Origin of the sequence: Pseudoalteromonas sp. CR1 (genome assembly GCF_019392235.1) — a bacterium.
Classification (GTDB): domain Bacteria; phylum Pseudomonadota; class Gammaproteobacteria; order Enterobacterales; family Alteromonadaceae; genus Pseudoalteromonas.
This window is the reverse complement of the sequence record NZ_JAHXRM010000009.1, coordinates 57,672-115,342: the sequence shown is the minus strand read 5'-3', so window position 1 is coordinate 115,342 and position 57,671 is coordinate 57,672. Positions and strand designations below refer to the sequence as shown.

General features: G+C 39.6%; 43 protein-coding genes (2 of these 43 cut by a window edge). 17 read left to right on the top strand and 26 right to left on the bottom strand.

All coding sequences use genetic code 11. The features are described 5' to 3' along the window. Positions 1 to 591, bottom strand: the 5' end (the start) of a protein-coding gene (locus KZZ04_RS10040) for an ethanolamine ammonia-lyase subunit EutB (RefSeq protein WP_138529358.1). The gene continues 813 nt to the left of window position 1, outside the view; only the first 591 of its 1,404 coding nucleotides appear in the window; its start codon is at positions 589 to 591; its stop codon lies beyond the left edge, outside the window. A 215-nt stretch (positions 592 to 806) separates the two neighbouring features. Here KZZ04_RS10040 and KZZ04_RS10035 point away from each other — a divergent pair, with 215 nt between their 5' ends. Beyond that, positions 807 to 1,775 carry a helix-turn-helix domain-containing protein gene (locus KZZ04_RS10035; RefSeq protein ID WP_058404544.1) on the top strand — a complete coding sequence of 323 codons (969 nt, stop codon included), beginning with the start codon at positions 807 to 809 and terminating at the stop codon, positions 1,773 to 1,775. 511 nt (positions 1,776 to 2,286) lie between these two features. Then, a complete protein-coding gene (locus KZZ04_RS10030) occupies positions 2,287 to 2,850 on the top strand; it encodes a cytochrome b (RefSeq protein WP_058404543.1) in 564 nt (187 codons plus the stop codon). Between the two features lie 31 nt (positions 2,851 to 2,881). Here the strand turns inward: KZZ04_RS10030 and arfA are convergent, their stop codons facing one another. From arfA to KZZ04_RS09990, 8 genes are all read right to left on the bottom strand, one after another. Beyond that, positions 2,882 to 3,082: an alternative ribosome rescue factor ArfA gene (arfA, locus tag KZZ04_RS10025; RefSeq protein ID WP_058404542.1), complete on the bottom strand. Its 201-nt coding sequence runs from the start codon at positions 3,080 to 3,082 to the stop codon at positions 2,882 to 2,884. Between the two features lie 236 nt (positions 3,083 to 3,318). Then, entirely contained in the window at positions 3,319 to 5,859 is a 2,541-nt protein-coding gene (locus tag KZZ04_RS10020; RefSeq protein WP_219422631.1) for a TonB-dependent siderophore receptor, read from the bottom strand. A 248-nt stretch (positions 5,860 to 6,107) separates the two neighbouring features. Next, positions 6,108 to 7,019, bottom strand: coding sequence for a sensor histidine kinase (locus tag KZZ04_RS10015; protein ID WP_219422630.1), 912 nt, complete (start codon positions 7,017 to 7,019; stop codon positions 6,108 to 6,110). Between the two features lie 106 nt (positions 7,020 to 7,125). After that, on the bottom strand, positions 7,126 to 8,244 hold the full coding sequence (locus KZZ04_RS10010) for an HDOD domain-containing protein (RefSeq protein ID WP_235591448.1): 1,119 nt from the start codon (positions 8,242 to 8,244) through the stop codon (positions 7,126 to 7,128). Positions 8,245 to 8,249: 5 nt separating this feature from the next. Continuing rightward, the gene (locus tag KZZ04_RS10005) at positions 8,250 to 10,259 is read right to left on the bottom strand and encodes an EAL domain-containing protein (RefSeq protein WP_138529350.1); all 2,010 of its coding nucleotides are present in this window, start codon (positions 10,257 to 10,259) and stop codon (positions 8,250 to 8,252) included. 289 nt (positions 10,260 to 10,548) lie between these two features. Beyond that, positions 10,549 to 11,832: an ATP-binding protein gene (locus tag KZZ04_RS10000; RefSeq protein ID WP_219422629.1), complete on the bottom strand. Its 1,284-nt coding sequence runs from the start codon at positions 11,830 to 11,832 to the stop codon at positions 10,549 to 10,551. After that, positions 11,832 to 12,407 carry a chemotaxis protein CheX gene (locus KZZ04_RS09995; RefSeq protein ID WP_058404536.1) on the bottom strand — a complete coding sequence of 192 codons (576 nt, stop codon included), beginning with the start codon at positions 12,405 to 12,407 and terminating at the stop codon, positions 11,832 to 11,834. Before KZZ04_RS09995 ends, KZZ04_RS10000 begins: the two co-directional genes overlap by 1 nt. Next, a complete protein-coding gene (locus tag KZZ04_RS09990; RefSeq protein ID WP_058404535.1) occupies positions 12,404 to 12,769 on the bottom strand; it encodes a response regulator in 366 nt (121 codons plus the stop codon). The genes KZZ04_RS09995 and KZZ04_RS09990 overlap by 4 nt, the downstream gene beginning before the upstream one ends. A gap of 243 nt (positions 12,770 to 13,012) precedes the next feature. Here KZZ04_RS09990 and KZZ04_RS09985 point away from each other — a divergent pair, with 243 nt between their 5' ends. Together KZZ04_RS09985 and hemH are read left to right on the top strand one after the other, a co-directional pair. Further along, the gene (locus KZZ04_RS09985; RefSeq protein ID WP_058404534.1) at positions 13,013 to 14,347 is read left to right on the top strand and encodes an HD domain-containing phosphohydrolase; all 1,335 of its coding nucleotides are present in this window, start codon (positions 13,013 to 13,015) and stop codon (positions 14,345 to 14,347) included. Positions 14,348 to 14,421: 74 nt separating this feature from the next. Beyond that, entirely contained in the window at positions 14,422 to 15,441 is a 1,020-nt protein-coding gene (gene hemH / locus KZZ04_RS09980; RefSeq protein ID WP_006793511.1) for a ferrochelatase, read from the top strand. Between the two features lie 845 nt (positions 15,442 to 16,286). Here hemH and KZZ04_RS09975 read toward each other — a convergent pair. From KZZ04_RS09975 to KZZ04_RS09965, 3 genes are all read right to left on the bottom strand, one after another. Continuing rightward, positions 16,287 to 17,492 (bottom strand): type II toxin-antitoxin system HipA family toxin, encoded by a 1,206-nt coding sequence (locus KZZ04_RS09975; RefSeq protein ID WP_219422656.1) that lies wholly within the window; start codon positions 17,490 to 17,492, stop codon positions 16,287 to 16,289. After that, a complete protein-coding gene (locus tag KZZ04_RS09970) occupies positions 17,482 to 17,781 on the bottom strand; it encodes a helix-turn-helix transcriptional regulator (RefSeq protein WP_219422628.1) in 300 nt (99 codons plus the stop codon). The genes KZZ04_RS09975 and KZZ04_RS09970 overlap by 11 nt, the downstream gene beginning before the upstream one ends. 630 nt (positions 17,782 to 18,411) lie before the next feature. Further along, positions 18,412 to 19,569 (bottom strand): benzoate/H(+) symporter BenE family transporter, encoded by a 1,158-nt coding sequence (locus KZZ04_RS09965; RefSeq protein ID WP_219422627.1) that lies wholly within the window; start codon positions 19,567 to 19,569, stop codon positions 18,412 to 18,414. A 353-nt stretch (positions 19,570 to 19,922) separates the two neighbouring features. On the opposite strand from KZZ04_RS09965, the gene KZZ04_RS09960 reads away from it, so the two are divergent. Then, complete coding sequence (locus tag KZZ04_RS09960) at positions 19,923 to 20,621, top strand: hypothetical protein (RefSeq protein ID WP_219422626.1); 699 nt, start codon at positions 19,923 to 19,925, stop codon at positions 20,619 to 20,621. 159 nt (positions 20,622 to 20,780) lie between these two features. After that, on the top strand, positions 20,781 to 21,524 hold the full coding sequence (locus KZZ04_RS09955; RefSeq protein ID WP_006793508.1) for a reprolysin-like metallopeptidase: 744 nt from the start codon (positions 20,781 to 20,783) through the stop codon (positions 21,522 to 21,524). Positions 21,525 to 21,674: 150 nt separating this feature from the next. Here KZZ04_RS09955 and KZZ04_RS09950 read toward each other — a convergent pair whose 3' ends face one another. Further along, a complete protein-coding gene (locus tag KZZ04_RS09950) occupies positions 21,675 to 22,898 on the bottom strand; it encodes an alkaline phosphatase family protein (protein WP_219422625.1) in 1,224 nt (407 codons plus the stop codon). Between the two features lie 191 nt (positions 22,899 to 23,089). Between KZZ04_RS09950 and dgt the strand changes: the two genes are divergently transcribed. Both dgt and KZZ04_RS09940 read left to right on the top strand, forming a co-directional pair. Further along, entirely contained in the window at positions 23,090 to 24,556 is a 1,467-nt protein-coding gene (gene dgt / locus KZZ04_RS09945) for a dGTPase (RefSeq protein ID WP_219422624.1), read from the top strand. A gap of 170 nt (positions 24,557 to 24,726) precedes the next feature. Further along, complete coding sequence (locus KZZ04_RS09940; protein WP_219422623.1) at positions 24,727 to 26,310, top strand: cell surface protein; 1,584 nt, start codon at positions 24,727 to 24,729, stop codon at positions 26,308 to 26,310. Between the two features lie 968 nt (positions 26,311 to 27,278). On the opposite strand, the gene KZZ04_RS09935 is transcribed toward KZZ04_RS09940, so the two are convergent. Beyond that, on the bottom strand, positions 27,279 to 28,346 hold the full coding sequence (locus KZZ04_RS09935) for a DUF1570 domain-containing protein (protein ID WP_219422622.1): 1,068 nt from the start codon (positions 28,344 to 28,346) through the stop codon (positions 27,279 to 27,281). A gap of 483 nt (positions 28,347 to 28,829) precedes the next feature. Here KZZ04_RS09935 and KZZ04_RS09930 point away from each other — a divergent pair, with 483 nt between their 5' ends. After that, a complete protein-coding gene (locus KZZ04_RS09930; protein WP_219422621.1) occupies positions 28,830 to 31,982 on the top strand; it encodes a DUF3427 domain-containing protein in 3,153 nt (1,050 codons plus the stop codon). On the opposite strand, the gene KZZ04_RS09925 is transcribed toward KZZ04_RS09930, so the two are convergent. The 5 genes from KZZ04_RS09925 to KZZ04_RS09905 all read right to left on the bottom strand — a co-directional run bounded on the left by KZZ04_RS09925 (position 31,979) and on the right by KZZ04_RS09905 (position 39,563). After that, positions 31,979 to 33,148, bottom strand: coding sequence for an alpha/beta hydrolase (locus KZZ04_RS09925; protein ID WP_219422620.1), 1,170 nt, complete (start codon positions 33,146 to 33,148; stop codon positions 31,979 to 31,981). The two genes, KZZ04_RS09930 and KZZ04_RS09925, sit on opposite strands and share 4 nt — an antisense overlap. Positions 33,149 to 33,156: 8 nt before the next feature. Then, positions 33,157 to 33,597 carry a hypothetical protein gene (locus tag KZZ04_RS09920; RefSeq protein WP_219422619.1) on the bottom strand — a complete coding sequence of 147 codons (441 nt, stop codon included), beginning with the start codon at positions 33,595 to 33,597 and terminating at the stop codon, positions 33,157 to 33,159. Continuing rightward, positions 33,598 to 36,840: a hypothetical protein gene (locus KZZ04_RS09915; protein WP_219422618.1), complete on the bottom strand. Its 3,243-nt coding sequence runs from the start codon at positions 36,838 to 36,840 to the stop codon at positions 33,598 to 33,600. Between the two features lie 591 nt (positions 36,841 to 37,431). Next, positions 37,432 to 38,967 carry an HNH endonuclease gene (locus KZZ04_RS09910; protein WP_219422617.1) on the bottom strand — a complete coding sequence of 512 codons (1,536 nt, stop codon included), beginning with the start codon at positions 38,965 to 38,967 and terminating at the stop codon, positions 37,432 to 37,434. Continuing rightward, complete coding sequence (locus KZZ04_RS09905) at positions 38,964 to 39,563, bottom strand: class I SAM-dependent methyltransferase (protein WP_219422616.1); 600 nt, start codon at positions 39,561 to 39,563, stop codon at positions 38,964 to 38,966. The genes KZZ04_RS09910 and KZZ04_RS09905 overlap by 4 nt, the downstream gene beginning before the upstream one ends. 332 nt (positions 39,564 to 39,895) lie before the next feature. Here KZZ04_RS09905 and KZZ04_RS09900 point away from each other — a divergent pair, with 332 nt between their 5' ends. From KZZ04_RS09900 to KZZ04_RS09885, 4 genes are all read left to right on the top strand, one after another. Then, on the top strand, positions 39,896 to 40,639 hold the full coding sequence (locus KZZ04_RS09900; protein ID WP_219422615.1) for a transporter substrate-binding domain-containing protein: 744 nt from the start codon (positions 39,896 to 39,898) through the stop codon (positions 40,637 to 40,639). A 39-nt stretch (positions 40,640 to 40,678) separates the two neighbouring features. After that, positions 40,679 to 41,413 carry an ABC transporter substrate-binding protein gene (locus KZZ04_RS09895; RefSeq protein ID WP_219422614.1) on the top strand — a complete coding sequence of 245 codons (735 nt, stop codon included), beginning with the start codon at positions 40,679 to 40,681 and terminating at the stop codon, positions 41,411 to 41,413. A 221-nt stretch (positions 41,414 to 41,634) separates the two neighbouring features. Further along, a complete protein-coding gene (locus tag KZZ04_RS09890; RefSeq protein WP_082653629.1) occupies positions 41,635 to 43,233 on the top strand; it encodes an ABC-F family ATPase in 1,599 nt (532 codons plus the stop codon). A 578-nt stretch (positions 43,234 to 43,811) separates the two neighbouring features. Then, entirely contained in the window at positions 43,812 to 44,258 is a 447-nt protein-coding gene (locus KZZ04_RS09885) for a transposase (protein ID WP_082653628.1), read from the top strand. Between the two features lie 287 nt (positions 44,259 to 44,545). Here KZZ04_RS09885 and katG read toward each other — a convergent pair whose 3' ends face one another. After that, complete coding sequence (katG, locus tag KZZ04_RS09880; protein WP_219422613.1) at positions 44,546 to 46,723, bottom strand: catalase/peroxidase HPI; 2,178 nt, start codon at positions 46,721 to 46,723, stop codon at positions 44,546 to 44,548. A gap of 712 nt (positions 46,724 to 47,435) precedes the next feature. Between katG and KZZ04_RS09875 the strand changes: the two genes are divergently transcribed. Beyond that, the gene (locus KZZ04_RS09875) at positions 47,436 to 48,320 is read left to right on the top strand and encodes a tetratricopeptide repeat protein (RefSeq protein WP_058405218.1); all 885 of its coding nucleotides are present in this window, start codon (positions 47,436 to 47,438) and stop codon (positions 48,318 to 48,320) included. A 576-nt stretch (positions 48,321 to 48,896) separates the two neighbouring features. Here KZZ04_RS09875 and KZZ04_RS09870 read toward each other — a convergent pair. The 4 genes from KZZ04_RS09870 to KZZ04_RS09855 all read right to left on the bottom strand — a co-directional run bounded on the left by KZZ04_RS09870 (position 48,897) and on the right by KZZ04_RS09855 (position 53,433). Further along, positions 48,897 to 49,217 carry a hypothetical protein gene (locus KZZ04_RS09870; RefSeq protein WP_219422612.1) on the bottom strand — a complete coding sequence of 107 codons (321 nt, stop codon included), beginning with the start codon at positions 49,215 to 49,217 and terminating at the stop codon, positions 48,897 to 48,899. Between the two features lie 8 nt (positions 49,218 to 49,225). Then, on the bottom strand, positions 49,226 to 49,894 hold the full coding sequence (locus KZZ04_RS09865) for a nuclear transport factor 2 family protein (protein ID WP_219422611.1): 669 nt from the start codon (positions 49,892 to 49,894) through the stop codon (positions 49,226 to 49,228). A gap of 1,605 nt (positions 49,895 to 51,499) precedes the next feature. Further along, on the bottom strand, positions 51,500 to 52,201 hold the full coding sequence (gene deoD / locus KZZ04_RS09860; RefSeq protein WP_006794609.1) for a purine-nucleoside phosphorylase: 702 nt from the start codon (positions 52,199 to 52,201) through the stop codon (positions 51,500 to 51,502). A 14-nt stretch (positions 52,202 to 52,215) separates the two neighbouring features. Further along, positions 52,216 to 53,433: a phosphopentomutase gene (locus KZZ04_RS09855; RefSeq protein ID WP_219422610.1), complete on the bottom strand. Its 1,218-nt coding sequence runs from the start codon at positions 53,431 to 53,433 to the stop codon at positions 52,216 to 52,218. A 192-nt stretch (positions 53,434 to 53,625) separates the two neighbouring features. Here KZZ04_RS09855 and udk point away from each other — a divergent pair, with 192 nt between their 5' ends. From udk to KZZ04_RS09840, 3 genes are all read left to right on the top strand, one after another. Further along, positions 53,626 to 54,258 (top strand): uridine kinase, encoded by a 633-nt coding sequence (udk, locus tag KZZ04_RS09850; protein WP_006794607.1) that lies wholly within the window; start codon positions 53,626 to 53,628, stop codon positions 54,256 to 54,258. Between the two features lie 17 nt (positions 54,259 to 54,275). Then, positions 54,276 to 55,502: a NupC/NupG family nucleoside CNT transporter gene (locus KZZ04_RS09845; protein WP_008132935.1), complete on the top strand. Its 1,227-nt coding sequence runs from the start codon at positions 54,276 to 54,278 to the stop codon at positions 55,500 to 55,502. Positions 55,503 to 55,763: 261 nt separating this feature from the next. After that, the gene (locus KZZ04_RS09840) at positions 55,764 to 56,474 is read left to right on the top strand and encodes a transporter substrate-binding domain-containing protein (RefSeq protein ID WP_219422609.1); all 711 of its coding nucleotides are present in this window, start codon (positions 55,764 to 55,766) and stop codon (positions 56,472 to 56,474) included. A gap of 422 nt (positions 56,475 to 56,896) precedes the next feature. On the opposite strand, the gene KZZ04_RS09835 is transcribed toward KZZ04_RS09840, so the two are convergent. Further along, complete coding sequence (locus KZZ04_RS09835; RefSeq protein WP_002959120.1) at positions 56,897 to 57,106, bottom strand: cold-shock protein; 210 nt, start codon at positions 57,104 to 57,106, stop codon at positions 56,897 to 56,899. A 239-nt stretch (positions 57,107 to 57,345) separates the two neighbouring features. Further along, positions 57,346 to 57,671, bottom strand: the end of a protein-coding gene (locus KZZ04_RS09830; RefSeq protein WP_219422608.1) for a hypothetical protein. 391 nt of this gene lie beyond the right edge of the window; 326 of the gene's 717 nt are visible here — the last part of the coding sequence; its start codon lies beyond the right edge, outside the window; it ends in the stop codon at positions 57,346 to 57,348.

Genomic DNA, 57,671 nt, shown 5'->3' with positions numbered 1-57,671 from the left:
GGCAGGGTTTATACCTATTACCGCGTCACCATTCCCGTAAAGCAAGCCATCCAACATGCTGGCCGCAATCCCATTAATATCATCGGTTGGGTGATTAGGTTGTAAACGCGTTGATAAATGCCCGGGCAAACCAATCGTATTTCTAAATGCACTGGTTACGTGGCATTTTTTAGCAATTAAAATTAAATCCTGATTACGCATTATTTTGCTAACTGCTGCGGCCATTTCAGGGGTTATTGCGGTCCTTACACTGGCTAATACCCCTGGGGTGGCAAAATCACTCAATAACCAATTACGAAAATCCCCAACAGTTAAATGCGCTATTGCCTTAAATGCGTGTGCATCGTGATCGTCTAAAATTAGACGTGTTATTTCGTCGTCTTCGTAAGGAATTAACGCTTCATTTAAAAATGTTTTAAGTGGCACCTCAGCTAATGTCATTTGTGCCACGGCTCGTTCTTGCGCCGACTGCGCAATAACGCCAGCCAACCTATCGCCCGAACGCTGCGCGGTCGCTTTAGCCATCAATTCGGCTAAATCTCTAAATTGGTAGGTTTTTGTACCAAGCGTGTAGCGATACGTTTGCCCCATTCTTTACCTCATCTAACTCTTTCAAACCTTGGTACAGGTTTTGCTACAGCATTATTTATAGTTATTTGTCATTTAAGTACTAAAAGCTTAATTCGTACCAAAGCACTATCGAATTTTGGCAAATCGGTTTTTTAAATATAATTCAGTAACTTAAAGTATTTAAAACACGGTTAAAGTTCCTCAATAAGCAATACAAAATAAAGAGCGAATCCAAAATGGCGCATCAGCATTTATCTAACGCACCACAAAAGAGCAAAGTACATACTCACGATATTGATGAACAAGCAAGTAACCTAATCAATTGGCAACAAAAGTATGATCAGGTCAGCGAGGGTGGCTTTTTTGGTTGTATTGAAGGCGTTGCCCATTCTAATATTCACGTATTTGAAGAGTACACAGAGCGTGCGCTTCGCCAGCAATGTGTTATTGCCGATGACTCTATTTGGTTGGGTATTCCTAAAACATCGTGCGAAAGTAAAATTAATGGCTTAGATGTTCTAAATAACCAATTTATGTGCCGCAGTAGTCACAGCGATTTTGAATTAATAACACCTGAAAAATTTAATATTTATGGGGTAGTGATTAACTGGCAATCAATTGAATGCATGGCGCAACTACACGGTATTAATTTACAAAACATAAATGCCTTCGGCGCAGAGCGACTCACAGTAAATAGCCCAACTCTCAACAGAGCGCGCAGTATTATTAACAGCATGGTTAATCATGGTGCCCATGGTTTAAACGCCAATTTACAACAAGAAATGCTTTACATGCTTGCGCTAAATTTATTAAAAACTGAAAGTCAGCAGCACAACATTGCGCCAAGTTATAAGCATCGCAAAGCCGTGGTAGACAAAGTAAAAGAATATATTAAAGCTGATCCACAGAGCACAGTGACTATTACACAGCTATGCGAACTCACACATGTTAGCAGGCGAACTTTACAGTACAGCTTTGAAAGTATATTAGGTATTAACCCGCTGCGATTTTTACGCTTATCGCGTTTAAATAATGTACGGCGTGAACTTAAATTAGTTGGTCAAACCAAGTCAATTTCAGTCATTGCTGCAAACTGGGGGTTTTGGCATGCAGGGCAATTTGCTAAAGACTATACGCAGCTTTTTGGTGAGAACCCATCAAAAACCATAGCAAATAATTTAAAAGAAAGTGACTTAGATTATTAGATGCTGCGCATCCCGTGTAAGCAACCTCTACGCCTACCGCCAAATTTAACTCAACGGTAAAATTCCCTGTAGACGCGCAGCTTGCTGGCGTGACGAGCGATAGCTCGTAAATAAAGCTAATGCATTCACAAAGAGATTAAGAGGCGCTTCGCTTTTAGAGAAGTAAATAGCATCTTGCGCGAGCAAGCTTCGCGCCTGCAGCTTTCACTTCTCATTTACTCCTCATTCTCTTCTCTTTGTGCATTTTTATTGAAGATCAATAAGTCAAAAATAGGGTTTTAAGTGCTTTGCAACATCTAATAATTTAAGTAATTAGATGCTCCGCATCTCGCGTGAGCAGGCTCTTCGCCTACCGCCAAACTTATCACCGAGTAAATTATTTTGTATTTGCCAATTTCGTTAACCCTACTTTGACCCTCTATAATTTAAGCTAACTGCATCAATGTAGCTTGTTCAACTGTATAACTACATATTCAAAACTTTTTAAGTATTAACGTTAGGAATAAACTGTATGAAACTTATAAAAGATACACCTCTCACGCTGAGCAAAACCACAATCAGCCTACATTGGATTGTAGCGGTGCTTATTATTGGGTTATTAGGCTCAGGGCTGTACATGGAAAACTTTAAAGCGTTTTTTCTAATGAGCTGGCATAAATCGTTTGGGGTATTACTCTTTGCTTTTGCTTTATTAAGAGTAACGTGGCGCATTATAAATGGCTGGCCAAAACACACTAATACCCATCCACAGTATGAAATGATACTCGCTAAAGTTATTCACTACGTATTGATAATTAGCATGTTACTAATGCCAATTTCAGGATTAATAACCTCTGGTATGGGCGGGCATGGCGTAGACTTATTTGGGCTAGAAATTATTCCGCATAATCCTAACCCAGAAAACCCACAAAAAAGCATGCCATTTAGCGAAAGCTGGTCAGATTTAGGTAAAACCGTTCACGGTATTACAGCAAATGCGCTTCTTATCGCGTTAGGTTTACATATTGTGGGCGCCTTAAAGCACCATATTATTGATAAAGACAACACACTTACACGTATGTTTGGCAAAAAATAGGCACTTAAAAGTCTTATTTGATCGGTGCTATTTAAGCCGCGATTAAATAAGACTCTCGTCCTACGTGTTTGCTGCTGCGTTTAAACGAGCCTTTCCCTTTTTTAGCTTTTACCACTTGTGGTTTAAACACTTTAGAGGTTACTAAAGCCGCCAGCGCATTATGATTAATAACCCCACGACCGGTGTCTACTGCGCTTTTATTTACCGATTTGTTATTCGATTTTTTAGCCATTTTATTTCCTATAGATTGAGTACTCACTAACAACAGTAAGTCCTTAAAGAAGTGGCGATTGTATGCCTAATTTTCAACCTTGCAAGTATTTTTATCATTACAAAACGCTGTTTTTTCATAATAAATAGGCATAAAAAAAGCGCAGTAAATAACTGCGCTTAGTAAAGAACCTGAACGCTGGATAATAAATCTATCTCTAGCCAGAGCTCAAGTTAAATAGTTTCTAGCTCAAATAATTAAAATTCAAAGCTTACTTTTGCGTAGTAAGTACGCCCGTCAAAACCATAAGGCAATGCACGTACAGGATATTTAAACGCACCATTGGTGATAAAGTTTAGCACTTCATCATCACCTAACTCATCAGGTGTTTCATCAAATACGTTGTCGGCACCAACCGAAAGCGTAAACATCTCATTAATGTCATAACTTACGTTCACATCAACCAATACAGCAGCTTCAACAGTACTTGTTGGTTTAAACGAGCCCGTTGGCGAAAGCTCACCGGGTAATGAAATGTGGTCGTTACCAAAATACTTTACATCGGTCTCGCCAAAGTAATTAAAACGAAGCGTAGAAGTATAAGCTTCACGCTCATAATCAAATGTCAGTGTTGAACGTTCACTTGGCTGCCCATCAGTAAAAAAGCTACGTTGTAAGTCATCAAAGGCAACCGCTTCTGGAATGCCCTCTTCAGCATTAACGTTATCAATTTTAGTGTCGTTCAAATTACCAGCGAAAGTAACACCTAAATTAGCGCCGTCGATTTCAGTACGGTATGAAGCAATAATATCAACACCTTGCGTAGTAGAATCAACGGAATTTGAGAAGTAATTGGCTTGTACTGCACCGGTTGCTTGCAGTGCAGCAAGCGCGTCTGGACTAAACGAGACGTCGTCGGCCGACAGCAAACTACCTAGTGTTATACGGTCTTTAATTTCTACACGGTAAAAATCAACAGTAAGCGAAAGCTCACTACTTACATCGTAAACAAAACCCGCACTGTAGTTAGTTGAAGTTTCAAGCTTTAACGTATCTACACCTAATGCACTTGGGAATGCCGTACCAGTGTTGGCAGTAAATGACTGGGTTAACGAACCGTCAGAACCTAGGTTCGTTGTAAACGCAGTATAACCACTTTGTTGTAATGAAGGCGCTCTGAAGCCAGTTGATACCGCACCACGAACAGCAAAGTCATTATTAAACTCATAACGCGTTGCTAGTTTACCTATTAAATCGTCACCCGCATCTGAAAAGTCTTCAAAGCGCAGTGCACCACTGACATTCCATGCATCTGTGATCATTGTTTCTACATCAACAAATACGGCATAACTATTACGATCGCTCTCGTTTGCCGCTTCTGGGCGAAGGCCGTTGTAAGCCTGGAAACCACACTGCGCAAATTGGTTTTCATCATTAACTGAAGGGTATGAAGTGTCAGTATTAGCTAAGCCACAGGCATACGACGCTTGGCTGCCCGGGACTATTTCGTAGTTTTCTTTTCGGTACTCAGCGCCAATAGTTACGTATAATGGTTCACTGCGACCAATATCTACAATACCGTTAAAATCAGCATTAAATGTAGTTTGATCAAATCTAAATCCACCTGAATAACCACCTGTTGGGCCTGCATTGGCTGCAATATCAGCATCGCTTGCATCAGGGTTATTAAATAAGTACTCAGCTGCGTATGACGCATTTAAGGTATTACGCGAGGTAAAGTCGTATTCGTTTTCACCATATACAGCCGACACATCGTAAGTCCAATCTGGGTTTATGTCGCCTTTAAACCCTATTGCAAATGAAAGGTCTTGTGCTTCATTGTATATACGCGGTAAAAAACCATCACTATAAACTTGAGTCACGTTTTTAGACGCTTCATTAAAGTTACGATAAAAACCATTACCTAACGCGCTTCGCTCTGAGTAACCACCAAACGAGTAAAGCTCGCTATCGCCAACAGGCAGTGCCATATTATAAAACAGCGATGTGAATTCGCTATCCGCGTTACCCTGTCCCCAACGAACATCCTCTGAAAGCGTTCCAGGTTCTACATTTAATGAACCCCCTGTATCGCGCTCTGCACGGTTAGTCCCGTCGGCATCTCGATACTCCAGTGATAAATTAATAAAACCGCCTTCACTACCTAACTCAAAACCACGGTTTAAGCCTGCAGTAACCGTATCGCCATCGCCTTCGCTTGTGCCGCCATACTGAACAAAGCCCGTTGTTACACCTGTTGAATTATTAAGTGATAAATTGATTACACCCGCTATTGCATCAGAGCCATATTTTGCCGCTGCGCCATCGCGAAGTACTTCAACACCTTTAAGCGCAGTTAACGGAATTGCGTTCATATCGGTACCCGCAGCACCTGCACCAACCGTCCCATTCAGGCCAAAAATAGATTGATTATGACGGCGCTTGCCATTAACCAGTACAAGTGTTTGATCGGGTTGTAAACCACGCAAGGTCGCGGGTCTAAATAAATCAGAACCATCAGAAACCTGCGTACGCGAAAAATTAAATGAAGGGGCTGTTGCTTGTAAGCTTTGGCCAAGCTCAGTATAACCGCCTTTATTTAAATCATCCGAGTCTATTAAATCTATTGGCGAAGATGACTCGGTTGATGTGCGATTTGAGACTCGTGAGCCTAAAACAGATATTTGCTCAATATTTTTGACAGCTTGAACGGGAGCTTCTTGTGCATTTACAACGCCAGGTGCGCATACTGCAAACGCAACTGACACTGCAAGTGTATTTAAACGATATGTTGACATAGTGACGACCCTGTTTATGTGTGTTCTTATAATTTATATAGCGATTGTGTATCGCCAATGAGGAACATCCTAGCAACATATACAAGCAAAAAGAAATGAAAAAATTTAAATTTATGACCTAAGCATGCAAATTAAATTCAACTAAAGAAAAAACAACCTCAAAACGATCAAAATTAAAGCAAATAAAGAATTGAAATTACAAAACAAATAATTAACACCTTATTTACAAAGGGTATTTATATGCAAAGTTATGCTTTTAAGGGAAATAAGCATGAAATGGACGTACCTGTCTCTAAAATACTATTAACGTGCACCTTTCCTGCGTGTTCTTGCATAATTGATTGCACAAGCGTGAGCCCCATACCAGTATTTTTACCCACCTCTTTAGTTGTGAAAAAAGGGTCAAACATCTGCTCTTGAACCTGGTTTGACATACCACAGCCATTATCTTTTATTTCAACACAAATATAATTATCTTTTTCAAAAATGCTCACATCAACAATGCACCCTTTAGTGTCGTTATGCTCGCATGCATCTCTGGCATTAAGGAGTAGATTAACAAATAGCTGATTAGTTGATGCTAAATTGCAGTATATCGAGGGGGTATTTTCAAAGTGAGTATTAACTGCACATAATTTAAGCTGGCTTTCGAGTAAACGCAGTATGTTGTTAGCAACATCAGCCATGTTAACAAGTTGCATTGCGTGGTGCTCATTAGAGTCCATAAAGTTTAGCAAGTTTTGAACACAATAATTAACCTGCTTTAGGGTGCTGGCACTTTCTTTTATTCTTGGTGACAAATCGTTACTGATCCAAGCAAATGGATGTTGTAAATTAAGCAAATCAAGCTCGTGTTTAAACTGGCTTTCTTTTAGCTCACCGCTTAGGTATTGCTCACTTATATTTAATACTGAGGTGATAATTTGGCTCGAATAATTAAAGCTATCAACAGTACCAATAGCTTTCAGTAAAGGCGTGTTTATTTCTGAAGCTGCATCAACGCTCAAAGTACCTAAAGTCGCCATTTTAGTACTCTGCACTAACATTTTTTTATAACGCGCTAGTTCGGCTTCTTTTTCGTTGATTTGCTTTTCGAGCTGTTTACGTTTTGCTTGCTCGTCTATAAGTGCACTCTCTAAATTACTTTCTACTTCATTCATGCCAGAATCCCTATAGCTATTGCTTTAATATTTAGTTCGCAAATTCTAAACACGCAACCTAAGTAGCTTTATTAATGAAAACAAAAGTAATGACCGCTTTGATTTATCACCAATCAAAAGTGCCAATTGCTTCATAAATTGATGAGTCAACCTCATGCTGTTGGCAAAAAGTAATTAAAGCTTCGTTCGACTCTTTATAAAAAAGCTTTTGCTGAACAATAAACAATACATTACCTAACTTGTTATCAGACGCTTGTAGCTCGCTAGAGTTTATAATTAATGAACACACTTGAGAGCTATAACCCCAAAGTTTCATCACATAAGCAGAAATGTGTAAATAAGAAATGCAGTGTTCAGGTAACGGTTCTTCTGCACTTAAATCACTTTTCTCTTCCCCTTCAAGCTTTATTAATTTGCCAACAAAACTTAACAGTGCAACAGAAAAAAGCAGCGCCTGTTCTTTTTGGCTCATTTTTATATGTTGTGCAAATTTTTTAACACAGCTCGCGTAATGTGTAGCTTGAGATAAATGTTGTTCATGCTCACTAGCAGATAAACATGATTGGCTGTTTTGAGCTATTAATAACGATGCACTAATTGATAATAATATAGTTGTTCCAAGGCGAGACACCGCTTCTTCAATTGAACTCGTTTCACTCGTAAACCCTAAATAAGCCGAGTTAGCAAGTTGTAGTAATTTAGCTACAATAATTGGCTCTTTAGCTACCACTTCAGCAACGTTAGCCAAGTCGTAATCGCAACTGTTTATTAGGTTGTTAAGCTCTTTAAGTAGTAAAGGGTAAACAGGAAAGCTAGGCATTGAGCCTAACTTGCGTCTCATCGTATCTGAAAATGGCAACGCCTTTAAATCGGCAACATTTTCAAATAACAAGATTAAATTATCTTTACTAAATGGTTTTGCAAGGTACATATGCACAACGTTACTTTGCCGCATTTTTGAAGTTAACGATAAATCGCCTGTCAGCAGCGCCCTAACCGGGTAAGGGTTTTCAGTCAAGCAGCGCTCTAACACATCAAGCCCATTAATATGCGGCATTAAATAATCGCTTATGACTAAATCAATGGTTTTATTTTTATTAAGGATCGACCAAAACTCATTTAATTCAGTAACCGTAATTACGTCTGCAACAGGGTAAATTCGATTAATTGTTCTTTGTAGAGCCTTTAAAATAAAACGCTCGTCGTCAAATAAAACGATGGTCATTGTGTTCATTGAGTATCGCACTTATTTTTAATCGTTAAATAGCGACAAAACTCATCAGCATGCAAAGGTTTAGAAAAGTAAAAGCCTTGTATATAATCACAGCCCAGCTTTCCAACTAACTTACACTCGTGCACAGTTTCAACACCTTCTGCAATGACTTTAAGGTTTAAATCATGCGACATGCGCACAATGTTTCTGATCATGCTTTGCATTTCAAGTGATGAGTCCAAACCACTAATAAGCTCTTTATCTAATTTAATCGCATCAATAGATAACTTAGAAAGATACGCAAGCGATGAATAACCAATGCCAAAATCGTCAATTTGCACTTCAAAACCCAAGTCGCGGAGCCTTGTTATTTGTAGCTGACATTCGTGTAAATCATCCATTAAATACGTCTCTGTAAGTTCAAACTGAATACTCGATGCACTCAGGCCATTTTCTTTTAGGCGCGCTAGCATAAAATCAATCCACTGCGGATCTTCTTTTATTTGCCGAGCTGATAAATTAATAGCTAATTTCCCAACCTCTATTTTTTGCTCTTGCCAAGTTTTAAGCTGATTAAAACTTTGAGAAATGACAAATCGGCTAATAGCAATAATTTGGCCATCGCATTCTGAAATAGGTATAAATAAACCAGGAGACACCCACCCATACTTTGTTGGTTCGTACCAACGAATAAGCACTTCGGCGCCACTTACTTTATTTGTTTTTAAATCTATTTTAGGCTGAAAACACAAACTAAATTCTTCATTATCAATCGCTTTAAATAATAACCGGCTTAACTCAAAGTTTTTTCGGTAGTCATTCACAAGCTCTGCATCAAAGCGGGTAAAAAATCGTTGCTGTTTTTTAGCCAAGTAGTTCATATTCAAACTAAGGTGGTTAACTAACTCTTTGCCCGTTAAAACATCGTCAGGAAAAATGCCGTACACGCCATAAAGCTCTAAACTCATTCCTTTGTAACGTTGGGGGATAGCATCGGTAAATAAGGTCATTGTTTTATTAAGTGCGGCAAGTAATGTGGCATCGTTACTTGCGTGAGGCACAGATAACATAAACTGGTTAGAGTGCTTTTGACACATTCTTACCTTTTCACCAAGGGTATTGTGCAGTACTTTTGCAAGCAAATGTGTAAATTCGTAAGCGCTTTGGTAATCTAATAAATCAGCTATAAGTTCAAATTTAGCAATACCGATAAAAATAACCGTGTAACTGGTATTTTCACTTTCATAATCATTTAGCTGTTGATAAAAAGCGGGCTCTTTAATAAGAAACTCGCCAAAGCTTTCTATTAAAATTTTGTTACTCGATTTACTCGGGTTAACCGACAGCTTCAGTAACTGACAAAAATCATCAGACCAATATCGCTCCAAAATAAACTCGTATTCTTTGTCGCTATCGGGACATTTACGAGCAATAAATAGCATGTCGGTTTTGTTATTTAAAAAAGCCGTTAAGTCAGTTTTGTTTTGCTGTGAATCTATACTGGTTATGTAATCATCAACATAGCTGTATAACCCAGGGAAAATAGTCTGGGCGGGGGCATTAAAGCGAGTTATTTTACCTTGGTCATTTATTTCAATAAGTGCCGTTACGCTCCCAAGGAGTAGTTGATCACGCTCGTGCTGTGCAATGCGTCTGCAATAAAGCTTTTGTGCTTGTTTAATTGTGTCAACCAGCTCGTTTTCGTCCCATGGCTTTTGTAAAAACTTAATCGCAAGCCCTTGATTAAGAAGCTCAACAACCGAATTAAAATCGGCATGACCACTAAGCACTATGTTTATTATATCTGGCCAATGTTTTTTGGTTTCTCTGAGTAAGTCGGCCCCTGTCATATTAGGCATTCTGTAATCGGTAAGAATCACCGATACATCATGCACTTTTAAGTAAGCCAATGCTTCTGGGCCACTAGCCGCTAATGCTACTTTTTTAAAGCCGGCACGCTTTAGCACGCGCTTTAAAGACCGTAATACATTTTCTTCATCATCAACCAAAAGGATACTAGGTTCCACTATTGGCTCCCATTGTTATTTAATCCTAAATAAAGATTAAAACGGCTAATACGACAGCGCATAATGCACCTATCGTCATTTAAACTGATATGGCTATAGTTAACATGTTTTAGCTCATAGCCCCATTGTAAAAATAGCGCCTGCTATTTATTACTCAAAAAACAATCCTAAAAAACCACACAGCGCAACAAAAAGCAATACAATACAACTAGGAATAGACTAACTTATATTAATAACTACAATACGTATAGGGTCTTAATGTACACGGCTAAAATTGCCATTAAATAGATTAATTTAAAGGCGCTTTAAAAGTGTTAAATACAAACGTAAAGCAAGTGCCTTCCCCCTCTTTGCTCAACACGTCTATACCAGCCTCATGCTCTTCAATAATTGTATACACCTCAGACAAACCTAACCCCGTTCCTTGTCCAATTTCTTTAGTTGTAAAAAACGGATCAAAAATGCGTTCCAAGTCAGACTCAGCAATACCGGCACCAGTATCTTTAATTATTAATGTTATTTTGTCGCCATTTTTCTTGCAGTCAATGGTAAGCGTTCCTCCAGAGCTCATTGCCTGCAGCGAATTTAAAATCACATTAAATAAAAGCTGCCTTATTTTTCCAGCTTTACCATCTATAAATACCGGCTCCTGGGGTAAGTCTTTTTCAACCTGCACTTTATAATTAAGCTCATTTTTAAGCACAACTAACGTAGATTCAATTTCGGCGTATAGGTCTACTTCTGCCCAGCCTTCTTCATCGTTTAGTGCAAAATCTCGTAAACTATTCACAATTTTTTTAACTCGCTCAGCACCATTTAGCGACTCATCAAGTAACTCTGGTAAATCTTCTACAATAAAGTCAACACCGTGACGTTCGTATACATCCTCGAGTAATTTTATAAATCTTTCTTCTGCTTGTTTTACAATGATTTTTTTTTGTGTCTGCGTTGTTTTTATCAGCTTTAACGCATAATCCTTTAGCGTTTCTAGGTTTGAGCTTACAAACCCTATTGGGTTATTTATTTCGTGTGCAACCCCTGCAGCTAATTGACCTATAGACGCCATTTTTTCTGACTGGAGCATTTGCTTTTGCGCTACTTTTAACTCTTGATGCAGTGCTTTTAATTGTTGATGCTCTTCTTCAAGTACATTTTTTAAGTCAGATTGCTGAATAAAATAACTGGCTTCTGCAGTCACATCGGTCACAAAAATGCTGACATGCGTAACCTCGGCATTATCGTTCGAAAGCGGCATAAACTGCACATTTTGGTACATTTGCGACTCGTCTCCTGTAATAGGGCGACTACTGCGCATAGGGAATACATGGGGGCGTTGTTGCCAATAACTAAAGCTAGGATTTTTTAAAATAAGTACACTGTCAATTTTACGTTTTAAAAAACGTGCTTGCTCTTCAAATACGCTTAATAAGTGCTGACCAACTAGGTCGGGCTGGCGAATAGTTAAACCACCTAAAAATGTAGGGTTAGCGAATGTGATGGTCATATCTTGGTTTATAATGCATGCACCAATAGGAAGCTGTTCAATGACCCGCTCAAACTCACTTTTCTCCATTAATCCTCCAATAAAGCTTTTATGGGTATTAACAGTTGTTCAATTGAGCCTTCGCTTAAGCCAATGAGTATGCGCGCATCAAATTGCATTTGCTCTATAAAAAACTCTACTTCTATAATTAAAATAGACGACCACTCGTTGCTATGCACCGATTGTAATGGGTAATAAAACGCAGGCATATTCAATTGCGTCGATAACTCAAGCTGGCTTGTAAATCCCTGCAAGCAAGCAGCAGATAAAATATTGGTAACTTCTAAAACAAGCTCTTCTGTAGCGGCATCATCAAGTGGTAAATCAAAGTCCATAACCTCTGCTAACGCATTACAGCCATCTTTATGCATGCTCATTATCACTTCGCCACGAATGGTGCCCGTGAAAGACTGCCGTGCAAACCAATTATCAGAGAGGCTATTAATCATCCCCTGAAAGTCTTCAGGAGACATTGCTTGAATAGCAGGAATAGACAACGACACCTTAGTTTGAATAAGGCGTGCAAGTGCATCGGCCGCCTGCCCCATAGAAATGTTCATTATTTCTTGAAGCGCATCGCGCTCATCTTCATTTATTTCAATCATAACAAACCAACATCCAGCAAGGTTTCGCGTAATTGATCAGCCTTTAAAGGCTTTTGTAAAAACCTAAAAGCGCCCATTGAGCTAACAAGCGCCTGTGCTGCTGGTTGAATATCAGCACTAATTACTATCACTATGGTTTTTTGGTGTTCCTGCTGTAGCTCTTTTAATACTTCAAAACCATCCATTTGTGGCATTTGTAAGTCTAAAAAAAGTACCTCTGCTAACCCAGTATGCACAGCTTCTAATGCCTCTACGCCATTTTTAGCTTCATGAATAGTTATATCCCAATCTTCAGGGAGTGCGCGTTTAATTGTTTTTCTTGAAAGTGCTGAGTCATCAGCTATCGTAACCGGTATTGGCATACAGTCCTCACTATACAATATTAGTACGTAACCCTCTGTTTTAGAGTAGAAGTAATTAGTGATTTCTGCAAAAAATTATCCTACAAATTAGCCTTTCATGCTGAGTTTTTGTTATTTTTCAAAGGCCTTAAATTCACGCATTAGTAAAATACATCATAATTATTAAAATCTATCAATTCAGTTGTTTATACGCCCAGGTTAGACTAAATTTAACTATATATCAGAATTGGCTGGCCTTATTTAATGCAAAAAACCTCTGAACTAGAAGAATTTAACAATCGACCTGCGCATATTTTATGCCTAGATGACGAAGCAAGTGTTTTAAAGTCACTTGTACGATTGTTGCGCATGAACAAATTTAATGTGGTTGTATCGACAGACGGGCACGACGCGCTTCAAAAAATGTCAGCCACACAGTTTGACGTGGTTATAAGTGATATGCGTATGCCAAAAATGAGTGGCGCAGAATTTTTAGCAAAGGCAAAAAAGCTAGCTCCTGATACTCAACGTATTTTATTAACGGGTTTCTCTGATTTAGAGTCAACGGTCAGTGCTGTCAATGATGGGGGGATCAACGCCTATATTCAAAAGCCTTGGCAAAACGATCACTTAATCAGCGTTATAAAATCAGCCGTAGAAAAGTTTCGTTTAAAAAAACACAACGAGTTACTGCAAGCCCATGTCAAAAAACAAAATGCGCAGTTAACCGAACTGAATCAGTCGTTAGAACTCAGAGTAGAAAAACGCACAAAACAAATAAAACAAGTTCTCAGGCAGCTTGAAAAAGCCAATGAGCGAGAAAAAAACGAGCATAAGTCTACCGTAGAGCTACTCTATAATTTTATTAACGCTAACCCCTATCTCGACGGTAATAAAGCGCAAAACATTGCCAATACCTGTACTCATATAGCCTTGTATTTAAATGCATCACAAAAAAGTATAGAGCTTGCTCCAACGGCTGGTTATCTAGCGCAAATTGGGCTACTTGCAATGGACCCCGATCTTTATAAAAAGCCAGTGAACAAACTTACCGAAGCACAACGCAAAGCCTTTTACACTCACCCCAGCACCGCGCAACTAATGCTTATGCCTGCACTGCATTTACACGACGTGTCTGACGCTATTTACTATCAATTTGAACGCTATAACGGCAACGGGTTACCCAAAGGGCTTTCGGGTAACGAAATACCCATTGGCGCCATGGTACTTAGTGTTGCACGTGATTACTGGGACGCATATGAGCAAAGTGTGGGCGATAACGAAGCTGAGCACCACCAGCACGCGCTCGACACTATAAAGCTATACAGCGGTACATTTTATCACCCTAAAATTGTGCGAGCACTTGAAGCCAGCCACAATAAGATGAAAGAAAAGAAAAGCACAGCAGGCTCAGTTAATATTTGCAACGCACAAGAGCTCAAAGAGAACATGGTACTGGGCAATACGCTTCAGAGCCATACCGGCATTATGTTACTACCAAAAGGCCATGTATTTAGCCGTAAATCAATTGAAAAATTACAACAACTTGAAGCTAAAAAACCAACCCCCTTTAGAATTATGATTAAAAGCGCTAAATGATTGATCTAAAGCAGGCTTTTTTTCGTTACAATAAGCCTAAAATATCAATATAACTTTGCTTGAAGGAGCACAACGTGTCGCGATTTTCTGCCGTAACCGACAATCCCCACGACGGGCGTTTTAATCAAAAAACGGGAATACTACTTACTAATTTAGGGAGCCCAGATGCTCCAACGGCCGCGGCACTTCGTATTTACTTACGCGAGTTTTTGTCTGACCCACGTATAGTCGAAATACCGCGCCTTGTATGGATGATCATACTACATGGCATCATTTTACGAGTACGCCCAAAACGTTCAGCAAAGCTATACAAAAGCATTTGGACAGAAAACGGGTCGCCCCTCACACACATTACGCGTCAACAAAGCGAAAAGCTCAACACATTATTAAAGCAAAAAGGCTACACAAACACCGAAGTTGTTATGGCTATGCGTTATGGCAATCCTTCAATAGAAGCAGGCCTTGAGGAGCTAAGAGACAAAGGCCTTACGCGCATTATTATCATGCCAATGTACCCACAATATTCAAGTCCAACAACGGGTTCTACATTTGACGCCGTATCAAGCGTACTACGCAAATGGCGCTGGGTTCCTGAGCTTCATTTTATAAATGGCTATCATAAAAACACCACGTATATTGAGTCATTGGCTAACAGCATAAGTGAAGACCTAGCAGCCAATGGCATGCCGCAAAAAATAGTGTTTTCATACCATGGTATGCCAAAGCTATTTTTAGACAATGGCGATCCGTACCATTGCCTGTGTTTACAAACAACACGACTTGTTGTTGAAAAACTTGGCCTTGATAAAGATAACGTTATTAGCACTTTCCAAAGCCGATTTGGTAAAGCTGAATGGTTAAAGCCTTACACCGATGCTACGCTTGAAAGCCTGCCAGCTGAGGGAATTAAAGACGTTGCAATTATAAGCCCAGCGTTCAGCGCCGATTGCCTCGAAACTCTTGAAGAGTTAGAAGGTGAAAACCGTGAGATTTTTGAAGAAGCCGGCGGCGAAAAATACCGATACATCCCTGCTTTAAACGACAGAGACGACCACATTGAAGCCATATTTGATGTGTTAAAACCGATGTTGTAATCAGCTCAATATAATAAACAAGGCGTTAATATTAACGCCTTTTTTTATGCCCACTCTTCACCAAGAGGTTAAGAGACGCTGCGCTTTTGGAGTTAGTGAAAAAGCCCATCATTTACAATGCCATGGCTGAATTTACCTATAGACGTGCTTTGCTTTTGTTTAAAAATGCCTTGAAGGGTTATAAAAGTAACTAACTTACCACCGAGAGGTGAAGGAGAAAACCAGGAGAAGCAACAAAACCAATCTTTTTAACTCTGTGTAGCGCAAAGCGCCTCGGTGTGCTCTGTGGTGATAAAAGATCACTTAACCCTGTCATTTTAGTTGCTCATTTACTCCTCATTCGCTTCTATTTGTGCATTAAGATTTTAAAAGCCAATGACTCACAAAGAGGTTAAATTTACTGGTAGACACGCAGCTTGCTTGCGTTTAAAAGCAACGCTTTTAAGGGGTATAAAAGTGATTGTTTCACCACCGAGAAGTGAAGGAGAAGACCAGGAGAAGTGACCAAAACAATATTTTAACTCTGTGTAGCGCAAAGCGCCTCGGTGTACTCTGTGGTGATATTTATTTTAAATAACAAGAAGCTGCCGCTTCTAACGTGAGCAAGCTCTACGTCTACAAAAACAAACTAAAATACCGCCTGTTACTTTAGTTGCTATTTACTCCTCATTCGCTTCTCTTTGTGCATTACGGTCTTAAAGCGAATTAATCACAAAGAGGTCAAGAGCCGCTGCGCTTTTAGAGAAGTGATTGTGTTTAATAACGGAAAACTTTACTTCTAACATCAGCAAGCTCAACGCACATGAAAAACTAAACACTAGCTTCGCTCTTTCAATCATTCCTTATTAGGTTATAGAAGGTATTACACTTTCTAAGCGCTTTATATCAGCCTCACTAATATTAGCGAAGCGCTTGAAATGAGCCGGCCATTGGCGAACATAACACTCAATCTCAGTAATAATCTTTTTTGCCTGAGCATTATTTAAACCAAAGCGTTTAGCTTGCGACAGAATATTATCGATACTCGCATAGCGGCCATCATCACCAAGCCCTAAGCCATGCTGCTTTGAGTTATTAATTGGAGTAATATCGTAAGCAGGGCTCATGCGCCACGCTTGCTCAAGAAAATTATACAAAAATGCATGGTTACGGCTGTGGTCATCTGCATTACCTATAAATACGTTAAATACCATTCGCCTAAACAGCTCAGTAGCATCATCAGCAAATTCACCTGTGTGGTGGCGAATAAACTCAGCCAATTCAGCGTAACTATAGTAAGTTGCTAAATCGCTTAACGCGACTTTAGGTGTTTGTAGCAAACTATTAGCGCTCAAAAAATGATGAGTTGGCAAGCCATCACTTACATCAAAACGTTCAACTAACAACACGTCACCATTTTCTGTTTCATGAATACAGGTATTTGCAGTACGAATACCCAATTCATTAGCCATACACATAGCCCCATGCTCAGCCCTAACTAAATTGAACAAATCATCTTGACGATTAAATTTTGCCAAGTAAAGTTTATCACCAATTTTTACTGATGTTTTAGGCCTTGCACCACCCATACTTTGACCAAACTCAAAGGCTTTTTTTGCCTCGAGTGAGATAGCCTTATCAGCGAGTAAATCGTCTTTAGCTTGATCTAAAAACGCTAAATCGGCTAACGTATTTTTATTAGTTTTATGCTTTGATGCACTGCGCGACAAACTAAAAACCAAAGCGCCCACACCATACCCAGACCCAGCTAGTAAAAACTCAAGCTCATTTTTTGGCCTAGTATTATGTAATGATAATATAAGCTTACGGCCCCAAGAGTCCGCGCCGGCGTCACTTAAGACGCCAAATATACCTTTATTCGCCGAATAACTAACAATGCCAGGCTTTAACGGTAAGTGCACCGGATCAAGAGCAAACGCATCTGGCCGTGCAAGGTAACTTTTACCGTAATTAAACTCACCTCGACCTGTTTGTGTATTTAGCTTAAAAAAACCACAAATAATAGGGGTGTCTTCCAAACCATCAATAAAAACATAAGCCTCAGAAGTCATCATTAACCTCCTGAGTTTTACGGCCTTTGCGTTGCCTTGCATTATAACCACCCGCATCTGCAACTAACTCATTAACCTCGTCTAACAACGAACCTTGTAACTGAAGCGCAACTAAAGCCTCAAACAATATATCGCTTTTTACCACCTCACCTTGCTCAAGTTTTTGTACCGTTGAGCGAGATACACCTATCATTTTAGCAAACGTACTTTGGGTATAATGCAAAGTGCGGTGCTGACGAATTAAATCACCCAATCGATTCGCCAATTTTAACGCTTGCCCAGATCTCATATATGCACACTTAGTCAGTCATTAACATGATAATGATTACTTTAGCAGTATTTAAATTGTTTGCAAGATGCTTTAAATTGATGCAAAGCAGGTTTAAAACAACGCTCAACGAAACAGCCTCGTACCTTTCATTGGCCAGACCTTAAACTTACTAACGCGAAAGCAAATAACTTAAGCCCACTTACTTTTGTTACTCATTTACTCCTCATTTTGTTCTATTTGTGCATTAAGATTTTAAAAGCCAATGACTCACAAAGAGGTTAAATTTACTGGTAGACACGCAGCTTGCTTGCGTTTAAAAGCAACGCTTTTAAGGGGTATAAAAGTGATTGTTTCACCACCAAGAAGTGAAGAAGAAGACCATGAGAAGTGACCAAACCAATACTTTTTAACTCTGTGTAGCGCGAAGCGCCTCGGTGTGCTCTGTGGTGATATTTATTGTAAATAACAAGAAGCTGCCGCTTCTAACGTGAGCAAGCTCTACGTCTACAAAAATAAACTAAAACACCGCTTGTCACTTTAACTGCTCATTTACTCCTCATTTGCTTCTCTTTGTGCATTAAAGATCTAAAAGCCCATTACTCAAAAAAAGATTAGAGGCGATGCTATTTTACTTAAACCCCACCATTATTAACCCTTACGAGTGATCATCACGGTACACACTCCTGCAATAATTCCCCAAAAAGCAGAACCTACTGAAAACAGCGTTAAATCAGACGCCGTCACCAAAAACGTCACTATTGCAGCCTCAGTATATTGCGAACCCGTTAACGCCTGCTGCAAACTATTAGCAATAGTGCCAAACAAAGCTATGCCCGCCAAAGCTAAAATAAGTGCTTGCGGTAAACTTGCCACCAACCCCACTAAAGTTGCAGCACACAACGCCATTAAAATATAAAACACACCGCCCGCAATACTTGCCCAATAGCGTTTATCCGGGTTTTTATCGGCCTCATCACTCATACAAATAGCCGCCGTAATCGCGGCTAAATTAATTGAATACGCCCCAAACGGCGCACAAAGCACATTCACCAGCCCCGTAACATTAAGCGATGACGAAATAGGCGCCTCATAATTGTGTGCCTTTAATACCGCAATACCAGGCAAATTTTGAGACGTCATGGTCACAATATATAAAGGTAAACCAATGCTTATACAGGCTTGTACATTAAACGAAGGGGCAATATAGGTAAAGTGGCTCATTTTCCACTGTAACGCGCTGGTATCTATGTAGCCAAATTGCCACGCTAATAACACACCAACAATTAATACACTTAACATCGCAAAGCGCGCAAAAAAGCGCTTACCCACAAAATAAACCAACACCATTAGCCCTATAACTAAGGGCATATCGTTCATAAAATTAAATACATCTATACCAAAAGTAACCAGCACACCGGCCAACATAGCACAGGCAAGCTCAATGGGTATTCGGTTCATTATTTTTTCAAACCAACCCGTAATCCCCGACAAAAAAACCAACAACGCGGCAAACATAAATGCCCCAACGGCTTCGTTCAAGTTATACCCTTGTGCGCTTGATATAAGTAATGCGGCTCCGGTGGTCGACCATGCAATTAAAACAGGAACTTTGTAATAGTACGATAATCCAATTGAGGTTGTTCCCATTACTAAACCTAGCATTAAAATCCAGCTCGCTACTAAATCGGGCGTTCCGCCAAGGGTGATCACAACCTGATAAATTAATGCAATAGAACTTGCAAAACCAATAATCACTGCCACTAATCCAGCTGTTACTCGGTTAAGTAATTGATCTGAAAACGTCATAAGTCCCTCTTGCATTTATTTTTATGCAAACAACATACGTTGCTCAATTTCACATTGCAATTGGCTATTAGTGTAAGAATCGTGAATTATTTTCATTTTTATTTTAAAAAATTTTACACCTTCAAATTATTGCACTTTAAAAAACAAACAAGTACCTATAAAAGCGCCACAGGCCCCATAAAACCTACAAAAAGCAATACCTAAAATGTACTAAAAACAACCTAAGCATTACTTAACAATAACTTAAAAAACAAAAAACCAATACATTAATACTAAACAAGCAAACTTGATCTAATCACTCACTTAGTATAAAAGTAACAAATAGTTAACCAAAAACACCAAAAGAGAAACAAATGAAGCGTTTAATCATTGCTGCCGTTGCTACTGCGGTACTCGCATTCGCCATTTACAAAGTAGTAATTGAGACCAATAAAGCCGAGGAGCCTATTGCCCCAATCGCAATCGATTTTGTACCTATTGATCTGCAAAAAACACGCACAACCAAAGCACCAGCGCCTATTGATATGAGCAAAGATCCGATAAAAGCAACGCCAAAAATAGAGCAAACAGCCCCTTTTGAAAGCTTTGACGCGGTGAATCGCTTGTCTGACCGTGCAAAAGCAGTACTTACCGATGCCAAGGTGCTGCCTACCGATCTTAATAACGAAGCCTACATAGAGTTTGACCTAGCCAGTTTACAGGCACTTAAAACAGGCGAAAATTTTGACCTAGCTATTCCACAAACAACCGAAACTTACACCGCCGAAGTCACTAACGTTATTGAGTCAGCCAATGGCGACAAAAGCATTTTTGGAAAAGTACTTGGCGTTGACGGACGTATGCACAACACGGTACTTACTGTTGGAAAAGACGCTGTATACGGCCAATTTACCGCGCCTTCTGGTAACTACGTATTTGAAAGCAAAGGCCAGTACGGCTGGATAGCAGCTAAACGCGATTTATATAAAAGCCATATTGAGCACAACGTGAGTGCCCCACAACCAAAAACCAATAGCGCTGCCGATATGTTTGCCCCTAAAACCGACGGCTAACTACCTATTCCGCTCGCTCAATTAAGTGCTATCGCGGATTACTAGTACCTAATTTTTTATATTAAGCCCCATTAAATGGCTGCTTAAGCGTGCTCGTTATGCTTAAGCAAAATTTAATAATAACTATATTAACCACTACAAGAGTAAGGAAATACAACAATGAAGAATGTAATCATAAAAACGGCAGTAGCCGCTGCATTGTGCGCTGCAAGCACAGCACAAGCAGAGACAATCGATATTGGTATTTTATATACCGACCAATCGGCTGCAGCAACCAGCAATATTAATACAAAAATTAACCAGCTGATTGCGTTTAGTAATCAAGTTTACAGCCAAAATGGTGTAGATATCACATTACGTTTAGTGGGTTCGCAAAACTTAGGCGACTACGCAATTACACCGTCTGAAGACTGGCTTAATGCAGTAACAAACAGCAGCTACGTAGATAACCTGCGTACAGGCTGGAAAGCCGATATGGTTGCAGTACTGGGTATGGGCCAAAGTGCAGGTGCTGGCTTAATTTCATGTGGTTTAGCATGGGTTGGACAAGGTACAAACGGCAACCTTTACAGCTCAATGAGCGATCGTATGTACTCAATCACGGCGATTGACTGTGGCGCAAGCACATTTGTACACGAGCTAGGCCATAACCAAGGTTTAGCGCATTCACGTAAGCAAGGTGATACGTCGGGTGGTGTTTATACAGACGGCATGGGCCACGGTGTACAAAATGAATTTGCAAGTATCATGGCGTACCCACAAGTATTTGGTAGTGCAACTCAGTACGATTACTTCTCTAACCCAAATTGGAGCGTAAACGGTATTCCTTACGGTATTACAAACCAGGCATACGCAATTCGTACTGTAACGGCAACAAAAACAAGTATTGCTAACTTTAAGTAAGTTAGTAAAAAGCGGGCCGATTTATTAGCCCGCTTACGTTATTTTGTTATTCCAATCCGTTTAATTAAGTGATTTATTTTAGCCCCTAAAAATAATCAAGTATTATTGCGGATTGGTATTAGTCCCTTTGGAGCGCGTTATGCGCTCTTTTTAATGCACAACCACCTTTTGCTTAATAGCCGGCATTAACGTTTTACCATCGCCATCTACTTTATTTAATAGCTTTAAGCCCATTACTTTTGCAAGCACCGGGTAAATGTCGAGGTTATTTACTTTTTCAAGGCTAACACCTTGTTTAAACGCAGGCCCAGTGGCAATAAACGTGGCCGCCATGTCGTCTGTGTAAGCATAACCATGTGTGCCAACATACGTCGATTTACCCTTACTTGTAAACACAGCCGGCGCGTTAGTTTGCGCAATAATATCGCCCACACGGCTCCCTTTATTATAATGATACCCAGCTAACTGCTCATCGGTTAACACTGTATAGCGGCCATTAGCCGCATCGCGCAAACGTGCTTTGTAATTGGCTATGTTAGCTGCGCTGGTTTCGGGCTTTGCGTATATAAGTAAGCGAGGCCCCGTGTTTTTAACTATAAAACCGTCATCGCTAGGTAACGTGTTTAGTAAAATACTTTCATTAGGATCAACAACCGCCATACCATGATCCGACACAATCACTAAATTCACATCCTGCTCTAGCTTACTCAAACGCGCTTGCAACTGCCCCATTAACGTATCGAGCTGTTTAACTGCATCGCGTGTTTGCGGTGCGTCGGGGCCAAATTCGTGCCCCATGCTATCTACTAACGAAAAATAACTAGCAACAAAGCGAGGGCGCTGCGCCTTAGGTAAGCTTAACCACTGAATAATTTGATCAACACGGCCTTGGTATTCACTGTGTTTAGAATAATGATAAAAATAGTCGGGGGTCATACCATTAAAACGCGCATCCGACTCAGGCCAAAAATACGCCGCCGACTTAAGCCCCTGCATTTTAGCTAAATTCCATAACGGAATACCCTTTACCCACGTGCTGTCGCCTAATGCTTTGCCCATACTGTAACATTCGTTATTACGCGCTTTGTCGCAAAATTTGTTATCAACAATGCCGTGATTTACGGGCAATAACCCAGTCACAATAGAAATATGGTTAGGAAACGTTTTAGTGGGGTAAACCGGTATTAACTTTTGTGCCCTTACGCCTTTTTCTGCCATGGCTTTTAAATTAGGTGCCCCGTGTTTTTCAATGTAATCCCATCTAAAACCGTCAATCGACACAAGCACTACGGTTTGCTCTTTTGCCGCAAACGCTAAATGACTAGTAAGCACCAAAGATGCCAATATCATTACCTTTAAAAACACATACTTCATTATAAATACTCGCCTACATTAAAATGCGTTAAATACTGAAAAATATAGCTTTATAATACAATTGAAGGGCCTTAAATGATACAAGCACCTGTACCTAACTCGTCTAGGTGTATATATTAACAAGTAAGTATTAAAAAAGAATGACACCGCGCACTTACTTTGCCAGTCGTCAACACCAAACAAGGACACCGATGACTATCGACTTTAGTAAAAAAATAACCCCCGCGCGCATGTACCGAACCACCTCTAATTTACAAATGGCGCTTGAAAGCGACCGTGGTCGCATAATGAACAGCGCCGCTATTCGTCGCTTACAACAAAAAACACAAGTATTTCCGCTAGAGCGAAATGCCGCAGTGCGTTCAAGGTTAACTCACTCGCTTGAAGTTCAACAAGTTGGCCGCTTTATTGTACAGCGTATTTTTGCCAACTTAAGCTACCAACAACAAACAGACTTTGGTTTAACCGACCTAGAGCGCCCGCTCGAAAGCCTAGTAGAAATGGCCTGCCTAATGCACGACATTGGCAATCCACCTTTTGGGCACTTTGGCGAAGCAGCAATAAACCACTGGTTTAATACTAATTTAGCCAGTGTTACCCCCGAGCGATGCCGCGAGCCAAATACCGGCATTGGTGTTATTTTTAAGCACTTAGCGCAAGACATTTGCAACTTTGAAGGCAATGCCCAAGGCATTCGTATTATTCATTCATTGCAAACCCTAAACCTAACTTACAGCCAAAGTGCTGGTATTTTAAAATACACCCGCCCAGCAGGGCTTGATATAAAAGACATACCCCAAAATAAAAACTACTTAATGAAAAAAGTAGGCTACTACTACAGCGAAAAAGCCTTTATAGAGGCATTACAAAACGAATTAACCATAGAGCCATACTGCCGCCATCCGGCCAGTTACATAATGGAAGCCGCCGACGATATATCGTACTGCCTAGCCGACATAGAAGACGCCGTAGAAAAAGGCATAATAACCATTGAGCTACTGTGCACTGTACTTAAAAATCACTATCAAAAAGTACTTATAAATCTAACCATTGACGACACAGACCACCAAGACTTTGTTAGCAAAGCGGTAGACTACGCACTCGAGCGAGGCAAAGCACAACCGTATAACTTTAATAGTGAATTTTTTATATACCTGCGTGTTGCTCTACTGCACCCGTTAGTTAACCATGCAGCCAAACGGTTTATAGAAAACATAGAACCCATTTATCACGGCGACTTTAACCACGCCCTACTAGAAGACCGAAGCCACTTGCACGCCGTAACACAAACGCTTAAACAAGTTGCCCTGGCGCATGTGTTTTCAGATAAAGAAGTAGAAAAACTTGAGCTACAAGGCTACAGAATCATTAACGGCCTACTCGACAGCTACAAACCGCTACTGCAACTAACAAGCGACGACTTTAAACGCGCCCTGAATGGCGACAAACGCCTACTCATCGAATCAAGACTCGTTAAAAAGCTCTCTAAAAAGCATTTAAATAGCTATCAACATGCCATAGACGCCATGCAAGAAGAGCCCGACCACTATGCAGCCTACGAGTTTTATTACCGATGCCGACTAATTCAAGATTACATTAGCGGCATGACCGACCAATTTGCTTACGACGAATACCGCAGCCTTATGGTAGTAAGCTAATACAAAATGGCGCCTACTTAGCGCCACTTAACAACCGCTGTTTAAGCGTTAACATTAAAACGAATTGGGCTTTGCCTTATTGGCTCGCTATTAAGCGTAAGGCTCCCCTAGATAATTTTTAATTTTACGCTTAAAATCAACTTATTAATGATTAAACGCTAACCACCCTTATGACCACTTTACTCACACGCCTGACGCTTTGTTTTGCCTTATTTTATAGTGTTAACAGCGCTGCTTATAACGAAGCAATGTGCATACTTATAAAGCAAGAAGTACAGCAATACAGTAATAACAAAACAAGCGAAAAATACCGTAAAGCGGCGCGTGATTACAAAAAAAATTGCAACAAACCTAAGCAAGTACTTACACAAGCTAAACCTATAGTAAAAGAGCCTGAACCCAGTGTAATAGTGACTCAACCACAACCAAACAGTGTGCAACCCGCTCCGGTTATTGAACCTGAAAGTCAAACAACCGATGGGCTAATAGACGAAAAAACGCTTAACTTAACCGATGAACAAAAGCAGCAAATTAGCGACATGATTGATGCTAATGCAAGCGAAGTAACCATTGATATAGAGCCTACACAAACAACCCCCGTTGAAGCAAACGAGCCTAAAAACACAGCTGACGACCAAACGCTTGCAGAGCCAGTTGCCACGCTAAAACCTGAACAAGCATCAGAAAAAACACAAGAAGCAGCGCCAATTAAAACAACAGAGCAAGCTGCACCCGTTATACAAAACCCAGAACCAACAGTCGCGCCGGTGATAAAGCCAGCGCCAGTGATTGCCCCGCAACCAGCGCGCGAGCAACCTAGCTCGTTATTATTACCAAGTTTTGTATTAGTGCTGGTTGTGCTTATTGGCGCAATGGTGATCATTCGTTTGCGCCGCGCAAAGCAAAGCAATGCTAACGCCGCCGTTACAACAGCAAATACGCAAATGCAAAATACACAAACCGTTGAAAAACAACCAACCGAAGTAACACCAGCGCTACAGCAACCAAAAACCACACATAATACACCGGCACCCACAGAGCAATTAGCCACCGAAACAGCCGAACCAACAGCGCCCGTTAATGACCCAATTAAAAATGAAACACCAAGCGAAGAAAAACCACAACCTAATACCGCCGAGTTTGAAGCCGCAGCCAAAACCACATTAGCGCGTATTAAAAACGCCAGCAGCTTTAACGAACCCCAAGTGCGCGACTTTGATCCAGATGCTAAACCTGTCAAAAAACAACGCAAGCACAGCCCAGTGAAACCAGAGCCGGCACCAGTAACGCCGGTCGAAAACAATAAAGAGCCCATAACACACACAGAAAAACCAGCAGAGCAAACACCTGAGCCACTGCCAACAAGTAAACCTACTACTTTAGATAAACCCGAATCAGATGCGCCTGCAATTAAAACCGAACACGACTTTAAAGAGCCCGAAGTACGTACGTTCGACCCTAATGCACCACTACCCGGTAAAAAGAAAAAACCACGCAATATAGAGCCGGCACAAACAATGCCCAAGCCACCAGCGCCAGAAAAAACACCTGAAACAAAACCCGACCTTACAGAGGCGGCACCTGAGCCTAAAAAAGCAGATAACAGCAACCCGTTTGCCAACCTATCGCTTGATGCAAGCTGGGACCCAAACTCAGCCGAAAAACCTAAAATAGAAGAAAAACAACGCGCCCCTAAATCACAAGCATTAATAGACGCAGAAGAACGCGCCAAAAAGTTACAAACAAAAGAGTAGCAACCTCACTCACTTCCCTTTTTACATCACGGTTTTAAAAGCCAATGATTCACAAAGAGGGTAAGAGCCGCTGCGCTTTTAGAAAAGTGATCAAGTGACTCGTGATTAAAAAACCAATAAATCAAATGACTTGGCTCTTCTCATTTACTCCTCATTTTGTTCTCTTTGTGCATTATGGTCTTAAAGCAAATTAACCACAAAGGGGTTAAATTTACTGGTAGACGCGCAGCTTGCTGGCGTTAAAAGCAACGCTTTTACGTGGTTATAAAGTAATTGTTTCACCACCGAGAAGTGAAGGAGAAGACCAGTAAAAGTGACCAAACCAATCTTTTTAACTCTGTGTAGCGCAAAGCGCCTCGGTGCACTCTGTGGTGACATAAAAATCACTTAACCTTGTCATTTTGTCTGCTCATTTACTCCTCATTTTGTTCTCTTTGTGCCATTAAGGTTTTAAAAGCCAATGATTCACAAAGAGGTCAAGAGACGCTGCGCTTTAGAGGTAGGGATTAAGCGATTTGATAAATGGCTGCGTGTGCAAACTCGGCGTGTATAAAGATAAACTAAACATTGGTTTTGATCTTTTCATTTACTCCTCATTCACTTCTCTTTGTGCATTATGGTCTTAAAAGCAAATTAATCACAAAGGGGTTAAATTTACTGGTAGACGCGCAGCTTGCTGGCGTTTAAAAGCAACGCTTTTACTTATGCTATAAACGAAATTGTTTCACCACCGAGAAGTGAAGGAAAAGATCAAAAAAAGTAACTAACCAATCTTTTTAACTCTGTGTAGCGCAAAGCGCCTCGGTGTACTCTGTGGTAATATTTATTTTAAATAATAACAAGAAGCTGCCGCTTCTAACGTGAGCAAGCTCTACGTCTACAAAACCAAGCTAAATTCACTCTGGCTTCTCATTCGCTTCTCTTTGTGCATTAAAATTTGCCCCGCGCTTTTAAATCAACAACACAACTTAATAAACAGGAATAAACTCGCCCTTAACCTGCTGCGACGCCTTAAACCACACCAAATACGCCTGCTCGTAATCTATAAAATAGGTAGAAAGCGCATTTAAAATCACCTCATTCTCAAGCGTATTGCACGGATTTTTAGCCTCACCCTGCACAATCGCCTTTAACAATCTTCTGCCATGCTTATGCTGAATAAAAAACGCCACCCAATTATTCGCATTTGCGTATAAATCGCCACGGTAAGACTGCTGCTCCCACAACGATTCTGAATCAATTAACGATCTAAATTCCATATACGTTCGGCGCACACGCTTAGTAGGAATAGCAATAGCCCGATTAGTTTTATAAATCAGCGTATTTTCAAAAACTTCAGCTATTCCCTCGTTTAACCACCTAGGCGTACTGCCAATTAAATTAAAATTAATAACATGCATTGCCTCGTGTATGGCTACGCGCAAACTACCTTGCGGATCGGCCGGGTCAAACCTCACCAACGCCGTATTATTTTTACCAAAATAAATTCCCGCATTGTTGCTTGGTAAAGCCCCAAAGCGCGACACATAATCGTCGTAATAATGATTAGGTAATACAACCAAGTTCATTAAAATGGGTTTGTCGGGGTATAAACCAAATAAGTTTTGATACTTTTCGTATGCTTCAAATAAACGAATACGCAGCGTTTTATGGTAATCGCTATTTACATTAGGGGTAATTAATTTAACCGACGTATATGGCCCAATATCAAACGTTTCGCTAGTGAAATCGAGATTATCGTTTAATTGCGACAACTCACTTTGCGCGTATTCAAGTTCTTCTGGGTCGTGCACCAACTCGCAACTATTTTGTTGTACTGGAGCAGCTTTAGGCTGGGCTTTAGCTTTATTGGCTACATTACCAACACGCTTATTATTAACAGTTTCAGTAGTATACACATGCGTATAACTCTCAGCACTTTGGGCTTTATGCGTGTCATTATTTACTACAATCACAGCGGTATTAGGTTTATAAAAAAAGTGTAAAATCAGCAGTATTACAGCTAACAACACTACATGACGTGTTTTTATTTTCATTAAATTAGCCCGGCATAATAGTTAAACCACAATACTTAAAAAATAAAACTCACACCAGAGCTAACGCTAAAAATAACTAAAGTGTCATGGTTATTAGATTATAAACATAATAATTAATTTGCGGGCGCAAGGATTGCTTGCGCGAAAAGCGCAGCTTTTAAATTGTGTTTACTTTTATCGCGTTGGCGATGGCAACCAAAGAGAAGTAACCGCCGACTTCTCTTTGGAATCTCTCGGCGCCCCGAGGATCACACTGTTTCCTCAATTTAAATTAATGATATGAACGTAAACGCGATGAAACACGTCCGTGTGTAAGCTTCGCTTAACGCGCATCCATGCTGTAAATTACTCATCATTAATTCAATTTCGGGTGTTATCACGGGGGAATTGTCTTAGCATTGGTCTTTAATTCAATAATGAGTTAATGCTTGTTTACATTGCATTTTTTAGTAAACTGAATGCTCGCAAACAGGGAGCGATTTAATGCAACAGATTGGTATTTACGAGCAGTTAATTACGCAAGTAATTGAGCAAAATTTAAATCGTGACCAATTTTATGTGGGCGAACGCCAGCTGGAATCGGCAGAGGCGGCTACGTGGCTTTCGCGCTTTTTAGGTAAGCTAGTTGAACATGCCATTGATGCAATCCCTAATTCAAAAAAGCGCTTGGAAGAACAAATTAACCTCGCAAACAGCCTTGTGCTTTGGCTTAAGGATCATATTCGCGATGACGAGCTGATCAATGAAAACCTTATTGACAGCCAAGGCCGAATACTTACCGCGCTATTTAATACCCAAAACCCTATTGCTGCCAATCTTAAAGATTACTCAAGTGATATATTTCCACTCACAGGGCTTACACAAAGCGAGTTATTCAGCGGTGCTAATGCAGGTATATCGCTTGAAACCGAGCTAAAGCGCGAGATTAAATCGTCCGATACAATTTACTGGCTTGTCTCATTTATAAAATGGACAGGGCTGCGAATTTTTAAAAATGAACTTGAAGCGTTTACTAAAAGCGGCAATAAACTCAAAGTTATTACTACCTCGTACATGGGCGCAACGGATGCAAAGGCGGTTGAGTTTTTAGCAAACCTACCAAATACCGAAGTAAAGCTAAGCTATAACAACCAGCAAGAACGCCTCCACGCAAAGTCGTACTTGTTTATGCGTAATACGGGTTTTCATACAGGATATATTGGATCTTCTAACTTATCGCATTCGGCGCTTACCAGTGGCCTTGAATGGAACTTAAAAATTACCGCGCAAGAAATACCGCACATCATAGCCAAAACCAAAAGTACCTTTGAAACCTACTGGCAATCGCCAGATTTCGAGTTATTTACAGGCAAAGCTGAATGTAAAGAAAAGCTCATTAATTCACTTAACGAGCAACGCGGAGTTGGCCAAGCAAGCAGCCAGTTTTATTTTGATATAACACCAAAAACGCACCAGCTAGCCATTTTAGAAAAGCTAAGCGTAGAGCGCAGCGTGCATAATCGCTTTAAAAACTTAGTAGTAGCTGCAACCGGCACAGGTAAAACCATCATATCGGCGTTCGACTTTAAAACCGTTTACGATAAAAACCCAAACGCACACTTTTTATTTGTCGCCCACCGAGAAGAAATACTAAAACAAGCGCAAAGCGCTTACCGTGGCGTGCTTAAAAATAACGACTTTGGTGAACTATGGGTGGGTAACTACAAACCGCAGCGCTATAACCAATTATTTGCGTCCATCCAAACGCTAAACAGCAAAATTGAATCGCTTAATTTAACCCGCAATTACTACGACTACATAGTGATAGACGAAGTACATCACGTAAGCGCTGCAAGTTATCGCGCTATATTAAATCACTTTACGCCCACAATATTACTTGGCCTCACCGCCACACCAGAGCGACAAGATGGCGCAAATATACTCGATGATTTTTGCGGTGTAATAGCCGCCGAAATACGCTTGCCAGAAGCAATAAACCAGCGTCATTTATGCCCGTTTCAATACTTTGGATTGGATGACGACACCGACCTAAGCCAAATAACATGGCGTGGTGGCCGTTACGATATAAGCGAATTAAGTAACCTCTATACAGGGGAGAACAGCCGCGCTAACAAAATTATATCCAGCCTTGCTGATATCGTAACCAATGTTCACAATATTAAAGCGTTGGCGTTTTGTGTAAGCCAAAAACACGCAGAATTCATGGCCTCTAAGTTTAACCTAGCAGGCATAAACGCTGATGTGCTTACTAGTAAAAACACTAATGAGCGTGCGGCCAAGCAGCAAGCACTGCGCCAAGGCGAAATACAAATACTTTGCGTGGTTGATATTTTTAACGAAGGGGTCGATATTCCAGAAGTCGATACCCTGTTATTTTTACGCCCAACTGAAAGCCTAACGCTGTTTTTACAGCAACTCGGCCGTGGTTTGCGTTTACCCGACAACAGCCAAAAACAGTGCTGTACCGTACTTGATTTTGTAGGAAATGCGCGCCCAGAGTACGACTTTGCCAGTAAATTCCGCGCACTCGTTGGTAAAAGTAATCAACCAATTAAAACCGAGATCGAAAACAACTTCCCGCATCTACCGCAGGGTTGTCGTATTGAGCTACAAAAACGCACACAACAAACAATATTAAAAAATATACAGCAAGCTATAAATTCTAAGCGCCGTTTACAACAGCTTATAAATAGCTATTCGCAACACACTAATGACGCGCTAACGCTTAGTAACTTTTTACGCATAAACCCACAAGTTACGCTTGAAGATATATACAAACCAAAAGATAAAAAACTCGGTGGCTGGCATTGGTTAAAAGGTGATGAAATACCCGCAGACCAAGCCGATATTTACGCCGCGTATTACCGCGCTATAAACACCCAATTACTCGGCTGCGACTCCCTCAGTTACTTATGCTTTTTACGTGATTTATGTAAAGACGACTTTAGTTTTACGCCAACAGCGCAAAACCAACAGTTCGCGCTTATGGCACATTACAACTTTTGGGATAGCACTGGCACAAGTTTAGGGTTTAAAACGCTTGAACAAAGCTTACAAGCCCTTAAACACAAAGAGCTACAGCATGAACTTGCTCAAGTAATCGCACTTTTAATAAACCGTATTCACCAGCAAGAAAGTGATTTAGTGTGTTTACCTAATCACGCAATCAAATTACACAGCCGCTACACACGTCAGCAAATACTCGCCGCATTTGGCGCACACTCGTTTGATAAAAAATCGACCGCCCGTGAAGGCGTTTTAGAATTTAAAAACCAAAACCTAGAGCTACTATTCGTAACACTTAATAAGTGTGAAAAAACCTACTCGCCCACCACGCTTTATCATGACTATGCAATCAGCCCTAGGCTGTTCCATTGGCAAACGCAAAACAGCGCCCGACCAGAACACGGCCGCGGCCTAAGCTATATTCAGCATCAACAAACAGGCAAAACCATCTTATTATTTGTGCGCGAACAAGGCAAAGACGAAAATGGCCGTACTATGGGGTTTGTAAACTATGGCGAAGTTAAATACCAAAGTCATAATGGCAGCCAGCCGATGAATATAACGTGGGAACTAACCAACCCCATGCCAAGTGAAATGTGGCATGAGGCAGGGAAACTGGCGGTTGGTTAATTAATAAACCAGATAAATAAACTCAGAAAAACAAAAGTATATATTAATATCCAGCGCCTTCTAGTCTTTGTGACAAAGCTGAATATAGCATCAGATATTCCAGCATCATCTCTATCATCTTTAGGGAAAATAGGCACCCCATGTATATATCCACACCACTCATTTATTGTAATTTCATTAAAAAAGCAAGAATGTCCACCTTTTAAATAACGGTTTGTAACAACACCGCTATGAGGTTTAAAACTTTCTACACCTGCCATCCCTAACCCTTTGGCAAAAAAATGAGAGAAAACTAAAGCCCAGTCATTAGAAGCACACTCGTTAATTATGTTTTTAATATTATGTTTCTGTATAGAAGATGACCAATCATAGTTTGAATTTAAAACACTTCCACATAAGATCACTTTATCTATATTAAGTCTGGTATTAAGAGCTTTTAAGCTTTCCGCAATCAAATATGTTCCGAAACTATGTCCAACCAAGCATATTTTTGCTTCAGGGTGTCTATTTGCTAGAAGGTTAATTTCTTTTGCTAAATTAGCTACTTCATATTCTCTTTTTCCTGATCTTAAAAAGTGAGTTATAGGGAAATGATGGTATTTATATGGTATGTGCTCAACTATCTGACTTTTTGTATATGACCTAAGAGCTTCACCTAATTTATTTTGCCAGCCACCAAAAGTTTGAATTCCATGAACTGAATATACAACAATATCATGAGATTTAATGCCAATTACTGATTGTTGTTTTAATTCAGCTCTTCTGAGCTCTACCTCTAACTCTTTACTCCAATCATCAGAGTCATGGCTGTATCTACAAGGTATAATTTTGCATCTCTTGAAAGTTTCTCCATTTTTCAAAATCGCCTCAGGAAATTCACTCATTACAAATATGGAGTTTGGTATGTTATATCTGTTTCTAGGGCTTAAAATAGAATCTTCAAGTTCAACTAGCAAGTCTACACCCGCATTTGGGGAAATCTCTTCGCATTGTTGTGTTCTATAAATATGAATATCTAATATGAGAAAATCGAAAGGTCTTTCTTGTAGTAACTCTAATGCTGCAGCTTTATTACTCACATCTGTGATTCTGAGCTCGCTAACATCAAGTTCTCCAAGCCTCTTTTTAATAGCTACTAATTTTTTAGGGCAATCTTCTACGATCAAAAAAGTAATCAAAATAAGCCCTCAATAATAACTTTTAGCTTTTCTTGCCAATCACCATCTTTAGAGGCGTAATAAATAACTCCTTTAACTATATCTTGATATTCTCTAGAAACATTTTCAGACAATGAATTTAGATTAACCTTATTCTGATGTTTACCAAAGGTATCGTATTGGGTTAAAACTACACAAGGCATAATTATCTCCCGATGTTTCATTATTTCTAATATATCTATGCCAGCAGTAGAAATTTTGTTTTCAATGGCTGTATCATCGAGTGGGAGTGTCATGTCTAAAATCAAAAAATCATATTCTTCTCTAAGAGCTCTTTTGCCATCTAAATAGTTAGTTTTGACTTCAATTTGTGAGGGCAATGAGCTTTTCAATGAAGATATATAATCAATAATTGACTTAGCTTTTTCCTCGTTGTCTTCAATAATTAGAAATCTCATTTAAATACCCTTTTGGATTTGAGCCAGATCATATGTAATAGATAGTTTAAAAGTCTTACTATCTTCGTCAACGTCGATATCTAACGAATTGTTAATTTTTAACTCATAAGTCAACATTTTTTTTACTTTAAATATACCACTTCCCGTACCTTTAGAAGCTCCATCGAGAATTTGATTTTTGCGAAGCGATTCTTTAATTCTTTCTATGAGTTCAATATTAATAGTGTCATAGTTGTTAATAATGGTTAATTTGCCTTTTCCTTTATTGCAAGTGTAACTCACCTTTAAATTGCACAGTTTTCCAACACTATTACTTTTTGCGGCATTTTGAAATAAAATTAGAAACATTCTAATAAATGTTGCGAGATACTCTCCATCATAATCGTACTCATTTAACGCAGTACGATTTCTACACTTAATTGATAACTCTAACGTGGGATGGGTTTCCCTTACAAACTCAAGGGCTTCTTCTATAGGAATCATTAATGAAAAGTCATCAGCTGATTTTTTTATAAAATTTAGCCATTCTGAAACCTCAAAAATCACATGATCAAATTGATTCCTTGCATGTTTTAAATTTTCAATAAAACTACTATTTATCTTAGGTTGTCTATCTAATGAATCAATTAGGTCTGCAATAAGCTTATCAACTCTGTCTTTTATATAAACGCGTAGTGTGACCGATCCTTCATGCATGGCTTCGCTAGTTTTCTTATTTAATAACTCTAATATGTAGTCAACCGTCAAATCTAAATCTCGGGTATCATTTATAAATTCAACAATTTCTAAAACATGAGCTTTTGAAATAGTTAATTTAAAAAGCTTATCTTTGTCATCTAAATCATTTGTAAACACATGTAGATACTTATTTTTCAGTCCATTTAATAAGGTATCTATTTGGTCAGAAAATTCTATAATTTTATCTTGGAAAAGCCTATAAGCATGAAATATTAAGTTATTTTTAGCGCTTTCTTTATAATCTATATTATCTAAATAATGATTATTCCTTTTTGTACAGATAACACCATTTGCTTCAAAAACAGCCCGCAAAGTTGGGACAATTCCATTATGTCTTATATCTGTATTTAGAGTATTATCCAAACCATACAATTCGTGTGTTGCATAAATATCTCTGATTTTTAATATAAACTCTTCTGCCTTTAAATATCCATCAGTAAACTCTACATTATCTAAATTTAATACATGTAAATCTTCATGAAGTAAGGATTCAAACTCATTTCCTAAATTACTTTTTGCAACGAGTTTAATCGCATCAAAGTTAATATTAACTTTTCCTTTCCCGAGCTTGTTTTTTACTAACTTTCTAGAATATTGAGATGTAAGATATTCAATATCATAACTAAGGGACTCTAAATCTTCGGTCTGATCTTTTATTTTTAATAGCAATAGTGCCCTATTTATAAAATCATCGAGATTAAGAATTTTAAGATCTTGCCTATTCAATACTCCTATTGTCATTACAGATGAAAATAAGTATATGACTCTACGATCAATTTCAATTATATCTTGAGCAGTTTCAAATTCATTTAAATAAAGGAAATCATCACAAAGTAAAGCTACTTTTTGAGCATTACATAATCCCATTATCTTTAAGACATGAGCAAAGATTGGTGTATTTATAGACTTTCTGTCTAGCTCTTTAGAGCTTAGGAGTGTTTCTTTAATATCGAATAGGGGCAGTCGCTTCAGAGTAATATTCTTGCTTAGGTATAGTTCCACAATAATATCAACCACTGAATTCACATTACCTAAAGCATGGTGAATTAAGACCGTCTTTTCTATTATCTCGAGTTCAAGATAGTTTGGAACACCAGTTATTTTTTCATATTTTCTTAATGCTTCAGAATAATCCCCGCTTTCATAAAGTTCATCACCTTTCCATTTTAGATATCTAAAACTAGGAACCTTAAACTTAAATGCATCAATATCTTTACTACCATAACCAGAACAAACACTCCCTATGATATCTATTTCTGGTCTAAATGGGTTATTAAAGTTAATTAATATATCAACGAGCCTATATTCCTTGTCTACAGATCTTTTACTACTATTTGTCATCTTTGACTTTAAAATATTTAATGCATATACAAAATCACTCTGTGTAAATTGGCAAATAACTCCATCTAAAATAGTTAAGCTATCTTCATCAAATGTTTTTGTAGCTTTAAAGCCGAAGTCTACTAATTCGTTAAAAACCCCTCCTCCAAAGCTTTCAGGATATTTATTGCAATAAATCAGAGACTTCACATAAAGCTCGATAAATACAACTTTGTAATTTAATGTATGAGTCATACCCTCAAATAATGATATAACGCTATTAAAATCGCCTGCAATATAACTTTCGCACATTTTGTGGTAATCAGACTGCTCATCATAAAAATGAGAAGTGTAATTTAAAATATTATTAACCTTAGGATCTTTAAGTGTATCTTTTATTTTAAACAAGTATTCAGTACATACATTAGAAAACGAGCAATCATTAACTATTGAGTAAGAAGCTGCTCGGATAAAACAGTTGTAAATATCAACAATATTCATGTGCAACATGAATTTAAAAATGTAACCGAAATTATATTTCTGGTTAATATCAAACTTAAATAAAAAACTTATAGAATCATAATCAATACTGTCTTTCTCTACACTATCGAGTATCGATTGAATCATAAACTCAAATCTTGAAGTAGACTTTTTAAAAAGCGACTTCTCCATTAAAAGTGTTGCTTCTCTGTTTTCGTATTCCGTAAACGTGATCTTTAAAGACTTTAAATATTTGTATATGTCTTCTTCTTTACCTAAGCGACTTAATAATGAAAACTTATTTTCTAAATACCAGTAGGAATATCCAAAAATTTCTTTTACCTGATCGACAAGAGCCAAAGCTGCTAAATATTCGCCTTTAAGAATATTCTCTTCTACCTGCTCTCTCAAAACTACATACTTAGAAATTTCCACAGCTTTGGATTGAATTACCTCTGCAGCCCAAAACAAATCATTTTTGAAACGCTCTCCATAGAAATACATTCTTTCATCAACTAAACGGCATTGGAAACGTTGCTTAGAGGGCACAATGTTTTGGCGAATAAAAGGGTTCTGTATTGTCTTCTTTAGAGATTTAATAAATACATTAAAATCATCAATATTTCTTAATGATTGATAATCAGTACCAATAATTGGGCGTTTAGTGTTGTGGCTCTTAGACCTTTTTTTCGGTTGCTTACTCATGAATACTCTTTCATTTCCAATTCTAATCTGCTCAGTAGCATTAGCAGTTGCTATTTAACTGCTGGAGCTACTATCAATATAGTTACAGCTTCTTTCTTGGGCTATGTACAAAAAATCGAACGACATAACTTATAGAGTTCGTTTTATATTTAAGTAAGCTCTCGCCTACATTCATAAACACCAATCTACCAACACACTCCAACTCCCCGTGATCACACCTGAAACTAAGTTAATGATGGGTAATCACTTGCATGGTTGCAAGTTAAGCCGTGACTTCGCCATGGATGGCGAATACACGGCGCTTACGTTCACATCAATTTTTAACTTGAGGACACAGTGTGATCCTCGGGCGCGCCGTGGGATTCCAAAGGGTGGTCGGCGGCAGCCGCCCTTTGGTTGCCATCGCCAACGCGATAAAACCTCGAATAGAGGTTTTTAATCCCTTAAAGTGCACACAGAAGCATCATTTATAAGCGCTGTATAATTACATTAACACATTCAAAGCTTCGCTTTGCACGCCAGCAAGCTGCGCGTCTACAAAACATGAACAAGCTCAGCGCCTGCAAGTAATAGCGCGATATAAAATCGCGACTACAAAACCACTTGTTTAAACCGCGCGAAGGTTCGCATGCTTTCATCTGCAATCATTACTTCGTAATCTGGGTTTTGAGCGATTAGCTCATATTGCCCATTAGGTAATTTATTAACTTTTCGCAGTAAATACTGCCCTTCCCCGCCTATATCATCTCGCTCTATCGCCACTATTTGACCGCGTAACGACCCTGCTTTATCGGAGGTTATAAGCTCAAGTAGCAGTAAATCACCATCAAGTATTGGGTGCTTACCGCCATTCATTGAGTTACCTGATGCGTGTGCTAAAAAATGCACTTGCGGATCGAGCTTGCCCGCGCCCAGTGGTGCGTCCATCAATTCCATATCGCTTTCATCCCCTGTTTTAAAATGCCCACAGGCAATTTTAATATTGGGAAAGTACGGTAGCTTTAATGTGTTACCACTCGATTTTAAACTAACGGCTGGTTCAGCAACTTGATTTAACTCAGGTTGTTTTGCTTGCGGGAAAGGCACTATGTCGGCAGTTAGTTTTGCTTCTTCAAAATGGTCTTTATTTGCAAGCCATAACTTTGCGTTATTGGCTTGTGCCACTTGATACGCCCAATTGCTTACCGCGAGAGATTTATCGGTATCGCAATGAAAATACGCGCTTAGTTCGTTACTAATAATTTGGCTGTTAACAACCAAGTTTTGATTTTGCCAGCGTTCGCGGTGTTGTTGCGCCGCTAAAAAGTCGCGTTTGTTGTTATTACATGCTCGGTGCGCGGCCACAAAATTATGGCCTAAATCGTTAGCGTAACGGGCAAACGGTATAAAGTGATCAACCTCAACATCGTTTTTCATTGGCTTTTGGCAATAAAAACACGTGTTTGATTGCAGCTCTACTAAAACAGGCTTTGCCTTGGTAAGTGCATTACGGTCTACCCCAAATAAAAACTCTTGCAGTTGGCTTTGCGGGCCAATTAGCGCTTGGTTGTGCTTTATACTCTGAATTTTTTGAAGCCATGCATTTTTAGCTAAGTACACAACTAAATCGTAAAAGCGCCTAAAGCAGCTCGCGATACCTGCATTTAGCGTAATAAATTGAGTGCTGTTTGTATGCGGGTATAAAAAGCATTCCTCTTGTTTGGCGAGAATTTGTAAGCGCCAAAGCGGCCCTGTTTTTAGTGTTGCCATAGCCGCATTAAATGTGGGCTTATAAAACGGGCTTTGCTTAAGCTGGCGAAAGTTACGTATGTTGTTTTGCTGGCATTCAAACAGTACGCTAATTACTTTTGATTGCGCGCCTGTATTTTGCTTAAGTAAGGCGCTTTCGCCGGTGTGCTCTGACGAAAACGGCATTGCATGATGCCAGTATAAGGTAATGAGTTTGTCGGCAAGGGTTGGCAACTCTATTACTAATTGGCTTTGCTCTGATAGCAACGGCTGTTCTACACATACATCAGCCAAAGCATGCAGCAATGCAAATTTGTAGGTTGCACTAAAATCACCCTCAACGAGCATGCGTTGAATATACGCAATAAAATCGAGTTGTTGCTGCATTGCGCCAATCATAAAACAGGCACAGCTTTAATTAACGCATTAAGCCACACTTCACTTTCGCGCTCTGGTCGTTGGTCGACCGTTTGCCATTGTTTTAGTATTTTAAGCTCGGTGTGGTGGGTAATTCGCGCGGTTAGGCCATCTTCATTTAAATCGGTAAATTCACGGCCATTATGCACGCGTTCTTGCGTGCCATATTTAAACGATACATACAAAACACCATTTGGTTTAAGCGCATTTTGTAGCTTTAAAAACACCTGCGGTAACTCTACTTTTGGTACGTGCAATAAACTAGCGCAGCACCAAATGCCATCGTATTTATTTATACACTCAAGCTGCTGAAAGGTTTTAACCGCTACAGGTTGCTGTAAGTAATTACTGGCTAACTTTGCAATCGCTGGGCTTGCGTCAAACGCGCTAACCGTAAAACCTTGCTGTTTAAAATACATAGCATCGCGGGCACTGCCACAGCCTGCATCTAAAATATGGCCGTGTTTAGGGATAAGCGGTAAAAACTCAGCGTAAAGCGCCGACATATCAACATTAAGCGTTGAGTCGCTAAAGGTTTGCGCGTTGTTATTGTAGTAAGTGAGTGTGGTACTTGGCACGATACACCCGCTCCTTGGCTAATCGTTTAACAGCTAAGCCGCTGTTAATATTAAATTCATTGGTGTTTAATCTACAGGAACACGTAAATAAAATATAGACTTAGTAGTAGAATATTTTAAATTAATACGCCCTTTTTATTAATCGCCCGCGCACATTGCAAGTTTAACGATTACAAAATTGAACATGTTAGCTTAGCCTTCCCAACACGTTGATTATAAATACATAACTTTATAAACCCAGTGATGCTATTTACATGCTTATACAAAATTTACGACTAAATTTTAAGGCTGGTTTATACTGTATGTATTGCGTCGCTAGCATGAGGGGTATAATGCATAGATTAAAAAAATACGGTTTGTATTTGTTAGTAGCCCTCTCTTTTGGGAGTGGGGCTTGCGAAAAAAAGTTTTTTGTCGCGTCGCACGATACCTATTGGCCGCCTTACGTTATTGATGTTGACGGCCACGCACAAGGTAAAGAAGTAACAGCGCTTTGGCTTATTTTTGCAGGGTCGCCTTATTGCGTTCAGGTTGAGTTTTTACCCAATACAGAGCGTGCATTTGTTGAACAAACTAAAGGCCGAATGGATTTAGGGTGGGCTGCAAGCTTTACTGAAAAACGCGCAGAGCATGTTTATTTTTCGGATAGTTACCGCAACGAAGTCATGTGGTTGTATCAGCATAAAAGCAAACAATACAACGTTAAAAACCTGCAAGACGCGTTTGCACAAGGCTACACCGTGGCCGCCCATACGGGTAGTTATTACGGCGAGCAATTTGAGCGCTTAAAAAGTATTTACCCAAAACAAATTATTTTTACTGGTGCGGCAAAAAGGCGTTTTGCTTTATTAGCTAAACAGCGGGTCGATTTTATAATTGAAGACCAATTAGTGGGCGAGTATTTTATAAGCCAGTCAAACAATATTAAGCGGGTAAATACCACAACCTATGTTAACAAAGGCTCTATTCATTTAATGCTGAGTAAAAATACCTCTACCATGCAAGATGTAGTTGAAGTTAATAAATTAATACAAAGCAGAAAAGCACAATTAGAAGAACTGTTTGAAAAATTATAACTATTTATACACTAAAAACCCTTCACAAAAGGCTGCAGTTTGAAAGTATTACTGTTTATGACCCTTTTTACTTTTAGTGCATTTAATGCCTGGGGATGCACTAAAACGTTAACGGTGGCTACCAACGAAAGTTACTGGCCGCCTTACGTAATATTAAAAAACAATACGCTGGGTGGTACTGAAATAGACGTACTTAACGCTATTTTTAAAGGCTCACCCTATTGTTTAAATTTTAGTGTGCTGCCTAACTCGTTGCGTGCATTTGAAGAGCTAAAACAGGGCCATGTTGATTTAATTTTTGCTGCTAGCAAAACTGCTGAGCGTGCGGAGTATGCTTACTTTACGTTACCTTATCGTGTTGAAAAAATGCTGCTGTACAAACATGCCGAATCGCCCAACGTACACAGTATTAACCAGCTATTTAGTCAGTCGCTAACTGTAGGGGTTAACAGGGGAAGTGTTTTTGGTGAGGCGTTTGAGCAATTGCGCTTACAGTATGCTGAGCAGGTTGTACTTACGAGCGAGTCTAAAAAACGTTTTGGTATGCTTAACAAGCAGCGTATTAATTATTTAATTGATGATTCGTTAGTGGCGCAGCACTTTACTAAACAGTATTCAAACATTATGCCGGCGGCGTTGGTTAAGCCTATAAATGTAAATAATGTGCATTTTATGCTGAGTAAAAAAACGGTAACCACTGACGATATAGCGGTTATTAATTCGTACATTTTTAATAATAAGGCAGTTATTGAGCGTATTTACCAAAACCACTAATACTTTAAATTAGTTAACCTTGCGTGCTTATTGGGTAAATTTAAGGCCTTTTGCACCGTTTGTGTGCGTTTAGCTTTGGTTATAAATTAGCTGCCTTTTACCTTTCATTAGTAGTGGCTGATCTGTATAATTCGCCAGCTAATTTACCCTATTGCTTGATGTTGTTTGCGGCCTTTTGCTGCAACGAGCTCCTGTCAGTACTAATTCTAGGATTACCTTTTTTGATCTCCACCGCAAATATTACGATGCAGTTTGGCGCAGAGCCGTTGTTTGAAAACATTTCAGCTAAATTTGGTAACGGTAACCGTTACGGTTTAATTGGCGCTAACGGCTGCGGCAAGTCGACTTTCATGAAAATTTTAAGCGGTGCACTGGTGCCTAGTGCGGGTAATGTGTCGATTACGCCAGGTTTAAAAGTAGGTAACCTAAGCCAAGACCAGTTTGCATTTGAGCAATACACGGTGGTAGATGCGGTAATTATGGGCGACGTTGAGCTTTGGAAAGTTAAGCAAGAGCGCGACCGTATTTATTCGTTACCTGAAATGAGCGAAGAAGACGGCATGAAAGTGGCCGACCTTGAAAGTGTATTTGCCGAAATGGATGGGTACACTGCCGAAAGCCGCGCTGAAGAAATACTTATAGAAGCAGGTATAGATAAAGAGTTTCATTACGGGTTAATGGCAAATGTTGCACCGGGCTGGAAACTACGTGTGCTTTTAGCGCAAGCTTTGTTTGCAAACCCAGACATACTGCTACTCGATGAGCCGACCAATAACTTGGATATTCATACTATTACGTGGCTTGCAAACGAGCTGAACAAGCGTAAATGTACGATGATTATTATTTCGCATGACCGTCACTTTTTAAACTCGGTTTGTACACACATGGCCGACATTGATTACGGCGAGCTGCGTATTTACCCGGGTAACTACGAAAAGTATTTAGAGGCATCAGGCCTGCAACGCGAGCAACTTTTAGCTGAAAACGCTAAAAAAAGTGCTGAGATTGACGAGCTACAAGACTTTGTTAACCGCTTTGGTGCTAATGCCTCTAAAGCTAAGCAAGCTAGTTCGCGTGCTAAAAAAATGGATAAAATTAAGCTTGATGAAGTTAAAGCGTCGAGCCGCATGAGCCCGTCGTTAAAGTTTGACGAAGGCAAAAAAATGTACCGCCAAGCGCTTGAAGTTAACAAACTTGGCCATGGCTTTGATGGTGAAACACTATTTAGTGGCGGTGAGTTTTTACTAGAAGCCGGTGCAAAGCTTGCGGTAATTGGCGAAAACGGGGTGGGTAAAACTACTTTTTTACGCTGTTTAGTTAACGAGCTTAAAAGTAATGAAGGCGAAATTAAGTGGTCTGAAAATGCGAGCTTTGGTTACTGCCCGCAAGACAGCACTAAAGACTTTGATAACGATTTAACGTTATTTGATTGGATGTCGCAATGGCGTACAGCTAAGCATAACGATTTAATGGTTCGTGGTATGTTGGGCCGTTTGTTGTTTACCGCAGACGATTCAAACAAAAAAGCGCGTAACTGTTCAGGTGGTGAAAAAAACCGTTTGTTATTTGGTAAGTTAATGATGCAAGACGTGAACGTACTTGTAATGGACGAGCCAACAAACCACATGGATATGGAAGCCATTGAGGCATTAAATAATGCGCTTAAAGACTTTGAAGGGACGCTTATTTTTGTAAGCCACGACCGTGAGTTTGTGTCGTCGTTGGCTACGCGTATTATTGATATTAAAGATAAGCAGGTTATTGATTTTCAGGGTACGTTTGATGAGTACCTTGCAAGTTGCGAAGAGAAAAAAGCATAAGCCCGTTGGGTGTTTATTTTTAAAAGGCGCTTAGTTAGCGCCTTTTTTGTGCGTGGTTAAATGCATTAGTAAACAAGTAATTAGATCATCACCAAAAGGTAATTAACTATTGCTCGTGTTTTTTCTGTGTAGCGCGAATCGCCTCGGTGCGCTCTGTGGTGGTAACTTATTAAAAAAACAAGAAGTTACGTTTCTAACATGAGCAAGCTCTACGTCTACAAAAACAAACTAAACTAACCCCTTTTGCTTTTCCTACTCATTTACTCCTCATTCGCTTCTCTTTGTGTAATACGCTTTTAAGGGTTATAAAGTGATTGTTTTACCACCGAGAAGTGACTAATTATTGCTCGGTTTTTTTCTGTGTAGCGCGAAGCGCCTCGGTGCGCTCTGTGGTGGTAACTTATTAAAAAAACAAGAAGCTACGCTTCTAACGTGAGCAAGCTCTACGTCTACAAAGCAATGTTTAAATTAACCTGTAGACGCACAGCTTGCTGGCGTGAAAAAGCAACGCGTTTTAAAACTTGTTTTAGGTCAATTCTTATCTATGTTTATACAAAGCCAAAATATATGACTCTCCGATGCATGACTCCTCAAAATTATTAGCACATCGTTTTTCAAATAATAATGAGTTCTACTCTGTGACTATATGCTGCATAAATAGAGCATCTCTATTTAAAGAATTTGGCAATGCATGTATTGCAGCAAAGGCTATTGTGGATATGCAAAATAAAGTTAATACAATTTGCTATGTATTAATGCCTGATCATCTACATTGGTTATTTCAGCTTAAAGAGTGTTCACTAGCCAACGTAATAAAAATCTTTAAAAGTGTAACGACTGTAAAAATAAATAAGCTAAATGGAACAACAGGCAAAATTTGGCAGCAAAATTATTTTGAACATCAGCTTCGTTCTGAAAAAGATTTAATCAATCAAGCTCGTTACATTGTTGCTAACCCACTCAGAGCAGGCGTTGCAAAAAATGTCGGACAATATCCATATTGGGATTGTATTTATTTAAGTTAAATGATTTATAAAGCTAGAAGCTACGCTTCTAACGTGAGCAAGCTCTACGTCTACAAAGCAGTGTTTAAATTAACTTGTAGACGCGCAGCTTGCTGGCGTTTAAAAGCAACGCTTTTACAAATATTGTTAAACCGCTAAGAAGCTGCGCTTCTAACGTGAGCAAGCTCTACGTCTACAAAATAAGTTAATCCTGCTTACTATGGCTTCTCTTTGTGCATCTGTTCAGCCTTGTTTTTAAAAACAAAAAAGGAGCATTGCGGCCCCTTTTTAACTGTTGCTTAAGTTTATTAAATATCAAACCTATCGGCGTTCATTACTTTTACCCATGCATTTACAAAGTCGTGAACAAAACGTGTTTTATTATCGTCTTGAGCATAAAACTCTGCCAATGCGCGTAAAATTGAGTTTGACCCAAATACCAAATCTACACGCGTTGCGGTCCATTTAGTTGCGCCACTTGCGCGGTCTACAATATTGTAAAGGCCATTGCCGGTTGGCTCCCAGCGGTTTGCCATGTCAGTTAGGTTTACAAAAAAATCGTTACTTAACGTACCTACGTTATTTGTAAATACACCGTGCTGTGTGCCGCCATGGTTGGTACCCAGCATTCGCATACCACCAATGAGCACCGACATTTCAGGGGCGGTTAAACCCATTAGTTGGCTACGCTCAAGTAATAACTCCTCAGCAGATACCACGTAATCTTTTTTCAGCCAATTTCTAAAGCCATCGTGAATCGGTTCAAGTACGTCGAACGATTCGGCGTCGGTCATGTCGTCGGTTGCGTCGCCGCGCCCTGGCGCAAACGGTACGTTAACCTCTACCCCTGCATTTTTAGCGGCTTGTTCAACCGCGGCTGTGCCGCCAAGTACAATTAAATCGGCCATGCTTACAGGTGTACTTAACTCTGCTTGCACTTTTTCAAGCGCTGATAACACGCTTGCTAAGCGCTCTGGCTCGTTACCCTGCCACTCTTTTTGTGGTGCTAAACGAATGCGGGCCCCATTTGCACCGCCTCGGTGATCAGACCCTCGATAGGTGCGTGCACTGTCCCATGCGGTGTTAATTAAATCGCTGGCACTTACACCGCAATTAAGTAATGTTGCTTTTAAATCGCTGATTTGCGCATCTGTTAAGGTGTAGTCAACGCTTGGAATTGGATCTTGCCAAATTAAATCTTCACTTGGTACATCGGCACCTAAGTAACGTGCTTTTGGCCCTAGGTCGCGGTGCGTGAGTTTAAACCATGCACGTGCAAACACGTCTGAAAAATACTCAAAGTCGTTATGAAAACGCTCAATTATTTTACGGTACGCTGGGTCCATTTTCATGGCCATGTCGGCGTCGGTCATTATTGGGTTTAAACGAATTGATGGGTCTTCTACATCGACCGGTTTGTCTTCTTCTTTAATGTTTACAGGTTCCCATTGATGAGCGCCTGCCGGGCTTTTTGTCAGTTCCCATTCGTAGTTTAAAAGAAGGTCGCAGTAGCCGTTATCCCATTTTGTTGGGTGTGTGGTCCATGCACCTTCAATGCCCGATGTCATTGTATCGCGACCAATACCCCGTGTTTTGTGGTTGTTCCACCCCATGCCTTGCTCTGAAATATCAGCCGCTTCTGGCTCTGGGCCAAGGTTTGACTCTTTTCCGTTACCGTGTGTTTTACCTACAGTGTGGCCACCAACGGTAAGGGCTGCGGTTTCTTCGTCGTCCATTGCCATGCGGGCAAATGTTTCGCGCACTTGTGCTGCGGTTTTAAGCGGATCGGGTTTACCGTTTACTCCTTCTGGGTTTACGTAAATTAGGCCCATTTGAACAGACGCTAAGGGGTTTTCCATTGTGTCGGGTTTATCTACATTTTGGTAGCGTTCGTCGCTTGGTGCTAACCATTCTTTTTCGGCGCCCCAGTATACGTCTTTTTCTGGGTGCCAAATATCTTCACGGCCACCGGCAAACCCAAAGGTTTTTAAGCCCATTGATTCGTATGCCATGTTGCCCGCTAAAATAATGAGATCGGCCCACGAGAGTTTGTTACCGTATTTCTTTTTAATTGGCCAAAGTAGGCGACGCGCTTTGTCGAGGTTGGCGTTATCGGGCCACGAGTTTAAAGGCGCAAAACGTTGATTTGCAGTGCCACCGCCGCCACGTCCGTCAGATAAACGGTACGATCCTGCTGAGTGCCATGCCATGCGGATCATTAAACCACCGTAGTGGCCCCAGTCGGCTGGCCACCAATCTTGGCTTTGGGTCATTAAGTTTTTTAAGTCGGTTTTTACGGCTTCTAGGTCGAGGGTTTTAAATGCTTCAGCGTAGTTAAAGTCGCTGCCGTAGGGAGAACTTTTTGTGTCGTGTTGATGTAGGATGTCGAAATTAAGTGCGTTTGGCCACCAATCTGTATTTTGGCCAGCTGTTTGTGTATTGCTGCCATGCATTACCGGGCATTTTCCGGCGCTAGAGTTGCTCATTTTTCAATCCTCTTGGTGTAAAAATTACGTAAGCGATATTTAATTTGTTTAAGTAATACTATTTTTAACTAATGCAAATGTTGCTTAATCAACTACTTATATATTTATACTTATTTTGAATTACCAATATAGGCTTATTTTTTGAGCTATGCCAATGAATACACCGTATTTAAAACGATTGGCCCGATTTGTATTTTTGATTGGAACTTAAAAAACAAGCTCTGGTAAGTAGAGGCTTGAGTTAGTACAGCAAACAAGTGGGTTTAATATTTTGATCTTTTTTTAAATAACGATGATCGAATTAAAAAGTAGCGGCGTAATGGTATGTGAAGGGTTTGAAAGTGGCTTTGGTTTACCATAGCGCACATAGGAATACCCCCCTTCGCCATGAAATTGTAGTTATAATGTTAAAGGTGTATTACTAAGCCCAATACACCTTTACTTTATAAACTCAGTTTATCAGTTTTATGTTAGTTGATAATAATTAGCTAACTGTAGTTAAGTTTTCCCTAACCTTTGATGTTTTAGCAGTTTCAACCAGCTCACCCAGAGCTGGTTTTTTTTGCCTAAAATTTACCACTACACAATGTTTTCATAATAATAATTTATAATGCGTAGTAAACTCGCCCTCAAAACAAAACCTGCCCTAGTGAGTTTAGGTTGTGCGTGTTAATATTATTTTTGCAATTAATTATTTTATTTGGGCATGTTGATGCGTTATTACTTTTCTTTACTATGTATTTGTTTTACTTTATTTTTAGCGTCGGCTAATGCCGCTGAGCAACAAACAGAAGCCCCCTCAAAGCAACAAGAACAGCAAGCGCTCGAGCAACTTAAAGAGCCTATGTATAAACCGCTTATGGAACGCTACATTTTAGATGAGCTAAAAGCGGTTCGCCAAGATCAGCAAAAACTACGTGAAGATGTAACTAAACAAGTTACGCACGCGCAATTAGACACGGCCGACAGAGCCCTTACTTACACCACCGATACGATAAATAATGTGTTTTTTATTATTACCGCCACGGCATCTATTTTGGTGCTTGTTGGCTGGAATTCGCTGCGTGATGTTAAAAACAAAGTAGAAGATATTGTAAATACGCGCGTGAGTGTTATTACCGACGAATACGAAGACCGATTAAAAATTCTAGAAGAAAAACTGCGTGTACGTTCTGAAGAAATACTCAGTAACCAAGAACGTATTTCTATTACAAACGAGGTTCACTCGTTGTGGATGCGCGCAAATTTAGAAAGTGATTACGCTAACAAAATTGAAATTTTTGATGAAATTTTAAAACGTAAACCTGAAGATGTTGAAGCTATTGCTTATAAGGCTGATGCGTTGCTTGAAATTAATCAAACAGCCAAAGCGATTGATTTATGTAACCAAGCAATTGATATAGATAGCGATTATGGTTATGCGTATTGGCAACGTGCGTGTGCATTTGCGCTAATACACGAGCACGCCGATGCGTTGGCCGATATAAAAATGGCACTTGAGTACTCGCCTAACTTACGTAATGAGTTACTTCACGAAAGTGCATTTGCAAGCCTGCACGACAATAATAGTTTTAATACTATTGTGGCGGGCGAGTAAGTTTAGCCTGTTTATATAGTATTTAAAAAAGAGCGAAAGCTCTTTTTTTGTGGCTGTAATAAAGTGCTGTGCTTTTAGAGTTAGGGACTAAGTAATTTAATATTTGACCTGAAATGAGAAGCTGCGCTTCTAATGTGAGCAAGCTCTACGTCTACCAAAAATATCCACACACTGGTTTTGGGCAGTTCATTTGCAGCTTATTCTGTTCTCTTTGTGCGTTATGGTTTTAGGGGTTATAAAGTAATTAACTCACCACCGAGAAGTGAAGGAGAAGAACAGGAGTAGTGACTAACCAATATTTTTTAACTCTGTGAAGCGCGTAGCGCCTCGGTGCGCTCTGTGGTGATAAAAGATCACTTACCCTGTCACTTTTTGGCTACTCATTTACTCCTCATTCGCTTCTCTTTGTGCACTAAGATTTTAAAAGCCAATGATTCACAAAGAGGCTAAGATACGCTGCGCTTTTAAAGGTAGGTGCTAAGTGATTTGATAAAGGGTTACGTGAGCAGGCTTTGGTATAAAGCATACGTACTCAGCATACCTTAGCCGCTTTACTTTTGTTCAAATTTTTAGGTGTTAACGCTTAAAGTACAAGTCGATTGCTTTGGTGAGTAGCTCGTCGAGTTGCTCTTCAAAGCCATCCATATCAATTTTAAAATAGCTAAAGTACTTTTTAACCTGTAATTGTGAAAGGTTACGGCTGTTTACGCTGTATTGGCGTTCGTCTTTTTGTTTATCGTAACGCGGTAAAAAGACAAATTGTGCGTAGTACGGTGACTTAATATGCTTGTTGGCATAACGACAAAAATCTTCAATATATTCTGCGCCTTCGGGGCCTAAACAACCAGGTTCAACTCGGTACATTAAGCGAAGTTTTTTGTCGTCAGTAATTTGCATAATAATCCTTAACGAAAAAATAATACGCGGATTATTTTCCCATTTTTAATTTGGTAGCTCGATACAAGCTCTGAGCGTTTATCTATTACGTTTTCGTCTGTTGAACAGGTTTCTGATAGCTCATGATCTATTACTATATCGCCATGGACTATACGTTTAATAGGCGATGAGTGAATACACTTTAGCTTTTTAAACATTAACCCATAACGTGCTATTAGTTTTTCTTTTCCTTTAAATAATAGCTCATTGGGAAAAATATAAAACTCTACGTCTTCATCGTAAACACGAATGAACTCTTCAATGTTTCGTGCGTTGTATGCTTTTATAAGTTGTTCAACCACGGCTAGTGATTCGCGAGATTGTTTAGCTTTAGCTTGCTGCTTAGCTGTTAAGGCTTCTTTTGCTTGCGCTACGGCTTTTTCTGCCTCGGCTACAGCGGCGGCTTTTTCTATTTTATTTTTTGGTTTAACAACAGGCTTTGGTGTTTCATCGCCTAACACTTTCGTGTCGTCTGGTTTTGATGGGTCAATAACAGGTTTTTTAAGCTCAGGGGCTTTGTATTCAAGTGTGTTTACTTTTTCGTCAGCTTTTTGCTGTTCGGTAGTGGGCTCTGTGGCATAACTATTTAAAGCTAGCGTTAGGGTAAATAAAGCAAAATAAATAGATAACGATTTCATAACTTTCCTAAAAAAAACACTAAACGTGTACTGTGTTTCAACATAGCAAATTTTAATGTTTTCGGGTAGCAATTAAATGAATAGCCTTAGATTTCATTGCGTAGCTTAGCTTGAGTTTAACCCAGCTTTTAAAATAATTTTATTAAACACATAATTTTTAATGAGGGTATAAAAATGATTGCTTCACCACCAAGTAGTAAAGATAAGGCAAGGAGCCATGATTAATTGTTACTCCTGTTTTCTCGGTGTAGCGCAAAGCGCTGCAGTGTGCTCTGTGGTGATAAAAGATCACTTACCCTGTCACTTTTTGGCTACTCATTTACTCCTCATTCGCTTCTCTTTGTGCATTAAGATTTTAAAAGCCAATGATTCACAAAGAGGCTAAGAGACGCTGCGCTTTTAGAGATAGTAAAAAAGCCCCGTATTTACAATGCCGTGACTAAATACAGCCTGAAGACGCGCTTTGCTATCGTTCAATAGCAACGTTTTACTTTTACTGTAAAAGTGATTTTTTCACCACCGAGAAGTAAAGGAGAAAAACAGGAGTAGTGACTAATCAATATTTTTAACTCTATGTAGCGCAAAGCGCCTCGGTGCGCTCTGTGGTGATAATTTTATAAGTAACAAGAAGCTGTCGCTTCTAACGTGAGCAAGCTCTACGTCTACAAAAATAAACTAAACATTGCTTTAGGGCTACTCATTTTTTCTCATTCGCTTCTCTTTGTGCATTAAGGTTTTAAAAGCCAATGATTCACAAAGAGGCTAAGAGACGCTGCGCTTTTAGAGATAGTAAAAAAGCCCCGTATTTACAATGCCGTGGCTAAATACCGGTGTTTTTCAAGTTACTTATGCTGCAAAAGTGACTGTTTTACCACCGAGAAGTAAAGGAGAAGAACAGGAGTAGTGACTAATCAATATTTTTTAACTCTGTGTAGCGCGAAGCGCCTCGGTGCGCTCGGTGGTGATATCTTTTTTAAGTAACAAGAAGCTGCTTCTAACGTGAGCACGCTCTACGTCTACAAAAATAAACTAAACATTGCTTTAGGGCTACTCATTTTTTCTCATTCGCTTCTCTTTGTGCATTAAGATTTTAAAAGCCAATGATTCACAAAGAGGCCAAGAGACGCTGCGCTTTTAGAGATAGTAAAAAAGCCCCGTATTTACAATGCCGTGGCTAAATACAGACTGTAGACGCGCTTTGCTATCGTTCAATAGCAACGTTTTACTTATGCTATAAAAGTGATTGTTTCACCACCGAGAAGTGAAGGAGTAGAGCAGGAGTAGTGAATAACCAATATTGTTAACTCTGTGTAGCGCGAAGCGCCTCGGTGTGCTCTGTGGTGATAAAAGATCACTTACCCTGTCACTTTTTGGCTACTCATTTACTCCTCATTCGCTTCTCTTTGTGCATTAAGATTTTAAAAGCCAATGATTCACAAAGAGGCAAAGAGACGCTGCGTAATTAGAATTTGGTACTTATTGATTTTATAATTATTAGGACATAAAAAAAGCCGCATAAAATGCGGCTTTGGAGGTTAGTCTCACTTCACTTTGGGCGTGTCTCCAAAACTTAGTGAATACGTTACCAAGGAACTGTTTTATCGATTAGATAGACTCTAATGCAATTTTAACCATTTCGTTAAACGTGCTTTGACGTTCGTCAGCAGGTGTTGCTTCACCCGTGATCACGTGGTCACTTACGGTGAATAATGCCATTGCGTTTGCGCCGTATTCAGCTGCAACGCCATATAAACCGGCTGTTTCCATATCTACAGCGAGTACGCCTAACTTGTCTAAATCTTTATAGAAAGTGTCGTCTGCTTGGTAGAAAGTGTCGGTTGTAAATACGTTACCTACTTTTGCTTTAATACCTAGTTCTTTTGCTGCGTTAACGCCGTTTAACAGTAGGTCAAAGTCTGCAATTGCAGAAAAATCGTAGCCACGAACACGTGCACGGTTTACGTTTGAATCTGTGCTTGCACCTTGTGCAAAAATTACGTCACGGATTTTAATGTCGGTACCAATACCGCCACATGTACCAATGCGTATAATGTTTTTTACGCCAAAGCTAACAATAAGCTCACGTGCGTATATAGACATTGATGGAATGCCCATGCCTGAACCCATAATGCTTACTGGCTTACCTTTGTAAGTACCTGTAAAGCCAAACATGTTGCGTACACCCGTTACTTGTACCGCATCATCTAAAAAGTTTTCAGCAATATATTGCGCACGTAGCGGATCGCCTGGCATTAAAACTGTTTCGGCGAAATCACCAACATTTGCATTTATATGAGGTGTACTCATTCGTTGTTTCCTTTTTATTTTGGCGCGTTTAATTGAGTTAAAAAGCTGTCGCCATATTCAAGCTCAGACAAGTTAAACCACTGTGCTAGTGTTTGACCAATATCTGCAAAACTGTTTCGTTCACCTAGCGGTGTATTATCCATACCAGGCTTATACGCTATCACAGGTACGTATTCACGTGTGTGCTCAGAACCTGGAAAGGTTGGGTCACACCCGTGGTCGGCAGTGATCATTAATACATCATCTGCATTTAACTGGTTTAGTATAGTTGGTAAATAGTCATCAAATTCTTTTAATGCTTTAGCGTAACCTACCGGGTTACGGCGATGACCAAATTTTTCATCAAAATCAACTAAGTTGGTAAAAATTAAGCTGCGATCAGGTGCTGTTGAAATTACCTCGCTGGTTTTTTCAAGCAAGTTCATAAGCCCTGGTGCTTTGTGCTTTTGGGTTATGCCTTGATGCGCGTATATGTCTGAAATTTTACCAATACTAATTACTTCGCCGCCGTCTTTTGCTAGTACATCTAACAAGGTAGGTGCAGGCGGAAGTACTGAATAGTCACGACGGTTACCTGTTCGTGCAAAATCTTGACTATTTGAACCCAAAAATGGCCGCGCAATCACTCGTCCTATGTTCATTTCATCAAGCAGCGCCCGTGCGATTTCGCAAACTTGATAAAGCTTCTCTAGGCCGAATGACTCTTCATGCGCGGCTATTTGAAACACACTATCAGCTGAGGTGTAACAGATTGGTTTACCTGTTTTTACGTGCTCTTCACCTAGCTGTTCTAAAATGGTGGTTCCTGATGCATGGCAATTGCCTAAAATGCCAGGAATACCGGTACGAGCTATAAACTCGTCTACAAATTCTTGTGGGAAACTTGGCTGTGTTTTTGGGAAGTAACCCCAATCAAATAACACAGGTACACCGGCCATTTCCCAATGACCTGATGGTGTGTCTTTTCCGCTAGAAAGTTCTTTAGCGTAACCCCACGCACCTTGTGGTGCTTGGCGGTCTGAAACTAAACACGTTTCTCCACCGGCGGCTTCGCAGGCGTCGACTAAACCTAATTTGGATAGATTAGGAAGCGAAAGTGCACTGCCTGTTTCGTCGTAATATGCTTTTAATAAGTGAGCGAATGTATTGGCGCCAACATCACCAAATTTATCTGCATCTGGTGCTGCACCGATTCCTAGGCTATCTGCCATTAAGATAATTGCTCTTGCCATTTTGACCTCACTTTGTTTCTAGGTGGTTACTTTATCTGCTGAACGATTTTTCCGTACAGGACAAAAGTCCTGTTTCATAAAACCTAAACATTATAAATTTGCGTTCTTAAGCGAAGCAAAAGAGATTAATCGTGTCTTTTTTGCTATTGTGATCTACCAACAATATATCCTTCTGTGTGGGTGAGAACTTTAGTGACACGAACAACTATTATAGCTATTGCTGGCGCGTCTGCGTCGGGCAAATCTCTGTTTAGCCAAACTATATACAATGAGTTGGTTAATGAGCTTGAACCGGGCGCAATTGCCATTATTGAAGAAGATGCTTATTACAAGGATCAGTCGCATTTGCCGATGGCTCATCGTACGCAAACGAACTACGACCACCCTGATGCATTTGAACATGAGTTAATGCTTGAACATTTAACTCAACTTCGTAGTGGAAACTCAGTAGAAGTACCAACATATGATTATGCACAACATACTCGCAGCGATAAAACGCGACGTGTAGCTGCTGCAAAAATTTTGATTGTGGAAGGTATTTTATTACTGAGCGATAAAGCGCTTAATAAAGAATTTGATATTAAGGTGTTTATAGACACCCCTTTAGATATCTGCTTAATGCGTCGTATGCAACGTGATATGGAGCAGCGAGGCAGAACGTTACAATCTGTTGTTGAACAGTATCAAGCAACTGTAAGACCGATGTTTTATCAATTTATTGAGCCTTCTAAGCATAATGCAGATTTAGTTGTGACTCGAGGCGGCATGAACCGCGTTGCGATTGATATTATAAAAAGTAAAATTAAATATTTACTACAAGAATAACAACGGGAAACATTTGTATGACAACATTTATGAGCTTAGTAGGCATGTGTGTGCTGCTGGGCATTGCCTTTGCCGCGTCAACTAATCGCAAGGCAATTAATTTAAGAACCGTTGCTATAGCATTTGCAATGCAAGTTGTTATTGGTGGCTTTGTTCTGTTTTTTGACGCAGGAAAAAACGTATTAGCAAGTATGTCGGCCGCTGTTTCATCGGTTATTGGCTATGCCAACGATGGTATTGGCTTTTTGTTTGGCCCTCTGGCTTCACAAGACACACTTGGTTTTATTTTTGCAATTCAGGTTTTGCCCGTTATTGTGTTTTTCTCAGCGCTAGTTGCTGTTTTATATCACATTGGCATTATGGATTGGATTATTAAGATTTTAGGCGGTGGTTTACAAAAGCTTTTAAAAACCTCGCGCACAGAATCACTTTCAGCAACGGCAAACATTTTTGTTGGCCAAACTGAAGCACCGTTAATTGTTAAACCTTTTATAGCAACAATGACCAAGTCTGAGTTGTTTGCTGTGATGGTAGGTGGCTTAGCCACTGTAGCTGGGTCTGTAATGGCGGGTTACGTAATTATTGGTGTAGAGCTTAAGTACTTAATTGCAGCCAGCTTTATGGCGGCACCGGGTGGTTTTTTAATGGCAAAAATGATTGTGCCAGAAACCGAAACACCTAAAGATAACTTAGCTGATTTAGATTTAAACGATGACGATAAACCGGTAAATGTAATTGATGCGGCAGCATCAGGCGCTGCAAATGGCATGCATTTGGCGCTAAACGTAGGTGCAATGCTACTGGCATTTGTTGCACTGATTGCGCTTTTAAATGGTTTATTAGGTGGTGTGGGCGGATGGTTTGATCATCCAACATTAACGCTACAAGAAATTTTAGGTTATGTATTTGCTCCTGTTGCATGGTTACTCGGTGTACCGTGGGATGAGGCAATTATAGCCGGCAGTTTTATTGGTCAAAAGATAGTAGTAAACGAGTTTGTTGCTTACTTAGACTTTATAAATTATCGCGATACGTTAAGTGCGCACACACAAGCAATTGTTACGTTTGCTCTGTGTGGATTCGCTAACTTATCATCGATAGCCATTTTACTAGGTGGGTTAGGCGGTATGGCGCCTAGCAGGCGGAAGGATATCGCACGCTTAGGGCTCAGAGCAGTGTTAGCAGGATCTATGGCTAACCTTATGAGCGCAGCAATTGCTGGGTTTTTCCTCTCGCTAGCTTAGAAACTTAAGAGATGAACCGGTGTTGCAAAACAAGAAGTTAGTACTTTAAGGGGTTAAAGTGCTATCTGACTTGAACGATACTTCACCAAGGGCCGCAAGGCCCTTTTATCGTTTTAGGCGTAAATTACCTTATGCCTTTTTATCTTATCCTAACTACCACTTAATCATTATAATGCTCTATTTTAATCACTTTTTTTTGTAATTATGCTATTTTGTTCCACACTTAAGTTAGTGTTTTTAATCCAATAATGACTCGCTGTTGTGAAATACATTCTGACCCTTTTTATACTTGTTTTATCATTTTCTACTTTAGCTGAAAAACCGTTACTGGTAGTTACAGAATTAGCACCGCCTAATCAAGTTTTAATAGACGGCACTGTTCAAGGTAAAGGGACACAATACATAAGGGATATATTTAAACAGGCCGGTTTAACGCCAGACATACAAATGTACCCTTGGGCTCGCGCTTATAAAATGGCAAGCGAGGAAAAAAATACGTTTATATACAGTATTGCTCGTACAGCAGAACGTGAAAATCAATTTCAGTGGGTAGGCGAAATTGGTCGCTTTGAAATGGGGTTTGTTGGGCTATCAGACAGAACAGATATAGTAATCAATAATATTAACCAAGCAAAAAATTATAAAATAGCGATGCAACATAACGACTTTTCAACACAAACTCTCACAAAAATGGGCGTTGAGGGCGTTATAACTTCAGATATACAGCATTCTTATCAGTTACTACTAGCCAAAAAAGTAGACCTAATATTAGATGACCCGCATTACATGCTCCAATACAGTGATTACTTCAAACTTAAACCTGGCCACTTAAAGTTTATTTTTAAAATAGATGCACTAACAACGGTTGCTTATTTAGCTGCAAACAAAGATACAGATACAGTTCATATAGAAAAAATGCAAAAAGCACATAAAGAGATAAATAAAACTAAAAAAAGCCCTTACGGTAAATAAGCAAACTTTTAATTTGTATTGTTTACCTGTGCTGTAAACCAATAACAAGTGTTGTTACCTCTTCGTATTAATTAGTACTTTAATAAGCGCTGCAAGCACTTGTCAGCTTCTTCGCTTTTATACCAACCTGCATGCAAAACGTATCGTTATCTGCGTAAAAAACTCATTTAGAGCAGCTTTCACGCGCTTTTTCATCCTTAAAAGATCACTTAATTAAGGGAGTTGGTGTTATATGTTAAAACCGGCTATTTCGACATTTTATTGCCATTTATTCCTGCCAAAAGTAGTGGTGTTTAGGGGGAAATAGAATCACTTAAATTGTGCTTGTGAGTAGTAGGTAGGGTTGTTACATAAGTTAGGTTTATTTTAGATACAAAAAAAGCGCCCTAGGCGCTTTTTTTCATTTTACTTAAAAAGTAAAATTATACAGCTGTGATGTTATCAGCTTGAGGACCTTTTTGACCTTGTGAAAGAGTAAACTCTACACGTTGGCCTTCAGCTAAAGTTTTGAAACCTTCGCTTTTGATTGCTGAGAAATGTGCGAAAACGTCTGGGCCATTTTCTTGCTCGATGAAACCAAAACCTTTAGACTCGTTAAACCACTTAACTGTACCTGATACGATGTTAGACATTGTAATATCCTGATATAAAAATAAAAAATATGCTCATATGAGCGGGTGTAGCAAAAAATGAGATGGTACTTTAAAAACTTCAGGACGGTACTACAAGTATTACTTATACAACATCGAAATGGAGATTTATAGCTTACATGCTTTCTTTCTAGCTGCGGCCCACTATATAGATAACCAAATATAAGTCAAGCACTTCCTTTAATTGCTGAGCAATAAATAACCACATTGTGTTTACTAGCTTAAAATTCAAATTCTAGGGCTAGTCTAAAACTATGGTTTTTTTCAGCTTGGCTAATTTCACTTATAAAACCGGCTTCCCATTTTAGCTGCTTTTGACCTTCAAACCGATATAACCCAATAAACCCTGGCCCAATCCCGATGAAATCTTCTCCTGCATAAAACTCAATAGAAGGTTGAAACGCAGAAAGGTATCTATACCGATATTGTACCCTGAACTGGGTTTCCCATTCGTTTTGAATATCTTTGCCCCATTCGTACACTAAAAATGCATTCATGGTTAAACTCGTTTTACCAAACTCTTTTTCTATTAAAAACCCCGTCGTTG

Bases quoted from the DNA above. Each gene is read 5' to 3' on its own strand.
- KZZ04_RS10035 (WP_058404544.1), top strand. From the start codon at position 807: ATGGCGCATCAGCATTTATCTAACGCACCACAAAAGAGCAAAGTACAT.
- KZZ04_RS10030 (WP_058404543.1), top strand. From the start codon at position 2,287: ATGAAACTTATAAAAGATACACCTCTCACGCTGAGCAAAACCACAATC.
- arfA (WP_058404542.1), bottom strand. From the start codon at position 3,082: ATGGCTAAAAAATCGAATAACAAATCGGTAAATAAAAGCGCAGTAGAC.
- KZZ04_RS10020 (WP_219422631.1), bottom strand. From the start codon at position 5,859: ATGTCAACATATCGTTTAAATACACTTGCAGTGTCAGTTGCGTTTGCA.
- KZZ04_RS10015 (WP_219422630.1), bottom strand. From the start codon at position 7,019: ATGAATGAAGTAGAAAGTAATTTAGAGAGTGCACTTATAGACGAGCAA.
- KZZ04_RS10010 (WP_235591448.1), bottom strand. From the start codon at position 8,244: ATGACCATCGTTTTATTTGACGACGAGCGTTTTATTTTAAAGGCTCTA.
- KZZ04_RS10000 (WP_219422629.1), bottom strand. From the start codon at position 11,832: ATGGAGAAAAGTGAGTTTGAGCGGGTCATTGAACAGCTTCCTATTGGT.
- KZZ04_RS09995 (WP_058404536.1), bottom strand. From the start codon at position 12,407: ATGATTGAAATAAATGAAGATGAGCGCGATGCGCTTCAAGAAATAATG.
- KZZ04_RS09990 (WP_058404535.1), bottom strand. From the start codon at position 12,769: ATGCCAATACCGGTTACGATAGCTGATGACTCAGCACTTTCAAGAAAA.
- KZZ04_RS09985 (WP_058404534.1), top strand. From the start codon at position 13,013: ATGCAAAAAACCTCTGAACTAGAAGAATTTAACAATCGACCTGCGCAT.
- KZZ04_RS09975 (WP_219422656.1), bottom strand. From the start codon at position 17,492: ATGACTTCTGAGGCTTATGTTTTTATTGATGGTTTGGAAGACACCCCT.
- KZZ04_RS09970 (WP_219422628.1), bottom strand. From the start codon at position 17,781: ATGAGATCTGGGCAAGCGTTAAAATTGGCGAATCGATTGGGTGATTTA.
- KZZ04_RS09965 (WP_219422627.1), bottom strand. From the start codon at position 19,569: ATGACGTTTTCAGATCAATTACTTAACCGAGTAACAGCTGGATTAGTG.
- KZZ04_RS09960 (WP_219422626.1), top strand. From the start codon at position 19,923: ATGAAGCGTTTAATCATTGCTGCCGTTGCTACTGCGGTACTCGCATTC.
- KZZ04_RS09955 (WP_006793508.1), top strand. From the start codon at position 20,781: ATGAAGAATGTAATCATAAAAACGGCAGTAGCCGCTGCATTGTGCGCT.
- KZZ04_RS09950 (WP_219422625.1), bottom strand. From the start codon at position 22,898: ATGAAGTATGTGTTTTTAAAGGTAATGATATTGGCATCTTTGGTGCTT.
- dgt (WP_219422624.1), top strand. From the start codon at position 23,090: ATGACTATCGACTTTAGTAAAAAAATAACCCCCGCGCGCATGTACCGA.
- KZZ04_RS09940 (WP_219422623.1), top strand. From the start codon at position 24,727: ATGACCACTTTACTCACACGCCTGACGCTTTGTTTTGCCTTATTTTAT.
- KZZ04_RS09935 (WP_219422622.1), bottom strand. From the start codon at position 28,346: ATGAAAATAAAAACACGTCATGTAGTGTTGTTAGCTGTAATACTGCTG.
- KZZ04_RS09930 (WP_219422621.1), top strand. From the start codon at position 28,830: ATGCAACAGATTGGTATTTACGAGCAGTTAATTACGCAAGTAATTGAG.
- KZZ04_RS09920 (WP_219422619.1), bottom strand. From the start codon at position 33,597: ATGAGATTTCTAATTATTGAAGACAACGAGGAAAAAGCTAAGTCAATT.
- KZZ04_RS09915 (WP_219422618.1), bottom strand. From the start codon at position 36,840: ATGAGTAAGCAACCGAAAAAAAGGTCTAAGAGCCACAACACTAAACGC.
- KZZ04_RS09910 (WP_219422617.1), bottom strand. From the start codon at position 38,967: ATGATTGGCGCAATGCAGCAACAACTCGATTTTATTGCGTATATTCAA.
- KZZ04_RS09900 (WP_219422615.1), top strand. From the start codon at position 39,896: ATGCATAGATTAAAAAAATACGGTTTGTATTTGTTAGTAGCCCTCTCT.
- KZZ04_RS09885 (WP_082653628.1), top strand. From the start codon at position 43,812: ATGCATGACTCCTCAAAATTATTAGCACATCGTTTTTCAAATAATAAT.
- katG (WP_219422613.1), bottom strand. From the start codon at position 46,723: ATGAGCAACTCTAGCGCCGGAAAATGCCCGGTAATGCATGGCAGCAAT.
- KZZ04_RS09875 (WP_058405218.1), top strand. From the start codon at position 47,436: ATGCGTTATTACTTTTCTTTACTATGTATTTGTTTTACTTTATTTTTA.
- KZZ04_RS09870 (WP_219422612.1), bottom strand. From the start codon at position 49,217: ATGCAAATTACTGACGACAAAAAACTTCGCTTAATGTACCGAGTTGAA.
- KZZ04_RS09865 (WP_219422611.1), bottom strand. From the start codon at position 49,894: ATGAAATCGTTATCTATTTATTTTGCTTTATTTACCCTAACGCTAGCT.
- deoD (WP_006794609.1), bottom strand. From the start codon at position 52,201: ATGAGTACACCTCATATAAATGCAAATGTTGGTGATTTCGCCGAAACA.
- KZZ04_RS09855 (WP_219422610.1), bottom strand. From the start codon at position 53,433: ATGGCAAGAGCAATTATCTTAATGGCAGATAGCCTAGGAATCGGTGCA.
- KZZ04_RS09845 (WP_008132935.1), top strand. From the start codon at position 54,276: ATGACAACATTTATGAGCTTAGTAGGCATGTGTGTGCTGCTGGGCATT.
- KZZ04_RS09835 (WP_002959120.1), bottom strand. From the start codon at position 57,106: ATGTCTAACATCGTATCAGGTACAGTTAAGTGGTTTAACGAGTCTAAA.